The 55,535-nt window shown below is 66.3% G+C and carries 53 protein-coding genes, 1 tRNA gene and 2 pseudogenes (1 of these 56 cut by a window edge); 21 read left to right on the forward strand and 35 right to left on the reverse strand.

The window, feature by feature from the left end:
• The first annotated feature begins 348 nt into the window (after positions 1-348).
• A complete protein-coding gene (locus AC3DET_RS09605; RefSeq protein ID WP_488391457.1) occupies positions 349-5,364 on the forward strand; it encodes an RHS repeat-associated core domain-containing protein in 5,016 nt (1,671 codons plus the stop codon).
• A gap of 446 nt (positions 5,365-5,810) precedes the next feature.
• Here the strand turns inward: AC3DET_RS09605 and AC3DET_RS09610 are convergent.
• From AC3DET_RS09610 to AC3DET_RS09670, 13 genes are all read right to left on the reverse strand, one after another.
• Positions 5,811-5,896 (reverse strand) — tRNA-Leu (locus tag AC3DET_RS09610).
• A gap of 57 nt (positions 5,897-5,953) precedes the next feature.
• Complete coding sequence (locus AC3DET_RS09615) at positions 5,954-6,541, reverse strand: cysteine dioxygenase family protein (RefSeq protein WP_488391458.1); 588 nt, start codon at positions 6,539-6,541, stop codon at positions 5,954-5,956.
• A 239-nt stretch (positions 6,542-6,780) separates the two neighbouring features.
• On the reverse strand, positions 6,781-7,908 hold the full coding sequence (gene metX, locus AC3DET_RS09620; RefSeq protein WP_488391724.1) for a homoserine O-acetyltransferase MetX: 1,128 nt from the start codon (positions 7,906-7,908) through the stop codon (positions 6,781-6,783).
• 346 nt (positions 7,909-8,254) lie between these two features.
• Positions 8,255-9,265, reverse strand: a complete 1,011-nt coding sequence (locus AC3DET_RS09625) for a tetratricopeptide repeat protein (protein WP_488391459.1) — start codon at positions 9,263-9,265, stop codon at positions 8,255-8,257.
• Positions 9,265-9,702, reverse strand: coding sequence for a cytochrome c-type biogenesis protein (locus tag AC3DET_RS09630; protein WP_337731885.1), 438 nt, complete (start codon positions 9,700-9,702; stop codon positions 9,265-9,267). Before AC3DET_RS09630 ends, AC3DET_RS09625 begins: the two co-directional genes overlap by 1 nt.
• A 17-nt stretch (positions 9,703-9,719) precedes the next feature.
• Positions 9,720-10,322, reverse strand: coding sequence for a DsbE family thiol:disulfide interchange protein (locus tag AC3DET_RS09635; protein WP_488391460.1), 603 nt, complete (start codon positions 10,320-10,322; stop codon positions 9,720-9,722).
• Positions 10,319-12,259, reverse strand: a complete 1,941-nt coding sequence (locus AC3DET_RS09640) for a heme lyase CcmF/NrfE family subunit (protein ID WP_488391461.1) — start codon at positions 12,257-12,259, stop codon at positions 10,319-10,321. The genes AC3DET_RS09635 and AC3DET_RS09640 overlap by 4 nt, the downstream gene beginning before the upstream one ends.
• Before the next feature lie 349 nt (positions 12,260-12,608).
• On the reverse strand, positions 12,609-13,070 hold the full coding sequence (gene ccmE / locus AC3DET_RS09645) for a cytochrome c maturation protein CcmE (protein WP_337730944.1): 462 nt from the start codon (positions 13,068-13,070) through the stop codon (positions 12,609-12,611).
• Positions 13,071-13,073: 3 nt separating this feature from the next.
• Positions 13,074-13,241, reverse strand: a complete 168-nt coding sequence (gene ccmD / locus AC3DET_RS09650; RefSeq protein WP_337730943.1) for a heme exporter protein CcmD — start codon at positions 13,239-13,241, stop codon at positions 13,074-13,076.
• Positions 13,238-13,993 carry a heme ABC transporter permease gene (locus AC3DET_RS09655; RefSeq protein WP_192201350.1) on the reverse strand — a complete coding sequence of 252 codons (756 nt, stop codon included), beginning with the start codon at positions 13,991-13,993 and terminating at the stop codon, positions 13,238-13,240. The genes ccmD and AC3DET_RS09655 overlap by 4 nt, the downstream gene beginning before the upstream one ends.
• Before the next feature lie 13 nt (positions 13,994-14,006).
• Entirely contained in the window at positions 14,007-14,693 is a 687-nt protein-coding gene (ccmB, locus tag AC3DET_RS09660; RefSeq protein WP_337730942.1) for a heme exporter protein CcmB, read from the reverse strand.
• A gap of 85 nt (positions 14,694-14,778) precedes the next feature.
• Positions 14,779-15,429 (reverse strand): heme ABC exporter ATP-binding protein CcmA, encoded by a 651-nt coding sequence (gene ccmA / locus AC3DET_RS09665; protein WP_488391462.1) that lies wholly within the window; start codon positions 15,427-15,429, stop codon positions 14,779-14,781.
• A gap of 106 nt (positions 15,430-15,535) precedes the next feature.
• Positions 15,536-16,033 (reverse strand): DUF3293 domain-containing protein, encoded by a 498-nt coding sequence (locus AC3DET_RS09670; protein WP_446538492.1) that lies wholly within the window; start codon positions 16,031-16,033, stop codon positions 15,536-15,538.
• A 70-nt stretch (positions 16,034-16,103) separates the two neighbouring features.
• Between AC3DET_RS09670 and AC3DET_RS09675 the strand changes: the two genes are divergently transcribed.
• Positions 16,104-17,255 (forward strand): pyridoxal phosphate-dependent aminotransferase, encoded by a 1,152-nt coding sequence (locus tag AC3DET_RS09675; RefSeq protein ID WP_488391463.1) that lies wholly within the window; start codon positions 16,104-16,106, stop codon positions 17,253-17,255.
• A 128-nt stretch (positions 17,256-17,383) separates the two neighbouring features.
• Positions 17,384-18,181 carry an amidohydrolase gene (locus AC3DET_RS09680; RefSeq protein WP_488391464.1) on the forward strand — a complete coding sequence of 266 codons (798 nt, stop codon included), beginning with the start codon at positions 17,384-17,386 and terminating at the stop codon, positions 18,179-18,181.
• A gap of 839 nt (positions 18,182-19,020) precedes the next feature.
• Here AC3DET_RS09680 and AC3DET_RS09685 read toward each other — a convergent pair.
• The 12 genes and pseudogenes from AC3DET_RS09685 to AC3DET_RS09740 all read right to left on the reverse strand — a co-directional run bounded on the left by AC3DET_RS09685 (position 19,021) and on the right by AC3DET_RS09740 (position 31,930).
• On the reverse strand, positions 19,021-19,467 hold the full coding sequence (locus tag AC3DET_RS09685) for a PaaI family thioesterase (protein ID WP_488391465.1): 447 nt from the start codon (positions 19,465-19,467) through the stop codon (positions 19,021-19,023).
• On the reverse strand, positions 19,464-19,844 hold the full coding sequence (locus tag AC3DET_RS09690; protein WP_337730936.1) for a hypothetical protein: 381 nt from the start codon (positions 19,842-19,844) through the stop codon (positions 19,464-19,466). The genes AC3DET_RS09685 and AC3DET_RS09690 overlap by 4 nt, the downstream gene beginning before the upstream one ends.
• Positions 19,845-19,854: 10 nt before the next feature.
• On the reverse strand, positions 19,855-21,063 hold the full coding sequence (locus AC3DET_RS09695) for a PQQ-dependent sugar dehydrogenase (protein WP_488391466.1): 1,209 nt from the start codon (positions 21,061-21,063) through the stop codon (positions 19,855-19,857).
• 26 nt (positions 21,064-21,089) lie between these two features.
• The gene (locus tag AC3DET_RS09700; RefSeq protein WP_488391467.1) at positions 21,090-22,982 is read right to left on the reverse strand and encodes an ABC transporter ATP-binding protein; all 1,893 of its coding nucleotides are present in this window, start codon (positions 22,980-22,982) and stop codon (positions 21,090-21,092) included.
• 282 nt (positions 22,983-23,264) lie between these two features.
• A complete protein-coding gene (locus AC3DET_RS09705) occupies positions 23,265-24,362 on the reverse strand; it encodes an efflux RND transporter periplasmic adaptor subunit (RefSeq protein ID WP_337730933.1) in 1,098 nt (365 codons plus the stop codon).
• A gap of 26 nt (positions 24,363-24,388) precedes the next feature.
• Entirely contained in the window at positions 24,389-27,484 is a 3,096-nt protein-coding gene (locus AC3DET_RS09710; protein WP_488391468.1) for an efflux RND transporter permease subunit, read from the reverse strand.
• A gap of 317 nt (positions 27,485-27,801) precedes the next feature.
• A complete protein-coding gene (locus AC3DET_RS09715; RefSeq protein WP_192201339.1) occupies positions 27,802-28,650 on the reverse strand; it encodes a LytR/AlgR family response regulator transcription factor in 849 nt (282 codons plus the stop codon).
• Between the two features lie 4 nt (positions 28,651-28,654).
• Positions 28,655-29,740, reverse strand: a complete 1,086-nt coding sequence (locus AC3DET_RS09720) for a sensor histidine kinase (protein ID WP_337730931.1) — start codon at positions 29,738-29,740, stop codon at positions 28,655-28,657.
• Positions 29,741-29,848: 108 nt separating this feature from the next.
• Positions 29,849-30,235, reverse strand: a pseudogene (locus tag AC3DET_RS09725) (trimeric intracellular cation channel family protein); the annotation flags it as partial.
• 68 nt (positions 30,236-30,303) lie between these two features.
• A pseudogene (locus tag AC3DET_RS09730) lies at positions 30,304-30,493 on the reverse strand (trimeric intracellular cation channel family protein); the annotation flags it as partial.
• 65 nt (positions 30,494-30,558) lie between these two features.
• Positions 30,559-31,005, reverse strand: a complete 447-nt coding sequence (locus AC3DET_RS09735; RefSeq protein ID WP_446538484.1) for a carboxymuconolactone decarboxylase family protein — start codon at positions 31,003-31,005, stop codon at positions 30,559-30,561.
• 37 nt (positions 31,006-31,042) lie between these two features.
• The gene (locus AC3DET_RS09740; RefSeq protein ID WP_488391469.1) at positions 31,043-31,930 is read right to left on the reverse strand and encodes an RNA polymerase sigma-70 factor; all 888 of its coding nucleotides are present in this window, start codon (positions 31,928-31,930) and stop codon (positions 31,043-31,045) included.
• Between the two features lie 114 nt (positions 31,931-32,044).
• Here AC3DET_RS09740 and AC3DET_RS09745 point away from each other — a divergent pair, with 114 nt between their 5' ends.
• The 3 genes from AC3DET_RS09745 to AC3DET_RS09755 all read left to right on the forward strand — a co-directional run bounded on the left by AC3DET_RS09745 (position 32,045) and on the right by AC3DET_RS09755 (position 34,648).
• Positions 32,045-33,562, forward strand: a complete 1,518-nt coding sequence (locus AC3DET_RS09745; protein WP_488391470.1) for a fumarate hydratase — start codon at positions 32,045-32,047, stop codon at positions 33,560-33,562.
• Positions 33,563-33,641: 79 nt separating this feature from the next.
• Entirely contained in the window at positions 33,642-33,992 is a 351-nt protein-coding gene (locus AC3DET_RS09750; RefSeq protein WP_488391471.1) for a hypothetical protein, read from the forward strand.
• A gap of 20 nt (positions 33,993-34,012) precedes the next feature.
• Positions 34,013-34,648 (forward strand): glutathione S-transferase family protein, encoded by a 636-nt coding sequence (locus AC3DET_RS09755; RefSeq protein ID WP_488391472.1) that lies wholly within the window; start codon positions 34,013-34,015, stop codon positions 34,646-34,648.
• A gap of 176 nt (positions 34,649-34,824) precedes the next feature.
• On the opposite strand, the gene AC3DET_RS09760 is transcribed toward AC3DET_RS09755, so the two are convergent.
• The 4 genes from AC3DET_RS09760 to AC3DET_RS09775 all read right to left on the reverse strand — a co-directional run bounded on the left by AC3DET_RS09760 (position 34,825) and on the right by AC3DET_RS09775 (position 38,142).
• Positions 34,825-35,934, reverse strand: a complete 1,110-nt coding sequence (locus AC3DET_RS09760) for a sterol desaturase family protein (RefSeq protein ID WP_337730925.1) — start codon at positions 35,932-35,934, stop codon at positions 34,825-34,827.
• 46 nt (positions 35,935-35,980) lie between these two features.
• The gene (arsC, locus tag AC3DET_RS09765; protein ID WP_488391473.1) at positions 35,981-36,400 is read right to left on the reverse strand and encodes an arsenate reductase (glutaredoxin); all 420 of its coding nucleotides are present in this window, start codon (positions 36,398-36,400) and stop codon (positions 35,981-35,983) included.
• Positions 36,400-37,587: a phospholipase A gene (locus AC3DET_RS09770; protein WP_488391474.1), complete on the reverse strand. Its 1,188-nt coding sequence runs from the start codon at positions 37,585-37,587 to the stop codon at positions 36,400-36,402. The genes arsC and AC3DET_RS09770 overlap by 1 nt, the downstream gene beginning before the upstream one ends.
• 69 nt (positions 37,588-37,656) lie before the next feature.
• A complete protein-coding gene (locus AC3DET_RS09775) occupies positions 37,657-38,142 on the reverse strand; it encodes a DUF456 domain-containing protein (RefSeq protein WP_192201329.1) in 486 nt (161 codons plus the stop codon).
• 229 nt (positions 38,143-38,371) lie between these two features.
• Here AC3DET_RS09775 and AC3DET_RS09780 point away from each other — a divergent pair, with 229 nt between their 5' ends.
• Entirely contained in the window at positions 38,372-38,581 is a 210-nt protein-coding gene (locus tag AC3DET_RS09780; RefSeq protein WP_055944114.1) for a cold-shock protein, read from the forward strand.
• 91 nt (positions 38,582-38,672) lie between these two features.
• Here the strand turns inward: AC3DET_RS09780 and AC3DET_RS09785 are convergent, their stop codons facing one another.
• Together AC3DET_RS09785 and AC3DET_RS09790 are read right to left on the reverse strand one after the other, a co-directional pair.
• Positions 38,673-39,149, reverse strand: a complete 477-nt coding sequence (locus AC3DET_RS09785; RefSeq protein ID WP_142124166.1) for a glycine zipper 2TM domain-containing protein — start codon at positions 39,147-39,149, stop codon at positions 38,673-38,675.
• A gap of 141 nt (positions 39,150-39,290) precedes the next feature.
• Positions 39,291-39,731 carry a cytochrome c gene (locus AC3DET_RS09790; protein ID WP_192201327.1) on the reverse strand — a complete coding sequence of 147 codons (441 nt, stop codon included), beginning with the start codon at positions 39,729-39,731 and terminating at the stop codon, positions 39,291-39,293.
• A 76-nt stretch (positions 39,732-39,807) separates the two neighbouring features.
• Here AC3DET_RS09790 and AC3DET_RS09795 point away from each other — a divergent pair, with 76 nt between their 5' ends.
• Together AC3DET_RS09795 and AC3DET_RS09800 are read left to right on the forward strand one after the other, a co-directional pair.
• On the forward strand, positions 39,808-40,617 hold the full coding sequence (locus AC3DET_RS09795; RefSeq protein ID WP_488391475.1) for a tRNA threonylcarbamoyladenosine dehydratase: 810 nt from the start codon (positions 39,808-39,810) through the stop codon (positions 40,615-40,617).
• Between the two features lie 106 nt (positions 40,618-40,723).
• Positions 40,724-42,139 (forward strand): nuclear transport factor 2 family protein, encoded by a 1,416-nt coding sequence (locus tag AC3DET_RS09800; RefSeq protein WP_488391476.1) that lies wholly within the window; start codon positions 40,724-40,726, stop codon positions 42,137-42,139.
• Positions 42,140-42,143: 4 nt separating this feature from the next.
• Here AC3DET_RS09800 and AC3DET_RS09805 read toward each other — a convergent pair whose 3' ends face one another.
• Both AC3DET_RS09805 and AC3DET_RS09810 read right to left on the reverse strand, forming a co-directional pair.
• Complete coding sequence (locus AC3DET_RS09805) at positions 42,144-42,926, reverse strand: TatD family hydrolase (protein WP_488391725.1); 783 nt, start codon at positions 42,924-42,926, stop codon at positions 42,144-42,146.
• On the reverse strand, positions 42,926-43,144 hold the full coding sequence (locus AC3DET_RS09810; RefSeq protein WP_192201324.1) for a DUF6116 family protein: 219 nt from the start codon (positions 43,142-43,144) through the stop codon (positions 42,926-42,928). The genes AC3DET_RS09805 and AC3DET_RS09810 overlap by 1 nt, the downstream gene beginning before the upstream one ends.
• Positions 43,145-43,317: 173 nt before the next feature.
• On the opposite strand from AC3DET_RS09810, the gene AC3DET_RS09815 reads away from it, so the two are divergent.
• From AC3DET_RS09815 to AC3DET_RS09845, 7 genes are all read left to right on the forward strand, one after another.
• Positions 43,318-44,133, forward strand: coding sequence for a glycine zipper 2TM domain-containing protein (locus AC3DET_RS09815; protein ID WP_192202358.1), 816 nt, complete (start codon positions 43,318-43,320; stop codon positions 44,131-44,133).
• A 145-nt stretch (positions 44,134-44,278) separates the two neighbouring features.
• Positions 44,279-45,442, forward strand: a complete 1,164-nt coding sequence (locus AC3DET_RS09820) for an acyl-CoA dehydrogenase family protein (protein ID WP_192201323.1) — start codon at positions 44,279-44,281, stop codon at positions 45,440-45,442.
• Positions 45,443-45,535: 93 nt separating this feature from the next.
• On the forward strand, positions 45,536-46,087 hold the full coding sequence (locus tag AC3DET_RS09825) for a GNAT family N-acetyltransferase (RefSeq protein WP_488391477.1): 552 nt from the start codon (positions 45,536-45,538) through the stop codon (positions 46,085-46,087).
• Positions 46,087-46,572: a hypothetical protein gene (locus tag AC3DET_RS09830; protein WP_488391478.1), complete on the forward strand. Its 486-nt coding sequence runs from the start codon at positions 46,087-46,089 to the stop codon at positions 46,570-46,572. Before AC3DET_RS09825 ends, AC3DET_RS09830 begins: the two co-directional genes overlap by 1 nt.
• Positions 46,562-47,218 (forward strand): glutathione S-transferase family protein, encoded by a 657-nt coding sequence (locus tag AC3DET_RS09835; protein WP_488391479.1) that lies wholly within the window; start codon positions 46,562-46,564, stop codon positions 47,216-47,218. Before AC3DET_RS09830 ends, AC3DET_RS09835 begins: the two co-directional genes overlap by 11 nt.
• A gap of 8 nt (positions 47,219-47,226) precedes the next feature.
• The gene (locus AC3DET_RS09840) at positions 47,227-49,488 is read left to right on the forward strand and encodes a thiamine pyrophosphate-dependent enzyme (RefSeq protein ID WP_488391480.1); all 2,262 of its coding nucleotides are present in this window, start codon (positions 47,227-47,229) and stop codon (positions 49,486-49,488) included.
• A 29-nt stretch (positions 49,489-49,517) separates the two neighbouring features.
• On the forward strand, positions 49,518-50,063 hold the full coding sequence (locus AC3DET_RS09845; RefSeq protein WP_337730914.1) for an NADPH-dependent FMN reductase: 546 nt from the start codon (positions 49,518-49,520) through the stop codon (positions 50,061-50,063).
• A gap of 17 nt (positions 50,064-50,080) precedes the next feature.
• Here the strand turns inward: AC3DET_RS09845 and ubiM are convergent, their stop codons facing one another.
• Together ubiM and ygfZ are read right to left on the reverse strand one after the other, a co-directional pair.
• Positions 50,081-51,310 (reverse strand): 5-demethoxyubiquinol-8 5-hydroxylase UbiM, encoded by a 1,230-nt coding sequence (ubiM, locus tag AC3DET_RS09850; RefSeq protein WP_488391481.1) that lies wholly within the window; start codon positions 51,308-51,310, stop codon positions 50,081-50,083.
• Positions 51,311-51,398: 88 nt separating this feature from the next.
• Positions 51,399-52,265 carry a CAF17-like 4Fe-4S cluster assembly/insertion protein YgfZ gene (ygfZ, locus tag AC3DET_RS09855; protein WP_488391482.1) on the reverse strand — a complete coding sequence of 289 codons (867 nt, stop codon included), beginning with the start codon at positions 52,263-52,265 and terminating at the stop codon, positions 51,399-51,401.
• A gap of 39 nt (positions 52,266-52,304) precedes the next feature.
• Here ygfZ and AC3DET_RS09860 point away from each other — a divergent pair, with 39 nt between their 5' ends.
• The 5 genes in view from AC3DET_RS09860 to AC3DET_RS09880 are tightly spaced (at most 59 nt apart) and all read left to right on the forward strand, a layout consistent with a single transcriptional unit that may run on beyond the window.
• Positions 52,305-52,490 carry a DUF1674 domain-containing protein gene (locus AC3DET_RS09860; RefSeq protein ID WP_192201316.1) on the forward strand — a complete coding sequence of 62 codons (186 nt, stop codon included), beginning with the start codon at positions 52,305-52,307 and terminating at the stop codon, positions 52,488-52,490.
• 59 nt (positions 52,491-52,549) lie between these two features.
• On the forward strand, positions 52,550-52,942 hold the full coding sequence (gene sdhC / locus AC3DET_RS09865; RefSeq protein ID WP_192201315.1) for a succinate dehydrogenase, cytochrome b556 subunit: 393 nt from the start codon (positions 52,550-52,552) through the stop codon (positions 52,940-52,942).
• Positions 52,939-53,322 (forward strand): succinate dehydrogenase, hydrophobic membrane anchor protein, encoded by a 384-nt coding sequence (gene sdhD, locus AC3DET_RS09870; RefSeq protein WP_192201314.1) that lies wholly within the window; start codon positions 52,939-52,941, stop codon positions 53,320-53,322. Before sdhC ends, sdhD begins: the two co-directional genes overlap by 4 nt.
• A gap of 5 nt (positions 53,323-53,327) precedes the next feature.
• Entirely contained in the window at positions 53,328-55,118 is a 1,791-nt protein-coding gene (gene sdhA, locus AC3DET_RS09875) for a succinate dehydrogenase flavoprotein subunit (RefSeq protein ID WP_337730911.1), read from the forward strand.
• Positions 55,119-55,136: 18 nt separating this feature from the next.
• A protein-coding gene (locus AC3DET_RS09880; RefSeq protein ID WP_337730910.1) for a succinate dehydrogenase iron-sulfur subunit crosses the window boundary here: on the forward strand, positions 55,137-55,535 show its 5' portion. Its footprint extends 384 nt past the window's final position; 399 of the gene's 783 nt are visible here — the first part of the coding sequence; its start codon is at positions 55,137-55,139; its stop codon lies beyond the right edge, outside the window.

A 55,535-nucleotide genomic window follows, 5' to 3' on the forward strand; every position in this document is an offset into this window, starting at 1 on the left:
GTGGAGGGTTATCAGTTGCTCAAGCTGGCGGGCAAGAGCGGAGGCCGGGATTCGTTGCGCAAGCAGCTGTCGGTACGGTTCAAGGCAGGCGGGCGAGGGTGGAGCCGGAGGAGGGGGGAGCCAGGGGAGGAGAGCGGGGGTCGGGGTGAGGGTTGCCGATGTTTGTTGCGTAAGCGCAGAGCAAATGGGGCCGTATGGCCCCATTTGTTTTGGGCTGTATCGAAGGCCTGGTTGTAGTGATGGGGGGCGTTGTTACAGGCGTGACATCAACTTCATGCATTTACGTGGTGCCGCCACTTTCTTCCGTCGCACGCCGACGGTATGTTCGGTGACAGGGGTGCGGATTCCATGACGGGATCCGCCAAGGAGAAGAAGGCAGGGGGCGTCATGGAGACTGCGCGCAAGTGGGCAGCGGGATGGATACTGTTGATGCTGGGAGCGGGCGCAGGGCTGGATGCATCCGCGCAGACGCCCTCCAAGTATCCCTGGGACGAATACGACAAGCGTGTCGAGTCCGCCAAGCAGGCAGCCGCGCTGAAATCCGACCTGTTCGGCGATCAGGTCAATCTCGCGAACGGGTCGCTGTCGTTTACGGCCACCGATGTGGCCATCCCGGGTAACAACGCACTGCCGGTCGGTATTTCCCGGTCCTACTCGGTACAGAACCGATACGAGACCGTAACGGATCAGATGATGGCGGACTGGGATATCGATGCGCCCAGCATCAGCGGTTCGTTTGCTTCCAATTGGCAGAGCCGGGTGCCCGGCGATCCCGGACGCCGTTGTTCGGCGCCTGCGCATCAGGTCTCGCCTCCCTCGCCGGTGTGGGATATCAATGTCTGGGACTTCTGGCAAGGCAACACGCTCAATGTGCCCGGTGCGGATGGCGAGCTTCTCCAGGTGCGCCCCGGCGCCTATCTGCCATCGACAGGCGGGCCCTACTACTGGATGACCACGGGCCAGACCTATGTGTCATGCCTGCCCACCATCAAGAACACGACGGGTGAAGGCTTCCTGGCGATCACGCCGGATGGCACGAAGTACTGGTTCGACTGGATGGCCCAGTACCGCGAGCCCAACCTGAGCAGTGCGAATGGCGGCAGCAATATCGCGCGCCGCAAGAACGTGCTGTATGCGACCAAGGTGCAGGATCGCTTCGGCAATACGGTCGAATACACGTATACCAATGCCTGGAATGCGCCCGGTCGGCTGACCGGCATCGTGTCCAGCGATGGGCGTCAATTGGCCATCACTTACAATGGACAGGGGCATATCGCCACTGTGGTGCAGGGGACACGTACCTGGACGTACCAGTACGTCGCCGCCGGCACGAGAAGAAGTCTGTCGGCTGTCATACAGCCGGATGGGGCGCAGTGGACGATCGGCTTTTCCCCTTTCACCTCGGCGACGATCCAGTATCCGATGGGTGCCGCGAACGAGCCCACGCGTGATTGCTTCGTGCGTCTCTCCGGGCCGATCGGTCCTACGGAGGTATCAGGAACGATCCAGCATCCCTCAGGTGCAGCCGGAACGTTTACGGTCGGGTGGTTGAGGCACGGCCGCAGCAACGTGCCCGTGGCATGCCAGAACTTCGATGTAGGTGGCGAGTTCGGCACCAATACCAACGACGACACCAATCAATGGACGATTGCCTACGAGGCGTATTCGCTGACGAAAAAGCGCATCACAGGGCCGGGTCTGACGGCGTCGGAGTGGAACTACACCTACACGCCCAACATCAGCTACCAGTTCTATCCGGGCGGCGACATGTTGACGCCGTGTCCGATGGGCACGTCCTGTGGCGAACCGATCTGCACCAGTGACGCATGTGCCGGTCGCGCGGAAACGCTGGTGCTGGGTCCCAATGACGAGCGCACCAAGTACTTCCATGGCAACAGCTATCGCTACAACGAAGGCAAGCTTCTGCGGGTGGAACGGGGCAGTACCACGACGCCGCTCATGGACGTGCAGGTTTCAACCTTCGACCTGAGCATGGCGCCGCAGGTCTATCCGGAACGCTTTGGCTACAGCCTGCGTGAGAACTTCGATGGTTTCGTGTCCGAGTATCACCGTCCGCAGCTGAGCACCACGACGACCCGCGACGGCGTGGATTTCAAGTACCAGGTAGAGCTGTTCGATGCGTTGGCCAGGCCGCTTCGCGTAAAGCGCTTCAACACGAGCGCGTATGCATACGCGAAGACCGAAGTGACGGCCTATCGGGATAGCCAGGCCGGTTGGATATTGGGCCAAACAGAGAGCGTTGCCTGTGTTCTGTCTAACCCGGCCAGTACCGCATGCGATGGAGACGTGGTTTCGTCTACGACCTTTGATCCGGCGACGTCGCTACCCGTGACGCAGTCGAGCTCCGGCAGACTCATCCAGACGTTGACGTATAACGCCGATGGCACGGTGGCCACAGTCAAGGATGGCAACAACAACGTCACTGCCGCCAACAACTGGAAGCGTGGCATCCCGCAGGTGATCCAGTATCCGCCTACACCGGAAGCACCTGCGGGTGCGGTGGAGTCAGCGGTGGTCAACGACAACGGCTGGATTACCTCGGTTACCGATGAGAACGGCTACACAACTGGCTACGGCTACGATGCCATGGGCAGGCTGGCCAGCATCGTGTATCCAACGGGCGATAGCACGGCGTGGAACACCGAGTACTTCTATTTCACTCCAATCTCGCATGACGAGCATGGGCTGGCGCCAGGGCACTGGACGCTGCGTCGTCGTCTTGGTGATCGTCACGTAAATACTTACTTCGACGCAATGTGGCGGCCTGTGTTGGAGGAGTCTCTAGACTACGCCGACATCGGCGGCACACTGTCACAAGTAGTAAAAAGATACGACCATGATGGGAAGGTGATCTTCCAGTCCTACCCCAAGCGAGGTGTCGATAGGCCCAACGAATCCCAGGGTGTCCACACCATTTACGACGCGCTTGGACGCGTAACATCGGTATCCCAAGATAGTGAATTGTCGCCTAGCCTGTTGACGACGACGACCGAGTACCTGGCTGGCTTCATGACCCGTGTTACCAATCCACGTGGTAAACAGTCACTGACTATCTACCAAGCTTTTGATCAGCCAGCCTACGGTTCCCCGGCCGGAATCGATCATCCGGAGGGCGCGTCGACGGAGATATATCGCGATCCGCATGGCAAAGTCACTGCTCTGCGGCGTCGAAATGCCGATGCCAGCACCCAGGTTTGGCGGCACTACATCTACGATGCGTACCAGCAACTCTGTAAAGTGGTGGAGCCCGAGACGGGCGCTACCATCATGGATTATGACAATGCGGGGAATCTGCAATGGAGCGCAGCGGGCCTGCATCATCTGATGGGGACGACCAGCTGCGACACCATTGCTGGGCGGGATTCGGGGCGGAAGGTCACGCGGTACTACGATGCTCGGAGCCGGCTGCATCAGTTGCTATTCCCCGATGGTCGAGGCAATCAGCTCTGGACTTATGCGCCGGATGGCCTGCCTTCGCAGGTGACGGTATGGAATGACGCCGGAGGCGGGGCGCCGGTGGTAAGCGACTACGTCTACAACAAGCGACGCATGCTGACCGGCGAGTCGATTCATCAGCCGAACTGGTATGTATGGGGTCTGGGGTATGGCTATGACGCCAACGGAAGCTTGGCCACGCAAACTTACCCGACCGGTCTTGTCATCACCTACGCCCCCAATGCGTTAGGGCAGGCAACTCAGGCGCGCGATCAGTCCGGCTACTACTACGCGTCTGGTGCAAGTTATTACCCCAACGGCGCGATCAACCAGTTCACTTATGGCAATGGCATCGTGCATTCAATGGGTCAGAATGCGCGCCAGCTACCTCAGCGAGTGCTGAGTAGTGGTGGCGTTTCCGACTTGAGCTATTTCTACGATCCCAACGGCAATGTCTCTGTGATTGCCGATGAGACGCCGGGAAGGAATGACGGCACCTACAGCAGATGGCTGCACTACGATGGTCTGGATCGCCTGACTGATGCCGGCTCCTGCATGTTTGGCGGAGACTGCTGGCATCGTTTCACCTACGATGCAATCGACAACCTGAAATCCTGGAAGCTTCCAGGGGTGAAGGACTATGCCGAGTATGTCTATGACGCGCAGAATCGACTTGGAAACATCAAGAACAGCGCGGGTGCGACCACTATCGGCTTCGGCTACGACGTGCAGGGCAATCTGGCCAACAAGAACGGTAGTCAGTACACCTTCGATTACGGCAATCGGCTGCGCGAAGCATATGGTCCGACCGGGGCTGTCGGTGGGCCAGAGTGGTACCGCTACGATGCCCAAGGTCGGCGTGTTAATGCTTGGGGGACGTCTCTCAATTTGATTGCATCACAGTACAGTCAGTCGGGGCAGGTGCTCTACACGGAAGACTATCGCGCGGGAAAGAATTTCGAGCACATCTATCTCGCTGGGAGCTTGATCGCCGATAGGGTCTGGACGCACTCAACGCAGTCTCTTCAATCGCTGTTCAAGCACACCGACGCGCTGGGCAGCCCGATCGCGGTGACCAATCAAGCCGGCACCGTCATCGAACGGAACGACTACGAGCCCTACGGTGCCGTGATCGGCAAGCCCAACTACCAGGGCATCGGCTACACCGGGCATGTGCAGGATGCGGCCACCGGGCTGACGTATATGCAGCAGCGGTACTACGACCCGCAGGTGGGGCTGTTTCTGTCGGTGGATCCAGTGACAGCAGATGGCGATCCGGTGGGGATGTTCAATCGTTATAGGTATGCCGCCAACAATCCTTACCGCTTTACTGATCCGGATGGACGGGCGCCAAACCAAGCCCATGCAACAGGTTGGAATACTGTCTATTACGCACTCGGCGTCATGGATCTAAAGGGCTTAGAGGCGCGTCAATCGAAGACTACTAATGTCAAGAGATACCTCTATACGGAATCTTTTGGATGGGTCGATCTGAGGCACTTCGCGCGCACCGCATCGATGGTTTATGACGATGGGTTGAACTCTGAGTTTGTGCGCGCGGCTGGGGTTGCCAATGAGGCTGTTCAGTGGAGCAGGGAGTGGGGGGATAGTTACAGGAGCGGATTCTCGCCAGAAGACCTCTCTAGCAATGCAGCTGGGATCAGCTTTGGGAATTCCATTTCGCCGGAGTTGGGGCTGGCAGAAAGCTTCAAGCGTTGGGCTATCCAGAATGGAGCAAAGAACGCTGATGATTGGGGGATTGAGTTTGGTAATCTTCCTAGGCGTGACCCGATGTATCCTCCTGGGACGAAGGGCGCTGAAAGCAAAACGTCGTCCACGCCCACACACGAAGTGAAGAGGCCGGAACGGACCGATTGGAGGGATAAATATGTCGACTGGTACTGGTGAGAAAAAGACGCTGCTTCTCGGTAGGGCGGCGCCGATATCAGCGGTACTACTTTTTTTCCTGTCTCTTTTCATGACAATACCTCCAGTTCTATCAACTGGAGCGGATCAGCAAAATTTTTGGGTCGATGTAGGACTTTCGTCTTTGGTGTTTGCAGCGAGTCGAGTAATCTTGGTCCTGGCGAGACTAATGACGGCTACCCTTGCCGTTGCGGAAGTGGTGATATTCGGCTTGTTTTCGATAGCGCTCGCGGTCAGATTCTCCGCAGTCTGGTAAAAGCAAACAAGGGTCAGGGCATGTAGCTATGCCAACACGATAGGTCGGGATGAGCTTGCGAACCCCAACATCTGAAGTCTTGAGCTGGGTGTTTCGCTCGGCCCCTCCTGTGAGCTATTCGGGGGGGGGGGGGCTAGAAACGAAAAAACCCCGGAAGCCCGGGGTTTGATCTTGGTGCCGAAGGTGGGACTCGAACCCACACGCTTTTAAGGGCGGCGGATTTTGAGTCCGCTGCGTCTACCATTCCGCCACTTCGGCGCGGACGCGGAGTATAGCCGAACCCCGGCCCCCGCCGACAGGGGCAGGGGTTACGCCTCAGTTGACTTGGTCCGTCCCCAGCAACCGCTCGCCCCGGCGCTGCCAGCCGTCCGAGCCGGCCTCTTCCTCCGGCGTGAAGATGCCGCAGCGGACCATCGTGCGCTGGTACACATGCAGGCTCACCGCGATCGCCTTGTCGCTCGGGTTGCGGATGGTGTGGTACTCGTGCGGCGGGATCAGGCTCCCCGCCGAGCCCGTACCGGCCTCGATGGTGCCCGCCGGCACGAAGCGATAGCGCACATCGTCGTGCTCCGCCAGCTCGTACTGCGTGATCTCCAGGCGCCCGCGCCACACGCCCTCCACGCACCACATGCCCGAATGATCATGGATCTTCGTGCCCTGGCCCGGGCCCCACGTCATCGCGATCACGCTGTAGCCGTGCTCCGGACTGGTGTACAGCTCGCGGCGCGCGTAATGGTCGGAGATCGGCTCCAGCACGCAGGACGGCAGATGCACGTCCTCGTCGCAGATCAGTTCGCACAGCGACTTGCGCAGCGCATCGGTGACGGCACGGTCATCGCCGAGGGCGACGGCGGCGTCCAGCGACGCGATCAGCTTGTCGGCGCCGGGGAAATCGAGGGTCATGGGGCGAGCCCGGTGAAAGTGTGGGCCCATTTTAGCCGCGTGGAGCGGGGAGGGCGTCGTGCGGTGCGGGATGGGTTGGCCGTTCCCTCACCCCGCGCAGCGGGGAGAGGGTGCCCAGCGGGCGGGTGAGGGGTGAACGGAGACCGGATAGGTGTGCGCACGGGTGTTTGCCGCGCTCGCCCCTCATCCGCCTTCGGCACCCTCTCCCCGCTGCGCGGGGAGAAGGGAACAGCGAGGGCTCAGATCTCCGCCAGAAACCCTGCCACTGCGGGTCCGAACCGCTCGAAATCCACCAGAAAGGCATCATGCCCCTGCGGCGACTCCAGCGGCAGGAACTCCGCCTGCGCCCCACCGGCCGTCAGCCCCTCGGCGATCTGCTGCTGCTGTTGCAGCGGGAACAGGATGTCGGTGGCCGCCCCGATCGCCAGCGCACGCTGCACGCGGATCCTGGCCAGCCCCTTCATCACGTCGCCATCGGCGCGGTCCTCACCGGCGTATTCCGCCAGGTCGAACCAGTCCATCGATCGGCTGAGATAGAGATAGCAGTTGGGATCGAAGCGGCGCACGAAGCGGCGCGCATGGCCTTCCAGGTAACTCTCCACCTGGAACTCGAGCCCGAACGGCTCCTCGTCCGGACGGTCCGATTCGAGTCGCACGCGACCGAAGCGACCATCCCACTCCAGCGCCGAACGGTAGGTGATCACGCCCAGCTTGCGTGCCATCCGCATGCCGGATTCCGGATAGGTCTCGTCGTCGTATCGGCCGTGGTTCCACTTCGGATCCAGCCGGATCGCCTCGCGCTGCAGCGAGCGGATCGCGATGGAGAACGGCAGCGCCTGCGCACTGCCGGAGATGTTGATGTGCGTGCGCGCCGCGCCCGGGTGCAGCAGCAGGTAGGCCAGTGCGGTCATCCCGCCCATCGAATTGCCGATGATGCAGGCCAGTTGCTCGATGCCCAGCCCGCGCACCACGTCGAAGGCCGCGTTGGCGCCGTCTTCCACCGACAGCTCGGGGAAGTCGAGGCGGTACAGGCCACCCGTATCCGGATTCACCGAGGCCGGGCCCGTCGAGCCCTTGCAGCTGCCGAGCGAGTTCACGCAGACCACGAACCAGCGGTCGGTGTCGATCGGCTTGCCGGGGCCGAGCATCGCTTCCCACCAGCCCTCCGCCTCGTTGCCCGGATTGCGCGCCGCATGCGCATCCGGCGACAGCCCGGTGACGATCAACACCGCGTTGTCGCGGCGCTCGTTCAAGCTGCCCCAGGTTTCATACGCCATCCGCGCCCCGTGCAGCGCACCGCCGCGCTTCATGCGGAACGGCGAGGGCAGGGGATGGAAGCGCGTGCCGGGGGGGATGAATTCGGTCATCGCCGCAGTGTAGGCAATGCGGCGGGGCGATGCCATTTCATCGGTGCATCGTGGTGTTGCGGATGTTGAATGCCGTGATGCGCTGTTTCCCACTCCCCGCAGGCGGGGAGAAGGGAACAGCACACGGCAGCGCGTCGCTTTCCCTCGCCCTGCGCAGCGGGGAGAGGGTGCCCAACGGGCGGGTGAGGGGCGAACGGAGTGGGATGCCGGCGTTACGATCAGCGGTCAACGTGCCTCAATAACGCGAGGCGGAGGGTTCTGCGCGAAGAGCGCCCTCATCCGTTTTCGGCACCTTCTCCCCGCTGCGCAGGGAGAAGGAGAAGCGGCAGCGCGGTATGGTGTGGCCTTACGGCACCACGCGATCAATCGTCAGCGTGTAGCTGTTGCCGGCCTTGACGTCGGCAGTGACGGCAGCGGCTTCCAGATCGCCGGTCTGGGCGGCGGGGCCGCTGCCCTTTGCGATGCGGGCGACCAGGTGCACCTGCGGCAGCTGCGACAGCTTGAGCGTGGGCATGGGGCTGTCGCCGTCGCCGAGCGGCACGGTCACCGGGAAGGTATCTACCGGCAGGCGCTTGGCGGCGACCGGCATCGGCGGGCCGCCCATCTGGCGGGCGAACACGAACAGCGTGTCGCCCGGCGCCAGCTTGTCCTTCAGTGCCGGGGCCAGCTCAACGGTGACGGTGAGTAACGCAGGTGCCGCGTCGGTGACAGGCGCAGTGTCGGCAAGCGGCGGAAGGCCGGCGTCGGCACGGGCTTCGTTGATTTGCGTGCGCAGGGTGGCGGCCGTGTTGGGGTCGACCTTGGCCAGCAGGGGCTCCCAGGTCTTCGCCGCCTCGGCGTGCTTGCCTTCCTGCCGCTGCGCGAGGCCGAGGAACCACAGCGCGCGCTGGTGATCGGGATTGATGGCGATGGCCTTGTCCAGCAGTGCCATCGACTGCGCGTCGAGCTTGCGTTCGGCATTGTTGAACAGGCGCGCCTGCGCGGTTTCGACCAGCAGGTCGGCGTCGGTGGGCAGCAGCTGCACGGCGCGCTCGAAGGCTTTCTGCGCATCGTCGTAACGTTGCAGCGCCGCGTAGGACTTGCCCAGCAGGCGCCAGCCTTCCGGTTCATTGGGCTGCTTCGCGAGCTCGGCTTCGAGCTGGGTCACGGCATCGTCCAGCGTCGTGGGCATCGTGGCGGTGGCCTGCGGCGACAGCGCGGCAGGCGTGCCCACCACGCGGTACAGCGCGAACGTGGCGATGCCGAGCGCGGCGACGCCACCCAGCACCAGCCCGCGTGCATCGCGCCACAGCGGCCACAGCACCGCCAGCAGCACGGCGGCGGAAAGCACGATGGAGAGGATCACGAAGGTGGTCATCACCACTCCTGGTTGTCGTCGTCGGTGGTCGGCGCGGGTTGCTTCGCGCGCTTGGCGACGATCCGGCCGACCCACACGCCGCCGGCCAGCAACAGCAGCAGCGGCCCGAACCACAGCACGTAGGTGCCCGGTGCCATCTCCGGCTTGTACAGCACGAACTCGCCGTAGCGATCGACCAGGAACTGCTTCACCTGCGCGTCGTCCTTGCCCTGGCGCATCAGGTCGAGCACCTCACGCCGCAGGTCGTGCGCGATCTGTGCGTTGGAATCGGCCAGCGACTGGTTCTGGCACATCACGCAGCGCAGTTCGGCGGTCAGCGTGTGGAAGCGGGCTTCCTCGGCGGTATCCCGGAACTGCAGCGGCGTGGGGTCGCTGGCCTGGGCGAAGGAGGGCGCGGCGACGGCGACCAGCAGGGCCAGCAGCAGAGCGCGCAGCAGGAGCATCGGAGAGGCGTTCATCGGCCGGCTTCGATTTTTTCCAGCGCGGGGATCAACTGGTGGTCGATGATGGCCTGGTCGATGGCGCCGACGTGCTTCCAGCGGATCACGCCGTTGCCGTCGACGAGGAAGGTTTCCGGCGCGCCGTAGATGCCCCAGTCGATCGCCGCACGGCCTTCGATGTCGGCGATGACCATCATGTACGGATTGCCGAACTGCTCCAGCCAGCGCAGCGCATCCTGGCGCTCGTCCTTGAGGTTGTAGCCGATGAAGCGCACGCGCTTGGTCAGCGCGAACTTCGTCAGGATGGGATGCTCCACGCGGCATTCCGGGCACCAGCTGCCCCATACGTTCATCACGTAGGGCTGGCCCTTGAGGTCGGCGTTGGTCACGCGCTTGCCCGGTTCGTGCAGCAGCGGCAGGTCGAAGGCCGGTGACGGCTTGCCGATCAGCGGCGAGGGCAGGGCATCGCGGCCGGCACGGTCGGACTGCTTCACGCCGTAGTACAGCAGGCCCATCAGGCCGATGAAGAACAGGCCGATGATGATCAGCGCGAAGGTCATCGCGCCACGCGAGCGCGGCGGCGACGGCGACGGCGGGAGTTCGGACGCGTTGCTCATGCGGCATTGGCCTCGGGCTTGCGGTGGTTGCGGAACCGGCGGTCGGCGGCGGTGACGAAGCCGCCCAGCGCCATCAGGGCGGCGCCCAGCCAGATCCAGCGGACGAAGGGCTTGATGTGCACGCGCAGCGCCCAGGCGCCGTCGCCGAGCGGTTCGCCGATGGCGACGTAGACATCGCCGAGCACCCCGGGCCGGATGCCGGCCTCGGTCATCACCTGGCCACCGCTGGCGTATGCGCGCTTCTCCGGATGCAGCAACGTCACCGGCTTGCCATCGCGCAGTACCTGCACGTGACCCCGGTCGGAGAGGTAGTTCGGTCCCTGGGTTTCATCGACGCCCTGGAAGTGGAAGCCCCAGCGGCCGACCTCGACCGTCTGGCCGGGCTTCACCGCCAGTTCGCGCTGCACGTTGAGCGCTTCCACCAGCAGCGCGCCGACCAGGAACACGGCGATGCCGGTGTGCGCCAGCGTCATGCCCAGCATCTCAGGAGTGAAACGGCCGTTCGCGCGCAGGCGCGACCAGACGAAGCGCAACGTGCCCAGGCCAACCCACGCCGCACCGAGGATGCCGGCGGCGGCTTTCAGCTTTCCTTGGGGCGCCACGAACCAGGCGATGACGGCCAGTGCGATCGCCAGCCCGGCCCACGGCAGCAGCATGGCCAGCGGCTTGCGCAGGTTCTCGCGCTGCCACTTGGTGATCGGCCCGAACGGCACCAGTGCCACCAGCGGCGCCATCAGCACGATGAAAAGCAGGCTGAAGTACGGCGGGCCGACCGAGATCTTGCCCAGTTCCAGCGCGTCGGCGATCAGCGGGTACAGCGTGCCCAGCAGCACCATCGCGCAGGCGGCGGCGAGCAGCAGGTTGTTGGCCAGCAGCAGCGTCTCGCGCGAATTGGCGGCGAAGTACGACTTCTCCGATTCGCCCTCGGACAGCTGCGGTGCGCGCCAGGCGTACAGCAGCAGCGAACTGCCGATCACCACGCCCAGGAAGATCAGCACGAACAGGCCACGGGTGGGATCGGCGGCGAAGGCGTGCACGCTGGTCAGCACGCCGGAGCGCACCAGGAACGTGCCCAGCAGCGACAGCGAGAACGCGGCGATGGCGAGCAGCAGCGTCCAGCCACGGAACGCGCCGCGCTTCTCGGTGACCGCCTGCGAATGGATCAGTGCCGCGCCCACCAGCCAGGGCATGAAGCTGGCGTTCTCGACCGGATCCCAGAACCACCAGCCGCCCCAGCCCAGTTCGTAGTACGCCCACCAGCTGCCCAGCGCGATGCCGAGGGTGAGGAAACCCCAGGCGACGTTCGTCCACGGCCGCGTCCAGCGCAGCCAACGTGCGTCCACGTGGCCGTCGAGCAGCGCGGCGATGGCGAACGCGAACGGCACCACGAACCCGACGTAGCCCACGTACAGCAGCGGCGGATGGATGATCATCCCCGGGTCCTGCAGCAGCGGGTTGAGGTCGCGGCCTTCGCCAGGCGACGGCAGCAGGCGGATGAAGGGGTTGGAGGTGAAGATCAGGAAGGCGAGGAAGCCGATCGCGACCACGCCCATCACGCCGAGCACGCGCGCCATCACCACGTCCGGAAGACCGCGCGAGAACAGCGCCACGGCGCCGGTCCAGATCGCCAGCACCAGCGCCCACAACAGCAGCGAGCCTTCGTGCGAGCCCCACACTGCGGTGTAGCGATAGACCATCGGCAGCAGCGAGTTGGAGTTGCCCGCCACGTACTTGACCGAGAAGTCCTGCTGCACGAAGGCCACCGTCAGCGCGATGAAGGCCAGCATCACCAGCCACAGCTGTGCGTAGGCCGCCGGGCGTGCGACTTCCATCCATGACGCCTTGCCGCGCTGCGCGCCGGCCAGCGGCAGCACTGCCTGCAGCATCGCCACCAGCAGTGCCAGGATCAGCGCGATTTGTCCGAGTTCAGGCAGCATCAGTCATCCATTCCTGTACGCACGGAAGCAAAAGCGCCCCTCATCCGGCCTCCGGCCATCTTCTCCCCGCAGGCGGGGAGAAGGAGAGGAACAGCATGGTCGGGAAGGGGTGTGGCGGTTTGCACTCTTCGAGAGCGTCGTGCGTTCGAGTCCCTCTCCCTGCGCAGCGGGGAGAGGGTGCCGAAGGCGGGTGAGGGGCGAGCGGAGGTGTGGGGTGTCGACCACGCGGGAAGCGTCAACAAGCGCAGGGCACGAGGACGGCGAATGACAGGAAAAGCGCCCCTCATCCGCCCTCCGGGCACCTTCTCCCCGCGCGCGGGGAGAAGGGAAACGGCGATGGCAGCGGCGATCAATTCGCCGACCCCGCAGGTGCTGCAGGCACGTCGTGCTTCTGGTGCGCCTTGCCCATCTTGTCGGCGACTTCCTTCGGCATGTACGCCTCGTCGTGCTTGGCCAGCACGTCCTCGGCCACGAACACGCCATCCTGCAGGGTGCCGGTGGCGACCACGGCCTGTCCCTCGCGGAACAGGTCCGGGAGGATCTTGTCGTAGCGCACCGTCAGCTGCGCGTCGCCATCGGTGACGCGGAAGTGCGAGGTCAGCGAGCCGGCTTCGCGCTTGAACGAGTTCTTTTCCACCATGCCGCCCAGCCGGAAGCGGGACTGCTTGGCATCACCGCGCAACACTTCGGCCGGTGTGTACAGGTAGGCCACGTTGCGCTGCAGGGCCATCGCGATCAGCGCGGTGGCGATGCCGGCCACCACGACGGCGAGCAGCACGAACAGCAGGCGACGGCGTCGCACGGGATTCATCGGTCAGCGTTCCAGGTCGGTGGGGGCGGCGTTGCGGCGCGAGTCGCGTGCGACGCGCAGGCGGGCGGCGCGCAGCTCGCGGCGCACCTGCAGGCGCGGGGCGATGAAGTCCCAGGCCAGCACGGCGGCGAACACGGCGTAGGCGCCGATGACGTATTCCAGATAGCTCATGGGGCGGCTCCGTCCGACGCGAGTTTCGCCACCCAGGCCTTGCCGGCTTCGCGGTGCAGGTTGTCGGCGCGCGCGCGCGCCAGCAGCGAGCCGGCGAACCAGAACTTGGTGGCGATCACCATCAGTACCAGCGGCAGCAGCATGCTGTCGTCCATGCTGGACTCGCCGAACACGCGGATGGTCTGGCCCTGGTGCAGCGAGTTCCACCACACCACCGAGTAACGGATCACCGGCAGCAGCGCCACGCCGACGATGGCCAGCAGGCCGGCTGCACGCGCCGCGCTGCGGCGGTCGTCGATGGCGCCGTACAGGCCCATCACGCCGAGATAGAGGAACAGCAGGATCAGTTCGGTGGTCAGGCGCGGATCCCAGTCCCACCAGGTGCCCCACATCGGCTTGCCCCAGATGCTGCCGGTGGCCAGGGTGATGACGGTGAACGCAGCGCCAGTGGGCGCGCAGGCCATCGCCAGGATCTCGCACAGCTTGATGCGCCAGACCAGCGCGATGGCGGCATAGAACGCCATCAGGCCGAACACGAACATGCTCATCCACGCGCTGGGCACGTGGATGTACAGGATCCGGAAGCTGTCGCCCTGCTGGTAGTCGGCCGGCACCACGAACAGCGCCTGCCACAGGCCTACGCCGAACAGCACGAGCGCCGCCAGGTAGCACCACGGCGTCCAGCGCGCGGCGAAGCGGTCGAAGTAGGGCGGTGAGCCGAGTTGGTGGAACCAGCGGACGAGAGGATTCATGCGGCGGCGGTCTTCAGGTCAGGGCGATGCGGATCGCCGCGGCGGCGGCCAGCGGCGCCAGCAGCAGCGAGAGCAGCAGGCCGGCGGCCAGCCAGAGGAGGGCGCCGGAAGCATCCAGCCCTTGTGCGCTGGCGGTCACAGCCCCTGCGCCGAACACCAGCACGGGCACGTACAACGGCAACGCCAGCAGGGCGACAAGGATACCAGAGCGCCTCATGCCCACCGTCAGCGCGGCCACCACGGCGCCCAGCAGGCTCAGCAGCGGCGTGCCCAGCGCGAGCGTGGCCAGCAGCATCGGCAGGTCGCTGCGCGGCAGGTGCAGCATCTCGCCCAGCAGCGGCGTCACCAGCACCAGGGGCAGGGCGGTGGTGGCCCAGTGGGTCAGCACGCGCACCAGCACCAGCCACGCCAGCGGCACCGGCGCGAGGATCCATTGTTCGAGCGAACCATCTTCCGCATCGCCACGGAACAGCGTGTCCAGCGACAGCAGGCCGGCCAGCAGCACGGCGACCCACAGCACCGCCGGCGCCACCTTCGACAGCGCCTGCGGCGCGGTGCCCAGGCCGAGTGCGAACAAGACGACCACCAGCATGGCGAACAGGGCAGGTTGCAGTGCATCGCCACGGCGGCGCCACAGCAGTTGCACGTCGCGCGTGATCAGCGCGCGGGCGGTCTGGAGGAGCGAGGGCGCGGTGCTCATGCGCGAGCTCCCGGGAAGCAACCCCGTCCACCGCTTGCGGGGGAAAGGGCGGGGTGCGGCGGGTTCGAGGACACAGCCATCGGACTCATGACGCGTCTCCCCGCTCCAGCAGCAGCATGCGGGTCTGCACCGGTGGTGCGGCATACGCGCCGTGCGTGGTCACCAGCGCAGCGCCGCCGTCGCGCAGGTGCGCGGAGATCATCCGGTTGACCAGGGTGATGCCGTCCAGGTCGAGGTTGGCGTAGGGCTCGTCGAGCAGCCACAGCGGCGACGGCGACAGCCACAGGCGCGCCAGCGACAGCCGCTTCTTCTGGCCGGCGGAGAGCTGCCGCGCCAGCGCGTCCTCGTAGCCGGCCAGGCCGACCATCGCCAGGGCATTGCCCGGCATCTGCCGCGCGCGGCGACCGTGCAGGCCGCAGAGGAAGTTGAGGTTCTCCAGCGCGTTCAGGTCCGCCTTCAGTGCCGGCAGGTGGCCGAGGTAGGCCATCGCGTGGGCGCGACGCGCCGGGCCGGCGGGCTGGCCGTCGATGTCGATCTGGCCCGTATCGGCGCGCAGCAGGCCGGCCAGGACGCGCAGCAGGGTGGTCTTGCCGACGCCATTGCCACCCTGAACCAGCAGCGCCTCGCCTGCGTCCACGGCGAAGTCCAGCGGCCCGAACACCGGCTCGTCATTGCGCGAGAACGCCAAGGCGCGGGCGGCCAGCAACGGCGGATGGCGGGGAGCGGCGTCGGTCATCGGATCGGGCGTTCCCGGGCGGGAGGCTGGAGTGTCCTGGAGGCTCAATCGCCCATTCTAAACGGAGGGGCCGGTCCGGCCGCCTGCGACAGACGGTCGCGGTCCGTCACCCCACCCAGTCGGTATGCGGGTCGCCGTCGGCCTGCGCCGGTCGCGGCCACATCATGCGCAGGCGGACGGGCTCGCCGGCCTGCCAGAACAGGGTGCCGCCCTGGCCGAACTCGCGGGCCAGGGCATCGGCCTGCTCCGGAGTGGCATCCAGCACCAGGCACCCGTGTTCCACCATGCCGCCCCGGCTGTTGCAGCCCAGCGCGGGATGGAAGGACAGGCCCAGCGCCTGCACGCGGGCATGCAGGCGTTCCTGCGCGGCGTCATTGAGCGGGCGCGAGGTGTCGCCGGGCGGGGGATTCCATGCGGTGATGAACAGATAGCGGGTCGCCATGATCTGCCGCTCGACATCCGCCGCGGTCAGGCCGGTGCGGAACAGCCATTCCTGCCGCCCTACCGCCACGAAGTAATGCGCGGCTGCCCAGGCGGTGGCCAGACGTGCCCGTTCGGCCTCGGGAACCTGGTCGATGGCGTCGGGATCGCGGGAGTCGCCCATGGCCGCATCATCGCGCGTAAAGCGGAGCGCGTACACTCCGCCTTCCCCTTCATCGAGTGCCTGACCCGGGATGTTCCAGCCGCAGACCAAGCTGCCCAAGGTGGGCACCACCATCTTCACCGTGATGTCGCAGCTCGCCGCCGAGCACGGCGCGGTCAACCTGGGGCAGGGTTTCCCGGATTTCGCGGTGCCGCCGCGGCTGGTGGACGAACTGGATGCCGCCATGCGGGCCGGCCACAACCAGTACGCGCCGATGACCGGGGTGGCGCCACTGCGCCAGGCCATCGCCGAAAAGGCGCTGCGCTGCTACGGCCGCGAGGTGAATCCCGACACCGAGATCACCGTGACCAGTGGTGCTACCGAGGCCTTGTTCAACGCCATCCATGCGGTAGTGCGCCCGGGCGAAGAGGTCATCGTGCTGGACCCGGCCTACGACAGCTACGAGCCCGCCATCGACCTGGCCGGCGCGCGCGCCGTGCATGTCCCGCTGGATCCGCAGACCTTCGCCGTGGATTGGGACCGCGTGCGCGCGGCCATCACCCCGAAGACGCGCCTGCTGATCATCAACAGCCCGCACAACCCGTCCGGCGCGATGTTCGACGCCGCCGACATCCGCGCACTGGCCGCGCTGCTGGAAGGCACCGGCATCTACCTGATTTCCGATGAGGTGTACGAGCACATCGTGTTCGACGGGCGTCGCCACGAGTCGATCCTGCGTTACCCCGAGCTGGCCGCGCGTGCGTTCGTGGTGTCCAGCTTCGGCAAGACCTACCACTGCACGGGTTGGAAGATCGGCTATGCCATCGCACCGCCGGCGCTGACGGCGGAGTTCCGCAAGGTGCACCAGTACAACGTGTTCTGCACCTTCGCGCCGGCGCAGTTCGCCTTCGCCGCGATGATCCGCGACGAGCCTGAACACTACGAGCAGCTGGGTGCGTTCTACCAGGACAAGCGCGACCGTTTCCGCGAACAGCTGCTGGGCACGAAGTTCAAACCGTTGCCGGTGCCGGGTGGTTACTTCCAACTGGTGGACTATTCCGCCGTCAGTGACCTGCCGGATACCGAGTTCGTGAAGTGGCTGACCGTGGAACACGGTGTCACTGCGATCCCGCTGTCGCCGTTCTACGAAACGCCTCCGGCGGGCCAGCGCCTGGCGCGCCTTTGCTTCGCCAAGAACGAGGCGACGCTGGATGCGGCGATCGCAAGGTTGAAGAAACTCTGAGCCCTGTAGGAGGGGCTTCAGCCCCGACGCCTTTGCCGGAGTATCCGAAAGGCTGACGGAGAAGCGTCGGGGCTGAAGCCCCTCCTACAATGCACGTCCTTTTCGACAGGATCAGGAATACCGACACCATGCAGGACCTGCGCATTTCCCTGATCCAGGGCGAAACCCGCTGGCACGATCCGGCGGGCAACCGCGTCTACTACGGCGGGCTGATCGCGCCGCTCGCGGGACAGACCGATCTGGTGATCCTGCCGGAAACCTTCACCAGCGGCTTCAGCAACGAGGCCATCGACCAGGCCGAGGGCATGGACGGCGCCACGGTGGCGTGGATCCGCGAGCAGGCCGGGACCCTGGGTGCCGCGGTTACCGGCAGCGTGCAGCTGCGCACGTCGGAGGGGGTGTTCAATCGTCTGCTGTTCGCCACGCCCGACGGCGCGCTGCAGCACTACGACAAGCGGCATCTGTTCCGCTATGCGAACGAGCACAAGCGTTATGCGGCCGGCAGCGGGCGGCTGACGGTGGAATGGAAGGGCTGGCGGATCAATCCGCTGGTCTGTTACGACCTGCGTTTCCCGGTGTTCGCGCGCAACCGTTATGACGTGGAGCGCCCGGGCCAGCTCGACTTCGATCTGCAGATATTCGTCGCGAACTGGCCGGCGGCGCGTGCGTATCCGTGGAAGACGCTGTTGCGCGCGCGGGCGATCGAGAATCTCTGCTACGTCGCGGCGGTCAATCGTGCGGGCACGGATGGCAATGGGCACGAATACAGCGGCGACAGTGCGGTGATCGATTTCCTGGGGCAGCCGGTGGTGGAGTTGCCGGCAGGCGAGGGAGTGACGACGTCGACGATCTCGGCGGAGGCGCTGGCGGCGCACCGGGAGCGGTTCCCGGCGATGCTGGATGCGGACAGGTTCGAGCTGCGCTGAGTTGAGCCCCTCTCCCTGCGGCGACCGAAGGAAGTCCCTGTGGGAGAGAGGAGTAGGGGTGAGGGCTAACGGAGTCCATCGCCTGTGCGGGCCTTGGGCGCGTCCAAGGGGCGGGCCTTTGTTTCAGGTTTCTGGGCTTGGCGGGATGGTTCTTTTGGCGGACAGGCATGGTGCTGCTCGCCGCAGAGGCCTTCTTTCTTTGCTTGTGCAAAGAAAGAAGCAAAGAAACACACCCCAGGCGGCACGCCCTGCGCTTCGCTCCGGGTTCGCGAGCGGGCCGGGAATTTTCGTAAGGCACATCCCTGTGCCATACGAAAACGCCGCCCTCCATGGCGGCGCCCTGGGGGTTTTACCCGACCCTCTCGCCGTGCCTCATGGGGGCCCGAAAGCAACAGCCACAGCAAAGCACTTTCTACGGATATGCCCGGCCCAGCTTCGGGGCCCCTTAGGTCCGGCAGTCACGGCGGGTCAAACCCCGTAGGGGCGGCGCACAGGGATGTGCGTCGTTTCCGGATGACACAGGATGTGTCTTCCGGAAATTCCCGCCGGGACTGCGCACCCGCCGCTTGCGGCGGGCGGACTGCCGGGGGTGTTTCTTTTGCCTACTTTTCTTTGCACAAGCAAAGAAAGTAGGGACCCGCAGCGAGCGGCACCATGCGTGACCTCAAGCAGACCCGCACCGAAAGATGCACGCAACAGGTTCATCGCGCGTGAGCGTTTTCGGTGAGTCGCGGACGTTGTCAGGCCGTCGGTTGTCGGCGTGCGCTGACTCCGTTGGCCCTCACCCCAACCCCTCTGCCGCAGGGAGAGGGGCTTCAAGCGCAGGTAGGTCAAACAGGTCAGGTGCTTTTCTGCGGGAGGATCTGGCACACCGCCTGGCACATCACCAGCACGCGGCCCGCGTCGTCACGCACCTCGCCCGCGAGGAACAATTGATTGCGCGTGCGTTCCACCAACCGCGCATGGCAGGTGATGTGCGGCATGTCCGGTGTCACCGGGCGCAGATACTGCGTGTTGAGCGAGGTCGTGACGCTGGGCGGCGCGATCAGGTACGAGAACGGGCCCAGCGTGTTGTCCAGCGCGGCGACGATGAAGCCACCCTGCATGTGGCCGATCGGGTTCTGGTAGCGGGCCAGCACGGGAAAACGCATCGCCAGCGATTCGCCTTCCACGTAGGCGACCGGCTCGCCCTGCATGTCGAGCAGGCACGGCGGCGGAATCTGCAGGCGCGCGCCGGCAGGCAGGCGCGCGCGCAGCAGGGCATTGATGTCGTTGCCGTCGCTCATGGTGTGAAACTCAACTCGAATGAAGTGAAGAAAGGCGCGCGCCGTGGCGCCGACAGCGTCTTGCCCGCGATCTGCTTCTGCACGCAGATCGCCAGGGGCGTCGCGCCTTCCCGCCACGTGCGTACCACCTTGCCGGTGGCGTCCAGCTCCGCCACGATCACGAACGGCGAGGTGTCCGCCGTGGGGGTCGCGCATGCGCTGACGCCGGCATCGAGCGCGACGGCCTGCGCATCGCGCAGCGATGCCGCCTGCTCCGGAGCCAGCGCGGCTTCGTCGGCATCCGCGCGTTGCTTGGCTTGCGTGTAGTCGAGCGTTGCCTGTGCGTGCGCCGCAGGGGCGCAGCACAATCCGAATGCGAGCAGGAGGTGTTTGATCACTGGCTACTCCTCACGGCGCCTTCGGCGGTTCGACCCGCCAGATCTTGCCATCGTCTTCGTCGGTGACCACGTAGACGTTGCCGTCCGGCCCGACGCGGACGTCGCGCACACGCTCGCCGATCTCGTTGAGCAGGCGTTCTTCGCCGACGATCTTGTCGCCGTCCAGGGTCAGGCGGATCAGGTTGCGTTCGGCCAGCGAGCCGAGGAACAGGCTGTCGTTCCAGGGGCTCTCCGGGCGTCCGGTATAGAACGCCATGCCGGACACGCCGGGGGATTTCTCCCACAGGTGGTGCGGTTGTTCCATGCCGTCCTTCGCCTTGCCCACCGCTTCCGGAATCGGCTGGCCGGAATAATTGATGCCGTGGGTGATGACCGGCCAGCCATAGTTCTTTCCAGGCTGGGGCAGGTTGATCTCGTCGCCACCGCGCGGGCCATGCTCACTCTGCCAGAGCGTGCCGGTGCGCGGGTCGCGCGCCATGCCCTGCATGTTGCGGTGGCCGTAGCTCCAGATTTCCGCACGCGCTCCGGATTGGCCGACGAAGGGATTGTCCTGCGGCACGCTGCCGTCCAGGTTGAGGCGCACCAGCTTGCCCTGCAGCTTGTCGAGTTCCTGCGACATCGCGCGCTTGTTGCGCTCGCCCTGGCTGATGAAGAGGTGGCCGGCATCATCGAAGACCAGGCGCGAGCCGAAGTGGTTCGGGCCATCGACCTTCGGTTCCTGGCGATAGATCACCTTGACGTCGGCGAGCGCGCCGTCGGCCAGCGTGCCGTAAGCCACTGCGGTGCCTGCGGTACCGTTGTCGCCCGGCTCGGCATAGCTCAGGTAGATACGCTGGCTGGTGGCAAAATCCGGCGCGGGCACCACGTCGAGCAGGCCGCCCTGGCCGGTGGCGAAGACCTTGGGCACGCCCGTGACCGGCGCGGACACCGCGCCGTCGGCACCGACGCGGCGCAACTGCCCGCTGCGTTCGGTGACGAGCATGCTGCCGTCGGGCAGGAACGCGAGCCCCCAGGGATGATCCAGGCCGCCCGCCACCTGCGTGGCCCGGACCTGGCCCTTGGCACTGGTCAGCGTCTGCGCGGGCTGGCTCGCGGGCGCAGGCTGCTCCGCAGCGGCGGTGGCGTTGCCTTTGGCTTCACCGTTCGCGGGCGAATTGCACGCAGCCAGGGGCAGCGCGAGAAGCAGGGCGGTGGCGAGTCGATGGGATGCGTTGCGCAACGTCGTATCTCCTGTGGGGAACTTAATCAGCGGTAGCCGGCAGCCTGCAGTTCGAACAGTTCGGCGTAACGGCCGCCTTCGGCCAGCAGTTGTTCGTGGGTGCCGCTGGCTTCCAGGCGTCCTTCATTGAGGACCAGGATGCGGTCCGCCATGCGTACGCTGGAGAAACGGTGCGAGATCAGCACCGCGGTCCGATTGTCCGACAATTCCTTGAAGCGTTGGAAGACCTCGAATTCCGAGCGCGCGTCCAGCGCGGCGGTCGGTTCGTCCAGGATCATCACCTGCGCATCGCGCATGTACGCACGCGCAATGGCGATCTTCTGCCATTGTCCGCCGGACAGGTCCACGCTGTTCTTGAAGCGGCGCCCGACCATCTGGTCGTAGCCCTGGGGCAGCCCGGCGATCACTTCGTCGGCCATGGAGCGCGCGGCGGCGTCGCGGATACGGGCCTGGTCGTGCATGGCGTCGATCTGGCCGACGCCGATGTTCTCGCCAGCGGTCAGGTGGTAGCGGACGAAGTCCTGGAAGATCACCCCGATGTTGGCGCGCAGTTCGTCGATGTCGTAGTCGCGCAGGTCGCGCCCATCCAGCAGGATGCGGCCTTCGTCCGGGTCGTACAGGCGCGCCAGCAGCTTGACCAGCGTGGTCTTGCCGGCGCCATTCTCGCCGACCAGCGCCAGCACTTCGCCGGCACGCAACTCGAAGTCCAGACCACGCACCGCCCAGCGTTCGGCGTCGGGATAGCGGAAGCCCACGTTCTCGAAGGTGAAGCCACGGGTGATCGGTTTCGGTACCGGGACGGGATGCTCGGGCGAGGTGATCTCGGGTTCGATCTCGAAGAATGAAAACAGGTCGTCCAGGTACAGCGCCTGGCCCGCGACCTGCGAGAAACCCACCAGCAGGCCTTCCAGCAGCTGGCGCAGGCGGCGGAAGCTGCCGGCCAGGAAGGTCAGGTCGCCGATGCTGAAGTCGCCGCGCACCGTGCGCCAGGCGATGTAGCCGTACGCCACGTAGTACCCCAGCGTGCCCAGCGCCGCCAGCAGCGTGCCCCAGACCGCGCGACGTCGTGCCAGCGCGCGGTTGGCGATGAAGAACTTGTCGGCCAGGGTGCGATAACGGCTGATCAGGAAGCGGTGGAGATTGAAGATCTTCACCTCCTTCGCGGTTTCCACGCTGGCACCCATCTGCCGCATGTACTCCAGCTGCCGGCGCTCCGGCGTCCACTGGAAATTCAACGAGTAGCCCACCGCATTGAAGTGCGCCTCGCCGATGAAGGCGGGGATCAGCGCCACCGCCAGCAGCACCATCAGCCACGGCGCGTAGACCAGCAGGCCCGCGGCGAAGCCGACTACGGTGATGGCGTCCTGCACCTGGCCGAACAACTGGCTCATCAGGTTCATGCGGCCCATGGTCTGGCGGCGCGCGCGGTCCAGCTTGTCCTGCAGGTCCGGGTCTTCGAAGTCCTCCAGGTCCAGCGTGGCCGCGTGTTCCATCAGGCGGATGCTGGTGGCGTTGGTGAACAGCTCCGACAGCAGGGCGTCGGCATAGCTCACCATGCGGCCCAGCAGGTCGGACAGGATCGCGAGTGCGAACTCCACGGCCAGCAGCCACAGCAGGTGGTCCAGCACACCGCTGCGCCACGCGGCCATCAGGCCTTCCTGCGGCACGCCGGCGCCGACCAGGCGGATGGCTTCGTCGATGATCAGCTTGCCGATGTACAGCGTGACGATGGGCAGCAGCGCGCGGATCACGCGCAGGCCCAGGCTGGCGGTGGTCAGGACACGGCTGGTCTGCCAGATCTGGCGCAGGAAGGGCACCAGGTTGCGCATCGCATCGAAGCGCTCACGCAGGTTGGGCTTGTTGGCAGGGCGCGGGGCGGCGCCCTTGGGCTTGCCCGCGGGCGGGGGTGACGAGGCCATGCGTGGATTGTGCCTGCCCCGGATGGATTTGGGGTGAAAGCGCGGCTGCCTGCGGTGTGGGAGCGACGTCAGTCGCGATCAGGCATTGCATCTGTCCAGTCGCGACCGACGTCGCTCCCACAGGGGCGTCAGGGGCATCATCGGGAAGCGACGCGGATCGCGACTGGAAGTTCTCCGTGCATCCGTATCCAGTTGTTCGGGGAAGCGGTATGACCCCGTTCGACCGGACCTCTCCAGGTGACGGACAACTCCAGCCGCGATCCGCGCCGCCTCGCACCATGCTCAGCGCATCGCGACCGCCAGTGATGCCGGCTGGATGCTGACCGCCTGCCCGGGTTCGATGCGTTCGCCGCCACGCACGATCAAACGGTCGCCGACGCGCACATCGCCGGTCACCTCCACCAGGCCATCGACTTCGGCGCCGGTTTCCACCGGCAGGCGTTCGGCCTTGCCGGCGCCATCCACGCGCATCACGAAGTCGCCTTCGCGACGCAGCATCACCGCGTCGCGCGGCACCGCGACCACGCTGCGCGTGCCTGCGCTGGGAAGTCCGACATCCACCGCGCTGCCCACCGGCATCTGGGTGGCATCGATGGCGATGCGCAGTTCCAGCTGACGCGAGGATTCGTCGCCGACCGGGACCAGGGCGGTCACCGGCCACGCGCGCTCGGTGTCGCCCGCGCGCACGAGCACCGAGGTGCCCGTACCCAGGTGCTGCGCCAGGTCCACCGGCGCACGCACACGGACTTCCTGCGACGCCGTGTCCACCAGGCGCGCCACGGACGCGCCGGTGGTCAGGTATTCGCCCAGTTGGGTGTGGCGTTCGGCGACGATCCCGGTGAACGGAGCGCGCACCACCATCTGCTCGCGCTGGTGACGCGTCTGCGCCAGTTGCGCGAGCGCGCGCGCACGCTCCTGCACCAGCATGTCGCGATCGGCCCGCAGTTGTTCGTACTGCGCACGCGCGATGTTCTGTTGTGCGGCCAGTTGCGCGTAGCGCTGTTCCTGCCGGGCCGCAAGATCGAGCTGGGCCTGGATGCGGGCCAGGTCGGCGCGGCCTTCCTGTTCGCGCAGTCGCAATGCCGTGTCGTCCAGCACCGCCAGCGCCTGGCCGGCGCGTATGCGTTCGCCCACCTCGACCACCTCGACGACGCGCCCGCCCTGTTCGCTGGCGACGCGCGCGTCCTGCCGGCTGATCACGCTGCCGGGCGACCAGTGGCGCGGCGCGAATTCCGCGGTCACCGCCGGGGCAACGCTGACGATGGCCGGCGGTGCGTCAGGCTTCACCGGCGCGCTGGCATCGGCGTCCAGCTTGAGCAGGGGCAGGGCGAGGACGCCGGCCAGCGCGACGGCGATCAGGGTCTTGTGCAGGGTGCGCATGTCGTTTTCCAGGAAGGGGGAGGGGATCAGGTTGCAGGGGAGGGAAGCGGCGTGGCGGGGGTGTCGCGTACATCCGCGCGGGCAGCGCGTGTGCCAGCCAGCCGCAGCAGGGCGGGCACCAGCACCACGGTGAACAGCAGGCTCAGCGCCACGCCGCCCACCGAGACCGCCGCAAGGCCGCGGTAGATCACCGCGCCGGGGCCGGGATTGATCGCCATCGGCAATGCGCCCAGTACACCGGTCAGCGCCGCGATCAGGATCGGTCGCAGGCGTTGGTCCAGGGCCTGTTTCAGCGCTTCGTCCAGTGATGCGCCGCCCGCCTGGGCCTCGCGCGCCTGCGCCACCAGCAGGATGGCGTTGTTGATCACCATGCCCAGCAGCATGATGAAGCCGATCATCGACAGCAGGTCCAGGGTCTGTCCGGCCGCCACGTCGAGCACGCGCAGGCCCAGCACGCCACCGAGCACCGCCATCGGCAGGGTCGCCATGACGAAAGCGCTGTCGCGCAACGACTTGAACATCGCCGCCATCAGCATGAACAGCACCACCAGCGCGATCACGAAGTTCGTGCCCATGCTGCGCACCACTTCGCCGAGCCGGTCGGCACTGCCGGAAATCCGGATGGCGGCATCGGGGGGCAGTCCGTCGCGCAAGGCAGGCACGATCTCGTCATTGACGATGTCCAGCGCTTCTTCCAGCGACATCACGGCCGGGGGATCGACGGTCAGCGTCACCGTGCGGCGACGGTCGATGCGGCGCAACTGGTTGGGTGCGAGCACCGTTTCCACCTGTGCGAGTTCGGCCAGGCTCAGTACGCCGCCCTGGGGTGTCGCCAGGGGTGCGGCGCCCAGCCGTTCGACATCGTCGGCGCGGTCGCTGCGCAGGATGATGGCGAGCCGTCGGTCGCCGTCGAAATGCTCGCCCAGCCACTGGCCATCGCCCAGCGCACGTACGACGGTGCCCAGCTCGGGCCGCCGCCAGCCCGCTTCTGCCAGGCGGCGGTCGTTCGGATTCACCCGCAGTTCCGGCGTGCCGGCATCGGCACTGGGCCACGCCTGCACGTTGGCGCCGGCGAAGCGCTCCGACAGCAGCTTGCGTCCTGCTTCCGCCGCCCGGGCCAGTGCGTCGCCATCGCTGTGCTGCAGGTGGATGGCGATGGCGCGTGCCGATCCGCCGAAGCTGCCAAACAGTTCGCCTTCGCTGGCGAAGGCGCGCGTGTCCGGAAAGCCGACGACGATCTCGTCGCGCACGATGCGTTCCAGCTCGCCGATATCGGCGGGATCGACCACGCGCGCGCCGAGCGAACCACCACCCGGCCACAGGTTGAGGTACCAATTGCTCAGCTGCGGCCCCTTTTCGCCCTCCAAGTACGGGCGCATGCGCTCAAGCACCACGGGGGCGATCTCGCGGTTCACGCGTTCCGGGCTCATGCCGGGCGGGAAGTTGAAGAAGGCATCCACCGCGGCACGCTTCACCGGCGGCAGGTAGTCGATCTGCGGCATCAGCAGCGTCGCCAGCAGCACGGGCGCGAGCACCAGTGCGCCGACCCACGCAAGCTGACGCGGGCGACCCTCGGTGACACGCAGTGCCCAGTCGCTGACGCGCGACCAGGCACGGTGCTGCGTGGCATCGCCGGGACGCGTGCGCAGCCAGCTGCCGGCGGCGGCGGGCAGCACGGTGACGGCGATCAGCAGCGAGATCCCCACCGCGATGGAGATGGTCAGCGCCAGGTCGGCGAACAGTTGGCCTTCCACGTCATCCATGAAGATCACCGGCAGGAACACAGCCACGGTGGTGAGCGTGGACGCAACCAGCGCGCCGCCCACCTGGCGCGTGCCCTCCAGGGCGGCGCGCGCTGCCGGCATGCCTTCCTCGCGCAGCCGCACGATGTTCTCCGCGACGACCACGGCGGCATCCATCACCATGCCGACCGCGAACGCGAGCCCCGCCAGCGAGATGACGTTGAGGCTGCGGCCGGTGAGCTGCAGCACGATGAAGGTGGCCAGCAACGAGATGGGAATGGCGCACGCGATCAGTGCGGTGGCACGCACGTCGCGCAGGAACCACCACAGGCAGCCGACCGCGAGCAACACGCCGACGGTGAGGCTGCCCGACAGCAGGCCGAGTGCGCGGTTGATGAACACCGAGGCATCGAAGCTCTGCGCGATCTCCAGCCCGAGCGGCTTCAGTTCCCGTTCGCGAACGTCCGCCACGACGCGCTTCACTTCATCCAGCGTGTCCAGCACGTTGGCCCCGTTCTCGCGCAGGATGCGCAGCCCGATGGCGGGGTTTCCGTTCTGGTAGGCGAAGAAGCGCTGCTCCGGCCGTTTCACTTCGACGCGTGCGACATCGCCAAGCCGTACCGGCCGGCCATCGCGCCAGGCCAGGATCAGTTCGCCCAGGGCCTCGGGCGAATAGCGCCCGGCGAAACGCAGCACGTACTCGCGCCGCCCGGCTTCCACCACGCCGCCGGACACATCGGTGGCGCGCGCCGCGACGGCGGCGACATCGGGAATCTGGATGCCCAGCGCGGCGGCACGTTCCAGATTGAGGGTGATGGTCAGCTCTTCCTCGGCGCCACCGTTGATCTCGACGCCGGCCACCCCTTGCACCGCGGAGATGCGCGGGACGATGCGATCCTCGATCATCTGCCGGTAGTCGAGGATGTCGCCGCGCGTGCCCGGCAGCTTCTGCACGAAGAAATAGGTGAGCGAGTTGTTGGCATTGTCGGCGCCCGCCTGCACCACGGGCGGTGTCGCATCACGCGGCAGCGGCTGCAGCCGGTTCATACGCGACAGCACCTCCACCAGCATCGCGTCCATGTCGCTGCCGACGGCGAAGGTGAGGTTGATGAAGCTGTTGCCCGCGTTGACGTTGGAGGAGATTTCCTCCAGCCCGGGCAGGCCCTGCATCACGGCTTCGATGGGTTCGACGATCTCAGACTCCATCTCCTGCGGCGATGCCGCGCGCCAGCCGGTCTGGATCGACATCTGCGGCCGCTCGATGTCGGGAAACAGCTGCAGCGGCAGCTTCATCAGGCTCATCAGGCCGAAGGCACAGACCATGGCGACGACCACCGCGACGGCAGCGGGATTGCGCAGGGAGGCTTCGGTGAGTTTCATCGTACAGGTCCGCTCTGGTCTCGGCGGAGCGCACGATGCGCGCGTCTTCCGTGATGGTTATGGCCCGAAAGTCATGCCGCGTGCCGTATTGCGGCAAGTGGTGGAGCGGGCGCGATGAACCGAAGATCGAGAATCCGCGTTACGCCGGGTTGGCACTGATGTAGGAGTGACGTGAGTCGCGACCGCACGCGTCGGATTTCGCCGCGCCTCGACAGAGGGCGCGATGTCGGCATGTCGAGATCGATTCGCGCGCTTCATGTGCCACGGCAATGGCAGCCGTGCGGTCGCGACTCACGTCGCTCCTGCAGAAGAACGGGTTACAGCAACACCGCCAGCTTGTCGCGATGGCTGCGCGACAGTTTCAGTTCCTGGCCGCAGTCCAGCCGCAGGAAGCTTTCCCCGTTGGTATGCGGCCGCATCTCCACCACCCGGCGCGCGTTGACGATGGTGGAGCGGTGGATGCGCGGGAAACGCTGCGGATCCAGCTGCTTCTCGAGCTCGCGCATGGTGGCGCGCAGGATCAGGGTCGTGCCGGTCTGGCCTTCGCCATCCACGTGGATGCACATGTAGTCGCCCGCGGCATCGATCCAGCGGATGCTGTGCAGGTCCACGCGCACGGTGCGGCCGCCATCGCGGATCGCGAGCTTTTCCTCGCGCCGCAGCAGATCCAGCGCATCGGGCTTGAGGGCGTCGTCCAGGTGCAGGGGGGGACGGCCGCTCAGTTCGCCCAACAGGCCGAGCAGGGTGGCGCAATGGCCGCTGGCCTCGCGCTGCGCGCGCGCCTGGCGCACGCGCGACAGGGCCTGCGCCAGCCGTGAATCGTCCACAGGCTTGAGCAGATAGTCGGTGGCGGAGGCCTCGAAGGCACGGATGGCGTAATGGTCGTAGGCGGTGACGAACACCACCAGCGGCATCTCGCTGGCGGGAATCGCGCGCAGTGTCTGGAAGCCGTCCATCCCCGGCATCTGCACATCGAGGAACACCAGGTCCGGTCGGTGTTCGCGCAGACCGGCGATGGCCGATGCGCCATCGCCATACTGGCCGACGATGTCGATGTCGGCATGCGCGGCCAGGCGGATTTCCAGCCCGCGCCGCGCTAGTGGTTCGTCGTCGACGATGAAGGCGCGCAATCGTGCCGGGCGGGGCAGTGAGGTGGCGTGGTCCATCGGCTCAGTCCGCCAGCGTCTGCGAGGTTTCGAACGGCAGGCGCAGGGTGACTTCGATGCCGCGCTCCAGGTTGCGTACGGAGAAGCCACCGGACCCGCCGTACAGCACGCTCAGGCGTTCGCGCGTATTGCGCAGGCCCACGCCCTTGCCGGGCGGCAATTCGTCGCCTTCCAGGCTCCCGCAGCCGGGCCCGTCATCGGTGACGCGCAGCACCAGTTGCGCGCCGTCCCGCTCGGCTTCGATGCGCAACAGGCCACCTGCGACCTGCTTGGCCACGGCGTACTTGATGGCGTTCTCCACCAGCGGTTGCAGCAACAGGCTGGGCAGCAGCGCACGCCAACAGTCCTCGTCGATATCGGTCTCGATGCGCAACCGTTCGGCGAAGCGGATTTTCTCGATGTCCAGGTACAGCGTCAGCGCATCGAGTTCCTGACGCAGCGTGACGCGCTGCATCGGGTCGTTGTCCAGCGAGTGCCGGAGGAACGACGACAGGCCCTGCACCATGCGGTTGGCGGTGGCATTGTCGCGGTCCAGGATCAGCGTGGAGATCGCGTTGAGCGTGTTGAACAGGAAGTGCGGGTTGAGCTGGTAGCGCAGCATTTTCAACTGCGCCTGGTGCGCCATGCTGCGTGCGGCCAGCGTGCGCTCGGTTTCGCCCTGCAGTTGCTGGTAGTACTTGATGCCCATGTACGCGCCGACCCACGCCAGCACCACATAGATGTAGCCGAGCGAATAGGCGATGAACTCCAGGCGGGTGGTCGGCTTGCAGGTCTCGCAGAAGTCGACCAGGACTTCACGGGTGACGAAATCGATCAACGCCGAGCTGGCCAGGACCACCGGAATCATCAATGCCAGCAGCTGGCGGGGCGGCAGGCTCCAGTAGGTCCTCAGCAGGAAGCGCAGGCCCAGCGTGACCAGTGCGCCCATGGTGGCGGCGGTCGCGGGCACCACCCAGTAGCCGGACGGCTTGCCGTGGGCGACGGCATACAGGCAGCCCTGCGCGAAGTAGGCGCCCCAGCCCGACAGGTGCAGAAGCCAGAAGACGCGCTGGCGGGGCAGGTCCAGCGGATGGGAGGTGGCGATGGCCATGGTGTCGATCAGGACGCAGGTGGCGCCATGCTAACGCCACCGGGCGCGGCGGTCCGCACGGTTCGTCGGCGCCGGGCCACGCTTGGGCGCAAGGCGGCCGGCGTTGGGCTACTTCAGCGGACCGGGCGGCTCGCCATCGCCACCGGACTGCAGCGCCACCGGCAGGTGCCAGCCATAGGTCACCGCCATCATGCGCAGGCCGAAGCACAGCCCGGCGCCGACGAGGGCGCAGGGCACCGCAGGCAGGGCGAGCCAGTGCCCCGTTGCCACGATGAGCGCGCCGGCCAGCGCGGCCACCGCGTACAACTCGGCCTGCAGCACCAGCGGCACCTGCGCCAGCAGCAGGTCACGCAGGATGCCGCCGCCGATGCCGGTCAGCATGCCCATCGCCGCCGCCATGGGCGGGGACAGGCCGTATTCCAGCGCCTTCTGGGTGCCAGCCACGGCAAACAGCGCCAGCCCCATCGCGTCGAACATGCGTACGGGATGGTGGAGTTTCTCGATCAGCGGTGCGCGGAAGAAGGTCACGATGCCGGCTGCCAGCGAGGTCACCGGATAGCGCCAGTCGCTGAGCGCGGCCGGTGGCGTGGCGCCGATCAGCAGGTCGCGCATGATGCCGCCGGCGGTGGCGGCCGCGAAGGACAGCACCAGCACGCCGAAGATGTCCAGGCGACGGCGCACCCCCATGGTCGCGCCACTCAGCGCGAACACGAAGGTGCCGACCAGATCGAGGATGAGGACCAGGGCTTCCATGCCGCCATTGTGCCGCCGTGGTGCGTGCGGGGCGAGCATGCACCGCCCCGCGACGCCACGTCGGATCAGGGCAGGATCGGCTGCATGCCCACGCCCAGCCGGTTCCAGGCGTTGATGGTGGCCACGGCCATGGTCAGCTCGGCGATGCCGTGCTCGTCGAAGTGCTCCTTCAATGCCTCGTACGTGGCCTCGGCGGGGGCGCCCGTCGGCAGGGTGGTCAACTGCTCGGCCCACGCCAGCGCCGCGCTTTCGCGGGCATCGAAGAAGCGGCTGTCGCGCCAGCCGGCGACGGTGTCGATCTTGCGTGGCTCCACGCCCGCCTTGCGCAACGCGCTGGCATGCATGTCCAGGCAGAACGCACAGCCGTTGATCTGCGAGACGCGAAGGAAGATGAGTTCGAGGAACTCCTTGCCCAGCGCACCGTTGTGGAGCGCGGTGCTTGCGGCGTAGAGGCCGCGGAACGCCTCGGGAACGTGCTTGGGATACTCGACGCGATGGAACTTCTTGGTCATGGCAGTGCTTCCGTGACGGCCACGGTGGCCGCCTTCACTACCAGGACGCGCCACCGTCCTTCGCCGTGACAGCCGTGCCCAACTTGTCCGGATTGGCGACGGTGAACAGCTCGCTGATGCGTTCGCCATCGCTCACGGCCACCATCACCGCTGCCAGCGCGCCGTCGCGGTAGCGCAGGATGGCGGGTTCGCCATTGACCGTGCCCATCCGCCACGCGATGGCTGGATCGTGCCGCCGGTAGACCGCCCAGAACAACCGCGCGATGCGCGCCGCCCCCAGCAGCGGACGGATCACGGCCACCGCCTTGCCGCCGCCATCGGACACCAGGCGCGCGTCTTCGCTCAACAGGGCGGTGATCGCGGGCTGGTCGCCGCGCTGCGCCGCGCGCATGAAACGCTCCAGCAGATGGCGATGGTGTTCGGGCGCCACATCGAAGCGGGGACGACCGGCCTGCACGCGCTCGCGGGCGCGATGGACCATCTGCCGGCAATTCGCCTCGCTCTGGCCCAGCAGCGGCGCGATCTGCGCGTAGTCGTAGTCGAAGGCCTCCTTCAGCAGGAAGGCCGCGCGCTCCTCCGGGCCCAGCCGTTCCAGTACGGCGAGGAAGGCCAGCGAAACCTGCTCGGCGACCTCGGCCGAATGCTCGGGGGTCGGGGATTCGTCGATCTCCGACGGGGCGGGCAGCCAGGGGCCGGTGTAATGCTCGCGCTGCACCCGAGCGGCGCGCAGCCGGTCGATGCCCAGCCGGGCGGCTGCGGTGACCAGCCAGGCCTCGGGGTCGCGGATTCCGGTCTTGTCCGCCTGCTGCCAGCGCAGCCAGGTGTCCTGGACCACGTCCTCGGCGTCGCTGCGGCTGCCCAGCAGCCGGTAGGAGAGCCCGAACAGGCGGGAGCGGTGGGTTTCGAAGGTGGTTTCGGCGTTCATGCGACGAAAGACGGGCGAGGGCGCCGGCGCGTGACAGCCAGCCGGGGTATCACTTTGGCCTAAAATGGCCGCTTCCGCCCGCGACCCCACCGGCAGCCCCGGCATTCCGCTCCCATGACCTCGATCAAGCAAGAAGACCTCATCCAGTCCATCGCCGATGGCCTGCAGTACATCAGCTATTACCACCCGGTCGACTACATCAAGAACCTCGCCGCCGCCTACGAGCGCGAAGAGTCGCCGGCCGCGAAGGACGCCATCGCGCAGATCCTGATCAACTCGCGCATGTGCGCCGAGGGCCACCGCCCGATCTGCCAGGACACCGGCATCGTCACCGTGTTCCTCGAGATCGGCATGGACGTGCGCTGGGACGACGCCACGATGGGTGTGGAGGACATGGTCCACGAAGGCGTGCGCCGCGCCTACAACCATCCCGACAACAAGCTGCGCGCCAGCGTGCTGGCCGACCCGGCCGGCAAGCGCACCAACACCAAGGACAACACGCCGGGCGTGGTCAACGTCAAGGTCGTGCCGGGCAACACGGTCGATGTGATCGTCGCCGCGAAGGGTGGCGGTTCGGAGGCGAAGTCGAAGTTCGCGATGCTCAATCCGTCCGATTCCATCGTCGACTGGGTGCTGAAGACCGTGCCGACGATGGGCGCCGGCTGGTGCCCGCCGGGCATGCTCGGCATCGGCATCGGCGGCACCGCCGAGAAGGCGATGCTGCTGGCGAAGGAATCGCTGATGGAGCCGATCGACATCACCGACCTGCAGGCGCGCGGCGCATCCAACCGCGCCGAAGAACTTCGGCTGGAACTGTACGAGAAGGTCAACGCGCTGGGCATCGGCGCGCAGGGCCTGGGCGGTCTGACCACCGTGCTCGACATCAAGGTCAAGGACTACCCGACCCACGCGGCCAATCTGCCGATCGCGCTCATCCCGAACTGCGCCGCCACCCGCCACGCGCATCTCACGCTCGATGGCAGCGGCCCGGTGATGCTGGACCCGCCCTCGCTGGAAGACTGGCCGGAACTGACCTACGACGCTTCCAAGGGCCGTCGCGTCGATCTCGACACGCTGACCCGCGAGGACGTGGCCAGTTGGAAGCCCGGCGAAGTGCTGCTGCTCAACGGCAAGCTGCTGACCGGCCGCGATGCCGCGCACAAGCGCATGGTCGACATGCTCAACAAGGGCGAGGCCCTGCCGGTCGATCTGAAGGGACGCTTCATCTACTACGTCGGCCCGGTCGATCCGGTGCGCGACGAGGTCGTCGGCCCGGCCGGCCCGACCACCGCCACCCGCATGGACAAGTTCACCGAACAGGTGCTGGCGCAGACCGGCCTGCTGGGCATGGTCGGCAAGGCCGAGCGCGGCCCGGCGGCGATCGAGGCGATCAAGAAGCACCAGTCGGCCTACCTGATGGCGGTCGGCGGCGCGGCGTACCTCGTTTCGAAGGCGATCAAGGCGGCCAAGGTCGTCGGCTTCGCCGACCTCGGCATGGAAGCCATCTATGAATTCACCGTGCAGGACATGCCGGTAACGGTGGCCGTCGATTCGCAGGGCACCTCGGTGCACCAGACCGGCCCGAAGGAATGGCAGGCGCGCATAGGCAAGATTCCGGTGGTGGTGGCCTGATCCAGTGCCTGCGAATCCGCTCCGGATCTACGCTGACTTCAATGGTTTGGTTCGTGGGCCAGCGCAGGGGCGCGTCGCGGTGGTCCTGGATACCTATGGTTCGCTGCGGGATCTTTCCAATGCGGGCGTCGTCCTCAGGGAGGGACTCGAATTGGTGGCCTACGACGAATCAGACGACGTTGAGGATCTCGAAATCCATGGCGTTGTGCGTTATGACATCAAGCGCCAATGGTGGGTGGTCGAATCCGATGAGCGCGGGGTGATGTACGTGCCCGCTGGCGTGCGCGTACGTGTCGACCCTGGATTTCATTGTGTGCAGTGTGGTCATGCCTTGGCGGGGTTGGATGCTTTCCAACTCGATCAAGCCTGCCCTCACTGCGCTACGCCAGTGCGCATCGCCATGGCTGCACCGGCACCAATTCCCTTTTAGATCGCGACCAGGCGGCCCATATGTCGACGACGCTCTACTACTCCCGCAGCACCGCCAGCCTGGTCGTGCACTGGCTGCTGATCGAGCTGGGCATCCCGCATGAGCTTCATGAGCTGGACTTCGACAAGCGCGACCAGAAATCCGACGACTACCTGAAGCTCAATCCCGCCGGCGTGGTCCCCACGCTGGTGATGGACGGGCAGGTGATCACCGAGACCGCTGCGATCCTGATGCATCTCGCCGACACGCACCCGCGCGCGGAGCTCGCGCCGGCGATCGCCAGCATGCAGCGCGCGCAGTACTACCGCTGGATGCTGTTCTGCGCCAATACGCTGATGCCGGCGTACCGCGCGTGGTTCTACTCGGATGAGATCGCAGGCGAGGCCAACATCCAGGCCACGCAGGATCACGCCCGGGCGAAGCTGGAAAAGGCATGGGGACAGGTCGCGGACCATCTGGAGGCCCACGGCCCCTACCTGCTGGGTGCACAGCGCAGCGCGGCCGACTTCCTGCTGACCATGCTGATGCGCTGGTCGCGCAACATGCCAAAGCCAACCGACACCTGGCCGGTGCTGCACGCCTACGCGCAGCGCATGAAAGCGCTGCCGAGCTTCAGGGAAGTCTATGCACGGGAAGGGCTGACCGACTGGACGTGACCGGCACCTGATCCAATGTAGGAGCGACGTAAGTCGCGACCGTGGATCGGGAAGTAGCGTGAAGCCGTGGCCACGAATGGGGCGCGCCTCGGATACATCGCTTGGAGCAGCGTTCCTGCCCGTCGTGGCGCGCGGTCGCGACTTACGTCGCTCCTACAGCAGGCAACAGCGGACACTCAGTCCACGTACTCGTCGAACTTCCGTCCGCCCTGGAACGGCATGAGGTGCTGGCGCAGGATGCCGCGCGGCACCGTCTCCAGTTTCATCACGCCGTACTCCTCGGGCCAGTCTTCCTGCTTCGGCGGCAGCTTGAACGTGCCCATCAGCATGTCCACCAGCGGCAGGTGGATGGCGTAGTTCACGTCCAGGTAGTCCTTGTGCCGCGCGTGGTGCCAGTGGTGGTAGCGCGGCAGCACCAGCAGATACTCCAGCACGCCGAACCGGATGCCGAGGTTGGCATGTGCCAGCACGGCTTGCAGGCCGACCAGGATCACGTAGGCGTTCACCGCCGGTGCCGAGAAGCCGAGGATCAGCAGTGGCAGCAGCACCGCGCTGCGGGTCAGGACGATCTCGACGAAGTGGATGCGCGAACCTGCCAGCCAGTCCATCTCGCGGCTGGAATGATGGACGGCATGGAAGCGCCAGAGCCACGGGATGTTGTGGTACGCACGGTGCAGCAGCGCCTGGGCCAGGTCGGCCACGAACACCGCGATCAGGAACTGCGCCCACACGGGCAACGACTGGATGGCGTCCTTCAGTACCGGGAAGGCCGCCAGCCCGGCGATGGTCGAGGTGGATGCCGTCACCAGGATCAGGATGAACTGCACCAGCACGTGGCTCATGAAGAAGTAGCCCACGTCCGTGCGCCAGCCGGGTCGCAACGGCGAGATACGGCGCTTGCCCAGGTAGTGCTCCAGCGGCACGAACACCAGCGCCGAGAAGAACAGCGAGATCACGAACCAGTCCAGTCCCAGCGAGTACGGGGTCTTGCCGATGGCATCGAACTGCACGTTGGTGCCGCCGAGCAGCACGGCGAGCGTGGCGCCACCCACGCCGACCAGAGCGATGCGCTTGTTGCGGTCGCGCAGGATGGCCAGCGTGCCCATGCCGAAGGCCGCTGCCAGGCCGACCAGCAACAGGTGGCGCGCGAACTGCTCGTTGTAGACCGCGCGGAATTCCCTGCTGGTCAGCAGTTCGGGATGGTGGAAGCAGAGCACCGCCATCAGGCTGAGCAGCCCGAGCAGGGCGGAGGCGTAGGCGAAGAACGAACGGCGCGGGCGGGGCATGGTGCTTCCTTGGCAGGTCGAGTGGCTTCCTGCGCCCGATTTTACGTCAGACGATGCGATTTCCGGCCGCATCCACCACACGTTCTCCATCCTCCTTCGCGAAGGCGCCCTGTTGCGGCCGCGGGAGGATGTCCAGCACACGCTCCGATGGCCGGCAGAGCGCGGTTCCCCTCGACGTGGCCACGATCGGCCGGTTGATGAGCACCGGATGGGCCAGCATCGCGTCAAGGAGCGTGTCGTCGCCGGCCTCCGCCAGGCCGAGGTCCGCGTACAGGGGTTCCTTGGCGCGCACCACGTCGCGGACCGGTACCTGCATCGCGGCGATCAGCGACAGCAGGGTGGCGCGATCCGGCGGGGTCCGCAGGTACTCGATGATCTGCGGCTCGATGCCGGCATTGCGGATCAGTCCAAGGGTGTTGCGCGACGTGCCGCAGGCGGGGTTGTGGTAGATCGTCACGTTGTCCATCAGTACCAGTCCAGCAGCGAAATGCCCAGGCCCACGTAGGTGGCCTTGTGGTTGTAGTCGATCAGGCTCTCGCCGTAGCCATGGAACAGCTGCACGTGCGCACGGAAGCTCCGGTTGATCGGGAACCCGTAGTCCACCTGCAGGGCACCATGCGAGTCGTCGCCGCCGCGCAGGGAATGCCGGCCCAGCACCGTGAACACATGGCCGTTGCGCGCATAGGTGAGCATCGCATCGCCACGGCCGATGTAGTTCTCGATGTCGGGGTTGTCGTCGTCGTTGCCGTCCGGCACGCGGTACCACGGCCGCAGCACCAGCGCCCAGTTCTCGCGGTCCAGGCCGATGGTGGCGACGACGCGGTTCCAACTGCGCGACAGCGGATCACTGCGCCCGTTGGACTGATGGTTGAGCGCAATCCCGGCCATGCGGCCTTTCCAGCCGGCGATGCTGTAGTTATTGCGGAACACCAGCATCACTTCAGGCTCATAGTTGGTCTCGCGGAACGGGCGCGACTCGTCGCCGTTGTAGACCTGCCAACGCGAGCTCTGGGTATAGGCGCCCCAGATGTCGCCGTTGTCGCCGAACAGGTTTTCCGCGAACTTGGTCTTGAAGCTCAGCTGGAACTTCGCCTCGATGTCCTGCAGGTCCTGCGGTTCGGTGACCGTGTTGTCCGGGTTGGGAGAGGAGGGCGTCTCGTTGACCTGGCTGGTCCAGAACGCGGGCAGCAGGTACATGGGCTTGTAGGCGCGCAGCTGGAAAACACCCAGCTTGGAGTCCTTGGCCAGTTCCCAGCGGCTGTCCAGCAGCGAGCCGCGACCCGCATTGGCGATCAGGTCGGCGTCGGCCGGATCGTCCGTGCGGAACCATGCGCCCAGGCGGCGGCGTGTGCGCTGGCTCAGGGGCAGATCCTGGCCGGTCTCCATGTCGGCGGCGGCCTTGGCTTCGGCACGGGCCTGCGCACGCGCCTGGATTTCGGCTTCCCTGGCAGCCAGCGCCTGTTCGTCGGCCTGGCGGGTGTCGGCCGCGGTGCGACCGAGCGCAGCGTCATAGCACGCCAGGCGTGCAGCGTCGTTCTCGAGCGAGAAGCAGGCCTCGGCGGACGTGCCGGCATGGGAGCCGTCCTGGGCTTGCGCGGTCAGCGCAAAGGTAACTCCGATTACCAGGGGCAGAAGACGGGTGGGGTGCGTCATGCAGGGACTCGAAGGGTGGGGGCGGCGACATTCTGCCAGCCGGCGTGGATGACACGTACGATGCGGCCTTCAGAAGATCCAGGCGAACACGAACAGCCCCAGCATGGCGAATGCCAGACCCAGCTTGAGCACCACGCCCAGGAGGATGCCCAGCCAGGTGCCCAGGCCCACCTTGGTAGCCTGGCGGAATTCACGGCCATGCCACAGTTCGCCCAGCAGCGCGCCGACGAAGGGGCCTGCAAGCAGGCCGATAGGCATGAAGAACAGGCCGGCAAACGTGCCCAGCACGGTTCCCAGCAATGCCTTGCGACTGGCGCCGACACGTTGGGCGCCGATCGCGGTGGAGAAGATGTCGACCGCAAAGGACAGCGCGGTCAGCAGGCCCAGCACCACCAGCGTGACCCAGCCGATCTGCTGGAAATCGCCTGCCCAGGCAGCCAGCAGCATGCCGCCGAAGACCAGGGGCAGGCCGGGCAGGGCGGGCAGGATCACCCCCGCGATGCCCACCAGGATCAGCACCACGGCCAGGGCGTAGTAGAGCATCTGGATATCCAAACAATTCTCCTAGTGAATCAAGGGGTTGGAAGGGGGTTGACTTTCTCGTTCAAGCGTTTGCATTTTGCCAAATGCCGGGTTACTGTGCGGCCGCTGCCGTTGCCAAGGTCACCGTGAATCGTGGCCTGATGGGGTAGATCCATGATCCGCTGCATCCTTGTACCTCGCTTCCTCCTTGCAACCAGCCGCCCAGCAGGCGTATCCACCACCCGTTTCAAGGAGCAAGTAGATGTCTGATCGTGAAACCGGAACCGTGAAATGGTTCAACGATGCCAAGGGCTTCGGCTTCATCAGCCGCGAGAATGGCGAAGACGTGTTCGTGCACTTCCGCGCCATCCAGACCCAGGGCTTCAAGAGCCTGAAGGAAGGACAGAAGGTCAGCTTCACCGTCGTGCAGGGCCAGAAGGGCCTGCAGGCGGACGCCGTGCAGCCCGTCTGACCTGACCGCCGAACCGCGCCTCGGCGCGTGCTCCGCAAGAAAAAGCCCGGCTGATGCCGGGCTTTTTCTTTGCCTTGGGTCGGGGTCGCGATCAGCGCAGCACCACGCGACCGTTCTGGATACGCACGTACGTGTTCTCGCGGATGCCGCCCAGGTCGCGCTGGCTGATGGTCACGCGGCGACCGTCATCCATCCGCACGGTCACGTTGTAGGTTTCGCCGGTGGTGCGGTTCTGGATGGCGTTGCCTGCGGCCGCGCCCGCGACGGCGCCCGCCACGGTGGACACATTCTTGTTGCCTTCGCTACCGCCGGTGCGATCGGAAATCTGGCGGCCGGCGACCGCACCGACGATACCGCCCAGTACCGCGCCGGTAGCGGACGGTGCGCTGCGGCCCGACGACACGACATCGATGCGTTCGACGATGCCGCAATCCGCGCAGTACCGGTTGGCGGGGGCCGTGTTGCTGTAGCCGCCACCATAACCGCTGCCATAGCCCGGCGAAGTGCTGGCGCAGCCGGCGAGCGCGACGGTGGCGGTCAAGCCTATGACGAGCAGGCGCATGTTCATGGGAATCTCCTGTGGATGGCCGGCCCCGCGTGGTGATGGAACCGTTCGATGACCATGCTCCACAGCAACGCGTGAACATGATGAGAATCGGGCCGCATGAGCGGCCCGGATGTCAGTTGCGATTCAGACGCCGGCCGTCGGTCAGCCGCGGAAGTCCTGGTGGCACGCCTTGCAATCCGTACCGATCTTCTCCACCACTGCGCCGGCGGCGACGCAATCGGTCGGCGGTGCACTCAGGGCGGCGTCGAGGTCTGCCCGGAACTGGCTGGTGTGGGTCTTGAAGCGCGAGTCGTCGGCCAGGTCCGGGAAAGCGACCTCCAGGTCGTTGGCGATCGCCCGCAGCGTGCGTACGTGCGGAATCGTGTCGGTCGCGGCGCAACGATTCTGCTTCACCTTGTCCGACAACTGCCCGGAGTGCTTGGCCATCACGTGCATCACCGCGTGCGGGAATGGATCCTGTCGTGCCTGCAACGCTCGCATGGCCATCACCGTGCAGACGGCGCCCACCACCAGGCCGATCAGGAACAGGAACAGGTAACGTGAGGCGGCGGAAGGCTTCTTGATCTCGGGCTGGCTGGCCATGCGGCGGGCTCCATGTGGTTGACGCCGCGATGGTACGACGCGCGTCACGGTTCGCGCCACGCTTTAAACTAGCGACATGAAGAAAGAACTCAAGGACCGCTTCGGCGGCATCGACCGCCTGTACGGCGTGGGGGCAGTGACGCGCCATGCCGCTGCGCGCGTGGCGGTGGTCGGCATGGGCGGCGTGGGCTCGTGGGTGGTGGAAGCGCTGGCGCGCTCGGGCGTGGGTCATCTGACGTTGATCGACGCGGACGACATCTGCGTGTCGAACACCAACCGGCAGTTGCCTGCATTGGAGGGCCAGTACGGTCGCAACAAGGCCGAGGCGATGGCGGAACGCTGCCGCGCGATCAATCCGCTGGTCGACGTGGACGTCGTGCCGCAGTTCCTGACCGCGTCCAACATGGCCGAATTGCTGGACCGGGGGTTCGATCTGGTGCTCGACGCCTGCGACAGTTTCCGGGTGAAGGTGGAGATGATCGCGTGGTGCCGCCGCCGCAAGCTGCCCATCGTGGTTTCCGGATCGGCGGGCGGGCGTACCGATCCCACCCAGATCCGTCTGCGCGACCTGTCGCGTACCGAACACGATGCGCTGCTCGCACTCGTGCGCAAGAAGCTCCGTGCGGAGTTCAACTTCCCGAAGAACCGCGATCGCTACTTCGGCGTGCAGGCGGTGTATTCGCTGGAGAACGTCAAGTATCCGCAGGCCGACGGCTCCGTCTGCGGCCTGCGCCCTCAACTGGGCGCGGATGCCGCGCTCAAGCTGGACTGCGGCGTGGGCCTGGGGGCCGCCACCCACATCACCGGTGCGTTCGCGTTCGCGATGGTGGGCAAGGCGCTGGAGCTGCTGGCCAAGCCGCGCAAGGTCATGCCCGGTAGCGACTGAGTCACGTGACTCGCCTTGGCGCATGGGCGCGGCGCTTCGGCGCACGCCCCCTGTGCAGGACAATGGGGCAGAGGGATAGTGCGGCCCTTCCGTTACCACATCGGCCATGCATATCCGTGCCCTGCTGCTGATCGGGCTGCCGCTTTTCGCCGCAGCCGCCCATGCCTGTCCGGTCGTTCCCGACGCGATGCGCGCTGCGCGCATCCATGCGGCCGGCGGTCCCGAATCGTTGCGCGTGGAGCGCGTGCCTGTCCCCGTACTGCAGGCAGGGGATGTGCTGGTGCGCGTGCACTACGCGAGCATCAATCCCGTCGACTGGAAACTGCAGGAAGCGGGTCGGCTGCCGTTTCCGGCTACGCCGGGTGGCGATTTCGCGGGGGAGGTGGTGGCGGTCGCGCCGGGCGTGACCGCCTTCGCCTGCGGTGATCGCGTCGCCGGCATCGTGGATCCGCGCGAGCGTTCCGGCAGTTACGCGGAATACGTGTCGGCACCGGTCGCGTCCATCGTGCCGGCGCCGCCGGCTTTCACGATGCAGGAGGCCGCCGCGTACCCGACCGTGGCGGTCGCCGCGTGGCGCTATCTGGTCGCCGCCGCAGATGTCCGGCCCGGCGAGCGGGTGCTGGTGCACGGCGGCGCCGGCGGCGTGGGCTCGATGGTCGTGCAACTGGCCAAGGCGCGCGGAGCATATGTCATCGCGACCGCATCTGCGCGCAATCACGATTATCTGCGCACGCTGGGGGCGGATGATGTGATCGACTATCGCAACGTCCGCTTCGAGGATGTGGTGCACGATATCGACATCGTGGTCGACACCGTGGGGGGCGATACGCTGGCGCGCTCACCCCGGGTGCTGCGCGAGGGAGGGAGGCTGGTCACGCTGGTCGGCCAGGTGCCCGCTGCGCTGTGCGTGCCGGGTCGCGTCGTCTGTCCCGCGACGCCGCCGTGGGATGTGCAGACAGGGCCGAACGGAATGGCGCCGTTGATTGCGGCAGGCCGTTTGGGTGTCCATGTCGATAGTCTGTATCCGCTGGACCAGATCGCCCAGGCTCAGCAGCACAATCGCACAGGTTCCACCCGCGGCAAGGTGGTCGTGGCGGTCGGTGCGGACAATGTAGGCATCGCCAGCGGCGACAATGTGGCTGCGGTGCGGCTGCCGCTGCAGGCCTATCTGGATGGCCATGCCACCGGCCAGCGCCGGCACTTCCAGCGGGCATTTGCCGACGAGGCCGTGCTGGTGGGATACAAGGATGGTCAGTATCGGCACTGGCCGGCGCAGGACTATATCAAGGCCTCTTCCAGTGGCCGCGCGCCAGCGGACGAAGGCATGCGCAAACGCTGGATCCGCCAGATCACGGTGACAGGTGACGTCGCGACCGCCGTGATCGAACTGGACTATCCGGACATGAAGGCCTTGGACCACATGACGCTGCTGCGTTACGGCGATACGTGGAAGATCGCGGTCAAGGCCTATCACGCAACAACTCCCGCCCCGGCGGCCGATCCCGCCCGGGCCGTGCGCTGAAAGCTCAGTCGCGGACGACAGCGGGCAGGCCGAACAAACGCTCGGCGTTCTGCGTGGTGGCGCGCGCAAGTTCCTCGGGCGCGATATCACGCAGTCCGGCAATGACGTCGCGGACTACCGCCAGTCGCGCGGGTTCGTTGCGCTGCCCGCGGATGCCGGCATCGGGCTGGTCCGGCGCATCCGTTTCCAGCAGCAGGAAATCGAGCGGCATCGAGCGGGCGAGCGTACGCAGGCGATTCGCGCGCTCGTAGGTGACCGGTCCGCCCAGTCCGATCAGGAAACCCAGGTGCCACAGCTGGCGTGCCTGTTCCGGACTGCCTGAAAAGCTGTGCACCACGCCCCGCAGGCCGCCCACGCGTTTGAATGACGCGATCACCGCATCGACCGCGCGGCGCGCATGCACGATCACCGGCAGATCGAACTCCCGCGCCAGCTGGAGCTGCCCGTCGAAGTAGTGCTGCTGATCGTCCGCATCCAGGCCTTCCACGAAGAAATCCAGGCCGCATTCGCCGACAGCCACGGGGCGTTCGCGCTCGATCCACTGGCGCAGTTCATCCAGATGTGCGGGCTGGTGCTCGGCCAGGTACATCGGGTGGAGCCCATAAGCCGGAAACAGCCCTCCATCGCGCGCACAGACCTCGCGCAGCCTGGGCCAGCTGGCCGCCGCCACCGCAGGCACGACTTGCCGGTCGACGCCCGCCGCGCGCGCGCGCGCCAGCGCCGCGTCACGGTCCGGGTCGAATTCCGATGCGTCGAAATGACTGTGGCTGTCGACCAGCATTTGGATCAGCGCTTCGAGGGCTCTATCGTGGGCGGCGGATCCTTGCGTCGCTTCCAGTTGGCCAGCAGCAAGGTACCGAGGCCGAACAGGATTTCATCCACGAACGGGAAGGGATCAGGCAGGACCAGGGTGACCATGAAGAGTGCGGCGGTGATCTTGAACAGGGTGGGGTAACGCAGCTTTCGCGCCCACTCGAGCAGAGGCAGCAACAGGGGATTCGGCATGGCGGTGATCGCTCTCGGCGTGTGTAACGGGCGTCACGCTAGCATGATCGGCGCGTGGTGGAAGCGTTCACTTTTCGTTGGTTTTCGTGGGCATTAGCGGGGACTGTGTTCAGGTTGGCAATGGTGCAATGATGACCAATATGAATCGGGCACGGCCCGACCTGGAGGCAGCGATGAAGAGCAATACAACAACCATTCTGGTCGCCGTCGGCGCGCTGCTGGTGGGCGGTGTGGCCACTGCGGCCTTCCTCAAGGGTGGCGACAAGAGCCCGACCGGCCAGGATGGCCTGGTGACGGCCGCCGATGGCACCCTGGTCGCCGATGACGCCGCCGCGACCGACAACCAGATTCCGGTGGGCACGCTTCAGTACGCCACCGTGGTCAAGGCCGATCCGGTGACCAGTTCGGAGAAGCTGTACGCCACGGTGATCGGCACCGAACCCGTACGCGAGACCACGACCACCAGTACGCCGCGCGAAGTCTGCGAGGACGTGGTGGTGCAGGAGCGTGCGCCCGAGCGCGATGGCAACGTCGGCGGCACGGTCGCCGGTGCGGTGATCGGTGGCTTGCTCGGCAACCAGGTGGGCAGCGGCAGCGGCAAGAAGGCCGCCACCGTGGCGGGCGCGGTCGCGGGCGGTGCGATCGGCAACCAGGTGGACAAGCGCCACGTGGGTGGCAAGGTCGTCAGTCGTACGGAGCGTCAGTGCCACACCGAGAATGCGACCTCCGAGTCCTCGCGCGTGACCGGCTACAACGTGACCTACCGCAATCCGGATGGCACCACCGGTACCATGCGCATGGACAGCAAGCCGGGCACGCGCATCGCGATGGGCACGACGGACAAGGTCATCGGTTATGACGTGACCTACCGTTTCGATGGTCAGGACAAGACCATCCGGATGGACCAGAAGCCGGGTGAGCGCCTGCCGGTGATCGATGGCCAGGTGGTCACGCAGACCGCCAGCGTCGACGCCCCCGACAAGGGCTGACACGCAGGCCGGGCAGGCCTGCGTTTCAACGGGGTACCCCGCAAAGGCCGGCGTTTCGCCGGCCTTTGCTGTGCGGACTGGCGCTTACCGGCTTCAAGGGCCAACGCATACAATGCGGTGAATACCTGACGCCGGTTGAAGCACGATGGCTCTGAACCCGTACGACCTGTTCGATGTCCGTTCCCTCCTGAGTGAAGAAGAGCGTGCCGTGCAGGACGCGGTGGCCCGCTTCACCGACGAACGGGTGCGGCCGATCATCGGCGACGCCTTCGACCAGGGCCGGTTCCCGAAGGAACTGGTTCCCGAGATCGCCGAACTCGGGCTGCTGGGTTCTTCGCTGCCCGAGAAATACGGTTGCGCCGGGCTCAACGCGGTCAGCTATGGCCTGATCTGCCAGGAACTGGAACGCGGCGATAGTGGCATCCGCAGCTTCGTCAGCGTGCAGTCCTCGCTGTGCATGTACCCCATCTACGCCTATGGCAGCGAAGAGCAGCGCCAGCGCTGGCTGCCGGACATGGCGGCGGGCAAGGTCATCGGTTGCTTCGGCCTGACCGAACCCCACGGCGGTTCCGATCCGGCCAACATGAAGACCACCGCGCGCCGTGATGGCGATGACTGGGTCATCAACGGATCCAAGATGTGGATCACCAACGGCAACCTGGCCGACATTGCCATCGTCTGGGCGCAGACCGATGACGGCATCCAGGGCTTCCTGATCGAGAAGGGCACGCCCGGCTTCACCGCGCAGGAGATCAAGCACAAGATGAGCCTGCGCGCCTCGGTGACCAGCGCGCTGTTCTTCGACAATGTGCGCCTGCCCGACAGCAGCCGCCTTCCCAATGTAAAAGGCCTGAAGGGGCCGCTGGGCTGCCTGACCCAGGCCCGCTACGGCATCACCTGGGGTCCGATTGGTGCGGCGATCGCCTGCCTCGACGAAGTGTTGGGGTATACCAAGGAACGCATCCTGTTCGACCGTCCCGTCGCAGCGACGCAGAGCGCGCAGATCAAGATGGCCGAAATGGCACGCCGCATCACACTCGCGCAGCTGCTGTCGCTGCAACTCGGCCGCCTGAAGGACGCCGGCACCATGCAGCCCTCGCAGGTGTCGCTGGCGAAGTGGAACAACTGCCGCATGGCCATCGACATCGCGCGCGAATGCCGCGACCTGCTGGGCGGCGCCGGTATTACCACCGAACACGCGGCCATCCGTCACGCGCTGAACCTGGAATCGGTGATCACCTATGAGGGCACGGAGACCGTGCACCAGCTGGTGATCGGTCGCGAGCTGACGGGCATCAACGCGTTCTGACGCTGCCCGCTTCCATTGCAGGAGCGCGGCTGCAGGGAAGTCGAGTGTCGCTGCTCAGTGTGTCCGGTTTTCTGGTGGGATGGTGTGGCGTCGATGGACCTTTCCAATCTCCAGCTTGAAACTCCCCGCCTGTGGTTGCGGCTGCCGCGGCGGGACGACTACGAAGCCTGGGCGGCGTTCGGTGCCGATGAGGAAGCCACGCGTTTCATAGGCGGCATACAGGCGCGCTCGCCCGCGTGGCGCAGCCTCGCCGCGACGTTGGGGAGCTGGCACCTGCAGGGATTCGGCATGTTCTCGGTGATCGAGAAGGCCACGGGTCGCTGGGTTGGCAGGGTAGGACCGTGGCAACCGGAAGGATGGCCGGGCACCGAGGTCGGCTGGAGCATCGCGCGAGAAGCCTGGGGTCGCGGTTATGCGCCGGAAGCGGCCGTGGCCAGCATCGATTGGGCGTTCGATCATCTGGGCTGGGACGAGGTGATCCATACCATCGATCCAGCCAACGCCAACTCCAGGACGGTGGCCGCCAAGCTCGGTTCGACCTACCTGCGGATGGATCGCCTGCCCGAGCCGCACCACGAGAAGCCCGTCGAGGTCTGGGGCCAGACGCGAGCGCAGTGGAAAGCCCGCAGGGCCACGCAATCGTGATGCCGGCTTCCGCCCTGCACGCAGGCCTGCACCATGCCTTGCCGGAGCTGGCGCGGACGTTGCGCGATCCCTGGTGGATCATCGGCAGTACCGCGATGGTACTTGCCGGCATTGACGACATCGCGCCGCAGGATATCGATGTGCTCTGCAGCCGCGCGGATGCGCTGCGGCTGCGCCAAGCATGGTGCGGCCATGCCGATGCGGAATATCGTCCCGCGGATGGAACGCGGTTCCGTTCCACCTTCTCGCGTTTCGTGCATCTGCCGATGCCGGTCGAAGTAATGGGCGGGCTGGAAGTCATGACCGCCGCCGGCTGGCAGGCCCTGGTGGTGCACGAAGACGTGCGCCTGGACATCGCGGGCGATGCCTTGCGCATCCCGACGCTGCGGGAACAGCGCCGCATCCTGCTCGCGTTCGGTCGCGACAAGGATCTCGCAAAGGCCGCCCGCATTCCCCCGTTGCCGGAGTCTCCGCATGTCGCCTGATCCCATCACCGTCCATGGCATGTCCACCTCCGGCAACTGCCACAAGGTCCGCCTGTTGCTTGAACAGCTGGGCCGGTCCTACGCGTGGATCGACGTCGACAGCGCCAACGGCGGCACGCGCACGCCGGAGTACCTGGCCAGGAATCCGAACGGCAAGGTGCCGATGCTGGAGCGCGCCGATGGCGGCATCCTCGTCGAGTCGAATGCCATCCTGTGCTGGCTGGCGGAAGGCACCCCCTTCCTGCCCGACGCTGCCTGGCAGCGGGCACAGGCACTGAGCTGGCTGTTCTTCGAGCAGTACAGCCATGAGCCCTACATTGCCGTGGCGCGCTTCATCCGTGGCTGGACGCCGCTGGATTCACCGCGTCGCGCGGACCTTCCCCGCCTGGTCGAACGGGGCGCTCAGGCGTTGGCGGTGATGGAAAGACACCTGGAGACCGCGATCTGGTTCACCGGTCCGGCGTACGGCGTGGCCGACATCGCACTGTTCGCCTACACCCATTGCGCGAACGACGGCGGCTTCGACCTGGCCGCGTATCCCCGCATCACCGACTGGCTGGCGCGTGTGTACGCCACGCCGGGTTTTGTTCCCATGCCGGGCGTGAGCGACGATGTCGCCGCGCGCCTGGCGTCTTCCCGATCCTGAGCGAGCACATGACCGCAAACCCCATTCCCGCCCGCATGAAGGGCCTCAACCGTGCCGAGATCTGCGACCAGAACTTCATCGAGTTCGTGAAGGAATGGAAGGGGTACGTCGGCGACAGGCCTGCTGCCGGTGATGCCGTCCTGCCGGGCAGTGCGCTGGATGCGAAAGGCTTCATCGAGCTGCTGGAATCCCAGTTGATCTCGCGTCACCTCGACCTGATGGCGCGCGTACTGCGCGTGCAGAACAAGGTCTTCTACACCATCGGAAGTTCGGGCCACGAAGGCAACGCCATGGTCGCGCGGCTGGCGCGCCATACCGATCCTGCCTTCCTGCACTACCGCAGCGGCGGCTTCATGGCCGAGCGCTTCCGCAAGCTGCCGGGCATGGATCCGGTGATGGACTCCGCGCTCTCGTTCGCCGCCAGCGCCGAAGATCCCGCGTCAGGAGGCCGCCACAAGGTCTGGGGCAGCAAGCCGTTGTGGGTGTTGCCGCAGACCTCGACCATTGCCTCCCACCTGCCCAAGGCGCTCGGCACGGCGGTGGCGATCGAGCAGGCGCGCCGCATCGGCCATGCACTGCCGATTCCCGACGACAGCATCGCGATCTGCTCCTTCGGCGACGCGTCGAGCAACCATGCCACCGCGCAGACCGCGTTCAATGCGGCGGCGTGGACCGCCTACCAGAAGCTGCCCGCGCCGGTGCTGTTCGTCTGCGAGGACAACGGCATCGGCATTTCGGTGAAGACGCCGGATGGCTGGATCGGCCGCAATTTCCGTGATCGCAAGGACCTGGACTACTTCCACGCCGACGGCCTCGACCTGGCGACGGGCTACGGGCAAGTGCAGGCGGCGGTGGATCACTGCCGGCGCACGCGTCGGCCGACATTTCTGCATCTGCGCACGACCCGCATCATGGGTCATGCGGGTACCGACTTCGAGATCGAATGGCGCCCGCTGGAGGAACTGTGCGCCGTGGAGGCGACCGATCCGTTGCTGCGTTCTGCGGCCATCGCCCTGGAATCCGGCCTGCTCTCGAAGGAGGCATTGCTGGGGCTGTACGAAACCACGCGCAAACGCTGCTTTGCGGCCGCCGAGGATGCCGATGGCCGTCCCCGCATCACCACGCTGGAGCACGTGATGGCGCCGCTGGCGCCCTGTACGCCCGACGCGGTGGCGAAGGAAGCCGCGCGTGCCGCACCTCACGACGTGCGCGTCGCTGCCTTCGGCAGCGAAGACAAGCTGCCGGAGAAGCTGCCGCCACGGCATCTGGCCATCCAGATCAACAACGCCCTGCACGACCTGTTCTGCAAATACCCCGAGGCACTGCTGTTCGGCGAGGACGTGGCGCAGAAGGGCGGCGTCTATACCGTCACGAAGGGGCTGCAGAAGGCGTTCAAGGGCAGTCGCGTGTTCAACACGCTGCTGGACGAGACGATGATCCTCGGCCTGGCGCAAGGCTACGCCAACATGGGCATGCTGCCTCTGCCGGAAATCCAGTACCTGGCGTATTTCCACAACGCCTGCGACCAGATCCGGGGCGAGGCGGCCAGCCTTCAGTTCTTCAGCAACGACCAGTACCGCAATCCGATGGTGGTGCGGATCGCGGGTCTGGGTTACCAGCGCGGTTTCGGCGGCCACTTCCACAACGACAATTCGATCACCGCGTTGCGCGACATCCCGGGTCTGGTCGTCGGTTGTCCGTCGCGCGGCGACGATGCGGCCACCATGCTGCGCACGCTGACCGCTCTGGCGAAGGTGGACGGACGCGTGAGCGTGTTCCTGGAGCCGATCGCGCTGTACATGACGAAGGATTTGCACGAGGCGGGTGACGGGCAATGGCTGTTCCCGTATCCGGCGCAGGACGAGGCGATGCCGCTGGGCGAAGGCCGCGTATATGGCGAGGATGCGGACGATCTGGTCATCTTCACCTACGGCAATGGCGTGCCGATGAGCCTGCGCGCGGCACGCAGCATCGAGAACAAGCACGGCTGGAAGGTGCGCGTGGTCGATCTGCGCTGGCTGGTGCCTCTCAACGAATCCTTCATTGCGGCGCAGGCGAAGACCGCCAGGCGCATCCTGGTCGTCGACGAGGGTCGCCACGCGGCGGGAGTGGGCGAAGGCGTCATCACCGCCATCGCGGAGGCGGGCCATGGTGCGCGGCCGTTCCAGCGCGTGGTCGGCGCGGATACGTACACGCCGCTGGCAGGCGCGGCATTCCTGGTGCTCCCGGGTGACGAGGACATCGTCGCGGCGGCGGACCGGCTGGCATGATGTCGCCAGCCCCGCCTGGAGATCGGAACATGACTGCGCCGCGCATCGGCATCATCGTCGGCAGCCTGCGTGCAGGCTCCTTCAATCGGCAGCTCGGCCATGCCGTGCGAACGCTGGCGGGAGAGCGTTTCGCCTTCGAGGACATCGACATCGGTGACCTGCCACTCTACGACCAGGATGACGACGCGGATTTCCCCGCCGCCGGCCTGCGCTTCAAGCAGCAAGTGGAGATCTGCGACGCGTTGCTGTTCATCACGCCGGAGTACAACCGGTCGATTCCCGGTGTGCTGAAGAATGCCATCGACATCGGCTCACGGCCGGGCGGGAGCAATTCATTTGCCGGCAAGCGTGCCGCGGTGATCGGCACCTCGCCGGGCGCGCACGGGACCGTGTCGGCCCAGCAGCACCTGCGCAATGTCCTGGCGGCGGTGGATGTCGCGGTGTTGCCGCAGCCCGAGATCGCCATCCAGTACCGCGAAGGCCAGGTCGACGCGGACGGGGCGATCACCGATGAGCGCCTGCGCAAGCGGTTGCAACTGTTCCTCGATCGCTTCGGAGGCTGGTTGGCGGCGTAGCGTTTGCCCGGCGCACGCTAGGGGCGCAGCAATGCCAGCCCGTCGCGCAAGCGTTGCAGCGGCGGGCGGACAGCCGGATGCTCGTCCGCCAGCGTCCGGGCAAGCGCACGCCGGAAGGGGGTAAGCCGGCGACCTGCGCGCAGCACGGCCTCGCGCACGATGCGCGCTGGCGCGTGATCGTTGGTGTAGAGCTCCACGATGGCACGGGTGGCCAGGTAGAGCGGCCGTGTGCCGCGACGATGCCGGCGTTCATAGCGCGCCAGGGCCTCCGCGCATCCCAGGTCGCCGCCACGCTGCCGTGCGTCGCGCGCCATTGCGCCCAAGCGCTCCACGCTGGCCAGCCCCAGATTGAAGCCATGCGCCGTCACCGGATGCATGCCCACCGCCGCGTCGCCCACCAGGGCAAAGCGGCGACCGACGAAGCGGCGCGCATACACGCCGACCAGCGGGTAGACATGGCGACTGCTCTCCAGCCGCATGTGCCCCAGGCGATGCCCGTAGCGCTGTTCCATCTCGTGGGCGAAGGCATCCACGTCCAGTGATGCAAGGCGCTTGGCCGCACTGTCGGGCAGGGTGACGACGACGGAGGACAGGTGTTCCTGCAACGGCAGCAGCGCCAGCGTCTGGCCGTGGCCGAACCACTCCCACGCCACGCCCTGGTGCGGCTGCTCATGGTGCATCCGGCACACCAGCATGCTCTTGCCGAAGTCGTACTGGTCCGCGCCGATCCCCATGGCACGGCGTGTCTCGGAGAAACGGCTGTCCGCGGCGACCAGCAAGGGCGCCTCCAGTCGCAGGCCGTCGCCCAGCGTCACGCAGGCCTGGTCGTCGGTGGTGCGGACCGCGTGTATCCGTGCGTGGTCGAACACGTCCAGGTGGGGCAGGTCGCAGATGGCGTTCCAGGCGGCTGCGCGAATCTGGTGGTTGGGAACCAGCATGCCCAGTTCCGGCTTGCCGGCCAGGCCGGCATCGACGCGCATGTCGTGCAGGCAATCGCCTTCCATCACGCGCGCAGCGCGCAGCGGCGAACAGGCGTCCTCGGGCAGGTGCTGCCAGATGCCGAGGTCGCGCAGCTGCCGCATCGACGCATGCGTCAGGGCGATTTCGCGCCCGTCGAAGGCGGGCTCGGCGATGGCCGCGCGCGGCTGGCGTTCCACCAGCGCCACTTTCAGGTCGAGGTCGCACAGGGCCTTGGCCAGGCAGAGACCCGCCGGTCCGGCCCCGATGATGATGACGTCATGCTGCATGCGCAGGCTTCCTGCTCGGGTTCACGAGCAGTCTAGGGCGGCGTGCGCGGGCGTCATTGACGTGGATCAATTGCCCTGCAGATGATGCTCAGCGACGCAGGCCGTCCAGCAAGGAGCATGGTTCCAGTACACCGTCGCCGGCGGCAAGCCCATCACCTGCATGCTCCAGCGGCAGCACCGCGAGCAGTACTGTGCGTTCGCCGTCCTGCGCCGTGCAGACGACTTCGCCGATATCGCGGTCGCGCTCGCGCACCGGCATGCCCGCGATTACCGGGCCGTTGGTGCGGAAGCAGCGCAGGGCGCGTTTGGCTTTACCAAGGAAATGCGTGCGCGCGACGATTTCCTGGCCCGGATAGCATCCCTTCTTGACGCTGTAGGCCGACAGTCGATCGAGGGCCAGTTGCTGGGGCGTCCATTGTTCGCGCTGCGATTCGGGCAGGCGAGGCAGGCCGTGGCACAGGTCGGCGACGCGCCACGCGGCGGACAGGGCGGCATCGTCCGACGCCACCAGCCGCCCCGCGTACAAGGTGCGCGCGCCTCCATCGCCACTGAAATCCAGTTCCAGCACATCCTGTCGCTCGCCTACGGCGGCACCCTGTGCGCTGGCAGGCGTCGCGAACGTGCCCGCGATGCCGGTGTCCGCTGGCACCTCGATCTTCAACTTTCGTCTAAACACGAAACGCCGCATGGCATCGGCAAACACGTCGGCGGGGTGATCGGGCAGCACCAGCCACAGGCGATCCCCGGACAGCCTGGCCAGCGCGAAGACCGCGATCACGCGCCCTTTGGGCGTCAGCCACGCATTCCACTGCCAGTGTCCCGGGGCAAGACCTGCCACGTCGTTGGCGAACTGCGCATGGGCGAAAGCCACGGCATCCGGTCCTTCCAGCGTTATCAGCGCATGGTCGGGAAGGGTGAAAACCGGTGCACTGGTAGGGGAAAGGTTGTAAGCCAAGGGGGTGAGGATTAAAATTTTGTGCGTTGCGAGACCAACATGATAGGTCAAACTCCTCCGACTCCCGACCCCGATCCCGGAACACAGCCGCCCGAAACCTCACCGCCGACCGCAGGCGCAGGGGCAGGGGAACCGGCTGCGCAGAAGGAGATCGGTGGACGCGACGGGCCCGAGCCCACGCGTTACGGGGATTGGGAAAAGAACGGGCGCTGCATCGATTTCTGAGCAGCGTACGTAAAGCCAACGCGGTCCTGACCGCCCAGCCGAGACAACGAGCGCAACGAATGGCGACTCCACAACGTCCGCTTTCCCCCCATCTGCAGGTCTACCGCTGGCAGATCCAGATGGCGACCTCCATCCTGCATCGCGCCACGGGCATCGTCCTCGCCGCCGGCGCCTTGCTGATCACTGCGGGGTTGCTGACGCTGGTGATCGGCCCTGAAGCCTGGAACTGCTTCACCACGCTGGCGGGCGCCTGGTACGGGCAGGTCTTCCTGTTCGGCTGGACCTGGGCCTTCGCCTACCACCTGTGCAACGGCATCCGGCACATCGTGCAGGACTTCGCCATCGGCTACCGCGTTGCCACGTTCGTGCGCAGCAGCTGGCTGTCGGTGATCGCCAGCCTGGTGATCACCGCCCTGGTGTGGGCCTATGTACTGCTGGGAGGTGGCGCATGAGCGACTTCCGTACGCCGATCAAGAATGCGCGTGGCCTGGGCTCCGCGAAAACCGGCACCGAGCACTTCGTGCACCAGCGCCTGACCGCCACCGCGCTGGTCGCGCTGACGATCTGGTTCCTGGTGTTCGTACTCAGCCTGATCGGTGCCGACTACGTCACCGCCACCGCTGCGGTCGCCAAGCCCTGGAACGCCGTGCTGCTGGTCGGCTTCCTGGTGGCCATGTTCTGGCATGCCCAGCTCGGCCTCCAGGTTGTGCTGGAAGACTACGTCCACAACTCGCTGCTCGCCCTCGCGGTGCAGACCACCGTCAAATTCATCGCCGTGCTGGGCGCCATCGTGAGCGTCTTCGCCGTGGCCCGCATCGCGCTGGGGAACTGAGCACCATGTCCGCTTACAAGATCACCGAACACAAGTACGACATGGTCGTGGTGGGCGCCGGCGGTGCCGGCCTGCGCGCGACCTTCGGCCTGGCCGCCAAGGGCCTGCAGACCGTCTGCCTGACCAAGGTCTTCCCGACCCGCTCGCACACCGTGGCGGCGCAGGGCGGCATTTCCGCCGCGCTGGGCAACATGGGCGAGGACGACTGGCGCTACCACTTCTACGACACCATCAAGGGCTCGGACTGGCTGGGCGACCAGGACGCCATCGAGTACATGTGCCGCGAGGCCATCCCGGCCATCATCGAGCTGGAGCATTACGGCGTGCCGTTCTCCCGCACCGAGGACGGCAAGATCTACCAGCGTCCGTTCGGTGGCATGACCACCAAGTTTGGCGAGGGCCCGCCGGCGCAACGTACCTGCGCCGCAGCCGACCGTACCGGCCACGCCATGCTGCACACGCTGTACCAGCAGTCGCTGGCGCACGATGCGCGCTTCATGGTCGAGTACTTCGCGCTGGACCTGATCTTCGACGAGGAAGGCGCCTGCCGCGGTGTACTCGCGCTGGACATGGCCACGGGCACGCTGCACCTGTTCCGTTCGCATGGCGTGGTGCTGGCCACCGGCGGCTACGGCCGCGCCTATTTCTCGGCCACGTCGGCGCACACCTGCACCGGCGATGGCGGTGGCATGGTGATGCGTGCCGGCCTGCCGATGCAGGACATGGAGTTCGTGCAGTTCCATCCCACCGGCATCTACGGCGCGGGCTGCCTGATCACCGAGGGCGTGCGCGGCGAAGGCGGCATCCTGCGCAACAGCAACGGCGAGCGCTTCATGGAGCGCTATGCACCGCACTACAAGGACCTGGCCTCGCGCGACGTGGTCAGCCGCTCGATGACCATCGAGATCCGCGAAGGCCGCGGCGTGGGCGAGCACAAGGACCACATCCTGCTCGACCTGACCCACCTGGGCCCCGAGGTCATCAATGAGAAGCTGCCCGGCATCGCCGAGAGCGCCCACATCTTCGCCGGCGTGGACGTGACCAGGCAGCCGATCCCGGTCATTCCGACCGTGCACTACAACATGGGCGGCATCCCGACCAACTACCACGGCGAAGTGGTGCGCAAGGTCGGCGACAATCCGGATGCGGTCGTTCCCGGCCTCTACGCGATCGGCGAAGCCGCCTGCGTGTCCGTGCACGGCGCCAACCGGCTGGGCTCCAATTCGCTGCTCGACCTGGTGGTGTTCGGGCGCGCGGTGGCCAACCGCTGTGCCGAGACGATCAAGAGCGGTTCGTCGCACAAGCCGCTGGCGGGCGACGCCTGCGACAAGGCGCTGGCGCACCTGGACAAGCTGCGCAACGCCAACGGCGACACGCCGACGTCGGTGATCCGCGACAACATGCAGCGCACCATGCAGGCCGACGCTGCGGTCTTCCGCACCAGCAAGACGCTGAAGGAAGGCTGCGACAAGATGGCCGACATCTTCTCGAGCTTCCAGGACGTCAAGGTCAGCGACCGCTCGCTGGTCTGGAACTCGGACCTGATCGAGACCTACGAACTGCACAACCTGCTGCTCAACGCCGTGGCCACGATCAACTCGGCCGAGCAGCGCCACGAGAGCCGCGGCGCGCACGCGCACGAGGATTTCCCGGACCGCGACGACGTCAACTGGCACAAGCACACGCTGGTGAACGTCGCCGATGACGGCACGTGCAGCTTCGATTCCCGCCCCGTGCACATGTACACGCTCAGCAAGGACGTGGATGTGGTGCCGCCCAAGCCGCGCGTCTACTGAGCCCGGGAGACCTGACACATGGCCGAATTTTCACTCCCGAAGAACTCGCGCGTCACCAAGGGCAAGCACTTCCCCGCGAAGGGCGCCAAGAACGTGCGCACCTTCAAGGTGTACCGCTGGAACCCGGACGACGGCGCCAACCCGCGCACCGATACGTACGAGATCGATCTCGACAAGTGCGGCCCGATGGTCCTGGACGCGCTGATCAAGATCAAGAACGAGATCGACCCCACGTTGACGTTCCGCCGTTCGTGCCGCGAAGGCATCTGCGGTTCGTGCGCGATGAACATCGACGGCACCAACACGCTGGCCTGCACCAAGGCGATCGGTGACTGCACCAAGGCCGAAGTGCCGATCTATCCGCTGCCGCACATGGAGGTGGTGAAGGATCTCGTTCCCGACCTGACCCACTTCTAC

The organism is Pseudoxanthomonas sp. 97-1-1 (genome assembly GCF_057773125.1).

What these genes read in the sequence shown, in the direction of transcription:
- AC3DET_RS09605 (WP_488391457.1), top strand. Translation starts at nt 349, where the DNA reads ATGACGGGATCCGCCAAGGAGAAGAAGGCAGGGGGCGTCATGGAGACT.
- AC3DET_RS09615 (WP_488391458.1), bottom strand. Translation starts at nt 6,541, where the DNA reads ATGACCCTCGATTTCCCCGGCGCCGACAAGCTGATCGCGTCGCTGGAC.
- metX (WP_488391724.1), bottom strand. Translation starts at nt 7,908, where the DNA reads ATGACCGAATTCATCCCCCCCGGCACGCGCTTCCATCCCCTGCCCTCG.
- AC3DET_RS09625 (WP_488391459.1), bottom strand. Translation starts at nt 9,265, where the DNA reads ATGACCACCTTCGTGATCCTCTCCATCGTGCTTTCCGCCGCCGTGCTG.
- AC3DET_RS09635 (WP_488391460.1), bottom strand. Translation starts at nt 10,322, where the DNA reads ATGAGCAACGCGTCCGAACTCCCGCCGTCGCCGTCGCCGCCGCGCTCG.
- AC3DET_RS09640 (WP_488391461.1), bottom strand. Translation starts at nt 12,259, where the DNA reads ATGCTGCCTGAACTCGGACAAATCGCGCTGATCCTGGCACTGCTGGTG.
- ccmE (WP_337730944.1), bottom strand. Translation starts at nt 13,070, where the DNA reads ATGAATCCCGTGCGACGCCGTCGCCTGCTGTTCGTGCTGCTCGCCGTC.
- ccmD (WP_337730943.1), bottom strand. Translation starts at nt 13,241, where the DNA reads ATGAGCTATCTGGAATACGTCATCGGCGCCTACGCCGTGTTCGCCGCC.
- AC3DET_RS09655 (WP_192201350.1), bottom strand. Translation starts at nt 13,993, where the DNA reads ATGAATCCTCTCGTCCGCTGGTTCCACCAACTCGGCTCACCGCCCTAC.
- ccmB (WP_337730942.1), bottom strand. Translation starts at nt 14,693, where the DNA reads ATGAGCACCGCGCCCTCGCTCCTCCAGACCGCCCGCGCGCTGATCACG.
- ccmA (WP_488391462.1), bottom strand. Translation starts at nt 15,429, where the DNA reads ATGACCGACGCCGCTCCCCGCCATCCGCCGTTGCTGGCCGCCCGCGCC.
- AC3DET_RS09670 (WP_446538492.1), bottom strand. Translation starts at nt 16,033, where the DNA reads ATGGGCGACTCCCGCGATCCCGACGCCATCGACCAGGTTCCCGAGGCC.
- AC3DET_RS09675 (WP_488391463.1), top strand. Translation starts at nt 16,104, where the DNA reads ATGTTCCAGCCGCAGACCAAGCTGCCCAAGGTGGGCACCACCATCTTC.
- AC3DET_RS09680 (WP_488391464.1), top strand. Translation starts at nt 17,384, where the DNA reads ATGCAGGACCTGCGCATTTCCCTGATCCAGGGCGAAACCCGCTGGCAC.
- AC3DET_RS09685 (WP_488391465.1), bottom strand. Translation starts at nt 19,467, where the DNA reads ATGAGCGACGGCAACGACATCAATGCCCTGCTGCGCGCGCGCCTGCCT.
- AC3DET_RS09700 (WP_488391467.1), bottom strand. Translation starts at nt 22,982, where the DNA reads ATGGCCTCGTCACCCCCGCCCGCGGGCAAGCCCAAGGGCGCCGCCCCG.
- AC3DET_RS09705 (WP_337730933.1), bottom strand. Translation starts at nt 24,362, where the DNA reads ATGCGCACCCTGCACAAGACCCTGATCGCCGTCGCGCTGGCCGGCGTC.
- AC3DET_RS09710 (WP_488391468.1), bottom strand. Translation starts at nt 27,484, where the DNA reads ATGAAACTCACCGAAGCCTCCCTGCGCAATCCCGCTGCCGTCGCGGTG.
- AC3DET_RS09715 (WP_192201339.1), bottom strand. Translation starts at nt 28,650, where the DNA reads ATGGACCACGCCACCTCACTGCCCCGCCCGGCACGATTGCGCGCCTTC.
- AC3DET_RS09720 (WP_337730931.1), bottom strand. Translation starts at nt 29,740, where the DNA reads ATGGCCATCGCCACCTCCCATCCGCTGGACCTGCCCCGCCAGCGCGTC.
- AC3DET_RS09735 (WP_446538484.1), bottom strand. Translation starts at nt 31,005, where the DNA reads ATGACCAAGAAGTTCCATCGCGTCGAGTATCCCAAGCACGTTCCCGAG.
- AC3DET_RS09740 (WP_488391469.1), bottom strand. Translation starts at nt 31,930, where the DNA reads ATGAACGCCGAAACCACCTTCGAAACCCACCGCTCCCGCCTGTTCGGG.
- AC3DET_RS09745 (WP_488391470.1), top strand. Translation starts at nt 32,045, where the DNA reads ATGACCTCGATCAAGCAAGAAGACCTCATCCAGTCCATCGCCGATGGC.
- AC3DET_RS09755 (WP_488391472.1), top strand. Translation starts at nt 34,013, where the DNA reads ATGTCGACGACGCTCTACTACTCCCGCAGCACCGCCAGCCTGGTCGTG.
- AC3DET_RS09760 (WP_337730925.1), bottom strand. Translation starts at nt 35,934, where the DNA reads ATGCCCCGCCCGCGCCGTTCGTTCTTCGCCTACGCCTCCGCCCTGCTC.
- arsC (WP_488391473.1), bottom strand. Translation starts at nt 36,400, where the DNA reads ATGGACAACGTGACGATCTACCACAACCCCGCCTGCGGCACGTCGCGC.
- AC3DET_RS09770 (WP_488391474.1), bottom strand. Translation starts at nt 37,587, where the DNA reads ATGACGCACCCCACCCGTCTTCTGCCCCTGGTAATCGGAGTTACCTTT.
- AC3DET_RS09780 (WP_055944114.1), top strand. Translation starts at nt 38,372, where the DNA reads ATGTCTGATCGTGAAACCGGAACCGTGAAATGGTTCAACGATGCCAAG.
- AC3DET_RS09785 (WP_142124166.1), bottom strand. Translation starts at nt 39,149, where the DNA reads ATGAACATGCGCCTGCTCGTCATAGGCTTGACCGCCACCGTCGCGCTC.
- AC3DET_RS09790 (WP_192201327.1), bottom strand. Translation starts at nt 39,731, where the DNA reads ATGGCCAGCCAGCCCGAGATCAAGAAGCCTTCCGCCGCCTCACGTTAC.
- AC3DET_RS09795 (WP_488391475.1), top strand. Translation starts at nt 39,808, where the DNA reads ATGAAGAAAGAACTCAAGGACCGCTTCGGCGGCATCGACCGCCTGTAC.
- AC3DET_RS09800 (WP_488391476.1), top strand. Translation starts at nt 40,724, where the DNA reads ATGCATATCCGTGCCCTGCTGCTGATCGGGCTGCCGCTTTTCGCCGCA.
- AC3DET_RS09810 (WP_192201324.1), bottom strand. Translation starts at nt 43,144, where the DNA reads ATGCCGAATCCCCTGTTGCTGCCTCTGCTCGAGTGGGCGCGAAAGCTG.
- AC3DET_RS09815 (WP_192202358.1), top strand. Translation starts at nt 43,318, where the DNA reads ATGAAGAGCAATACAACAACCATTCTGGTCGCCGTCGGCGCGCTGCTG.
- AC3DET_RS09820 (WP_192201323.1), top strand. Translation starts at nt 44,279, where the DNA reads ATGGCTCTGAACCCGTACGACCTGTTCGATGTCCGTTCCCTCCTGAGT.
- AC3DET_RS09825 (WP_488391477.1), top strand. Translation starts at nt 45,536, where the DNA reads ATGGACCTTTCCAATCTCCAGCTTGAAACTCCCCGCCTGTGGTTGCGG.
- AC3DET_RS09830 (WP_488391478.1), top strand. Translation starts at nt 46,087, where the DNA reads ATGCCGGCTTCCGCCCTGCACGCAGGCCTGCACCATGCCTTGCCGGAG.
- AC3DET_RS09835 (WP_488391479.1), top strand. Translation starts at nt 46,562, where the DNA reads ATGTCGCCTGATCCCATCACCGTCCATGGCATGTCCACCTCCGGCAAC.
- AC3DET_RS09840 (WP_488391480.1), top strand. Translation starts at nt 47,227, where the DNA reads ATGACCGCAAACCCCATTCCCGCCCGCATGAAGGGCCTCAACCGTGCC.
- AC3DET_RS09845 (WP_337730914.1), top strand. Translation starts at nt 49,518, where the DNA reads ATGACTGCGCCGCGCATCGGCATCATCGTCGGCAGCCTGCGTGCAGGC.
- ubiM (WP_488391481.1), bottom strand. Translation starts at nt 51,310, where the DNA reads ATGCAGCATGACGTCATCATCATCGGGGCCGGACCGGCGGGTCTCTGC.
- AC3DET_RS09860 (WP_192201316.1), top strand. Translation starts at nt 52,305, where the DNA reads ATGATAGGTCAAACTCCTCCGACTCCCGACCCCGATCCCGGAACACAG.
- sdhC (WP_192201315.1), top strand. Translation starts at nt 52,550, where the DNA reads ATGGCGACTCCACAACGTCCGCTTTCCCCCCATCTGCAGGTCTACCGC.
- sdhD (WP_192201314.1), top strand. Translation starts at nt 52,939, where the DNA reads ATGAGCGACTTCCGTACGCCGATCAAGAATGCGCGTGGCCTGGGCTCC.
- sdhA (WP_337730911.1), top strand. Translation starts at nt 53,328, where the DNA reads ATGTCCGCTTACAAGATCACCGAACACAAGTACGACATGGTCGTGGTG.